50 protein-coding genes, 2 tRNA genes and 3 pseudogenes (2 of these 55 running past the window's edge) are annotated in these 57,671 nt (G+C 41.9%); 18 read left to right on the top strand and 37 right to left on the bottom strand.

Annotated elements, in window-relative coordinates; all coding sequences use genetic code 11:
- On the bottom strand, nt 1-694 hold the 5' portion of the coding sequence (locus BDE27_RS07750; RefSeq protein ID WP_120211332.1) for a phage tail fiber protein. The gene continues 32 nt to the left of window position 1, outside the view; 694 of the gene's 726 nt are visible here — the first part of the coding sequence; it begins with the start codon at nt 692-694; its stop codon lies beyond the left edge, outside the window.
- Nucleotides 695-798: 104 nt separating this feature from the next.
- On the opposite strand from BDE27_RS07750, the gene BDE27_RS07745 reads away from it, so the two are divergent.
- Nucleotides 799-1,374 carry a recombinase family protein gene (locus BDE27_RS07745; RefSeq protein WP_099132313.1) on the top strand — a complete coding sequence of 192 codons (576 nt, stop codon included), beginning with the start codon at nt 799-801 and terminating at the stop codon, nt 1,372-1,374.
- Nucleotides 1,375-1,400: 26 nt separating this feature from the next.
- Here the strand turns inward: BDE27_RS07745 and lhgO are convergent, their stop codons facing one another.
- From lhgO to BDE27_RS07730, 3 genes are read right to left on the bottom strand one after another with little or no spacing between them, the layout of a single operon-like run.
- Nucleotides 1,401-2,600, bottom strand: coding sequence for an L-2-hydroxyglutarate oxidase (gene lhgO, locus BDE27_RS07740; protein ID WP_099132312.1), 1,200 nt, complete (start codon nt 2,598-2,600; stop codon nt 1,401-1,403).
- Nucleotides 2,593-4,563, bottom strand: coding sequence for a TRAP transporter permease (locus tag BDE27_RS07735; protein ID WP_099132311.1), 1,971 nt, complete (start codon nt 4,561-4,563; stop codon nt 2,593-2,595). Before BDE27_RS07735 ends, lhgO begins: the two co-directional genes overlap by 8 nt.
- A 58-nt stretch (nt 4,564-4,621) precedes the next feature.
- Entirely contained in the window at nt 4,622-5,656 is a 1,035-nt protein-coding gene (locus BDE27_RS07730) for a TAXI family TRAP transporter solute-binding subunit (RefSeq protein ID WP_099132321.1), read from the bottom strand.
- A 377-nt stretch (nt 5,657-6,033) separates the two neighbouring features.
- Here BDE27_RS07730 and BDE27_RS07725 point away from each other — a divergent pair, with 377 nt between their 5' ends.
- Nucleotides 6,034-6,864: an alpha/beta fold hydrolase gene (locus BDE27_RS07725; protein WP_099132310.1), complete on the top strand. Its 831-nt coding sequence runs from the start codon at nt 6,034-6,036 to the stop codon at nt 6,862-6,864.
- A gap of 232 nt (nt 6,865-7,096) precedes the next feature.
- Here BDE27_RS07725 and BDE27_RS19235 read toward each other — a convergent pair whose 3' ends face one another.
- The 5 genes from BDE27_RS19235 to pth all read right to left on the bottom strand — a co-directional run bounded on the left by BDE27_RS19235 (nt 7,097) and on the right by pth (nt 11,464).
- Nucleotides 7,097-7,279, bottom strand: coding sequence for a hypothetical protein (locus tag BDE27_RS19235; protein ID WP_143707520.1), 183 nt, complete (start codon nt 7,277-7,279; stop codon nt 7,097-7,099).
- Nucleotides 7,280-7,775: 496 nt separating this feature from the next.
- Nucleotides 7,776-8,354, bottom strand: a complete 579-nt coding sequence (locus BDE27_RS07720; RefSeq protein WP_099132309.1) for an NAD(P)H-dependent oxidoreductase — start codon at nt 8,352-8,354, stop codon at nt 7,776-7,778.
- A gap of 74 nt (nt 8,355-8,428) precedes the next feature.
- The gene (locus BDE27_RS07715) at nt 8,429-9,403 is read right to left on the bottom strand and encodes an AraC family transcriptional regulator (protein WP_099132308.1); all 975 of its coding nucleotides are present in this window, start codon (nt 9,401-9,403) and stop codon (nt 8,429-8,431) included.
- Between the two features lie 268 nt (nt 9,404-9,671).
- Nucleotides 9,672-10,763: a redox-regulated ATPase YchF gene (gene ychF, locus BDE27_RS07710; RefSeq protein ID WP_099132307.1), complete on the bottom strand. Its 1,092-nt coding sequence runs from the start codon at nt 10,761-10,763 to the stop codon at nt 9,672-9,674.
- 110 nt (nt 10,764-10,873) lie between these two features.
- Entirely contained in the window at nt 10,874-11,464 is a 591-nt protein-coding gene (gene pth, locus BDE27_RS07705; protein WP_099132306.1) for an aminoacyl-tRNA hydrolase, read from the bottom strand.
- 262 nt (nt 11,465-11,726) lie between these two features.
- On the opposite strand from pth, the gene ychH reads away from it, so the two are divergent.
- Nucleotides 11,727-12,002, top strand: a complete 276-nt coding sequence (gene ychH / locus BDE27_RS07700) for a stress-induced protein YchH (RefSeq protein ID WP_099132305.1) — start codon at nt 11,727-11,729, stop codon at nt 12,000-12,002.
- Nucleotides 12,003-12,064: 62 nt separating this feature from the next.
- Here the strand turns inward: ychH and BDE27_RS07695 are convergent, their stop codons facing one another.
- The 5 genes from BDE27_RS07695 to lolB form a co-directional block, all read right to left on the bottom strand.
- Entirely contained in the window at nt 12,065-14,047 is a 1,983-nt protein-coding gene (locus BDE27_RS07695; protein ID WP_099132304.1) for an autotransporter outer membrane beta-barrel domain-containing protein, read from the bottom strand.
- A 258-nt stretch (nt 14,048-14,305) separates the two neighbouring features.
- Nucleotides 14,306-16,363, bottom strand: a complete 2,058-nt coding sequence (locus BDE27_RS07690; RefSeq protein WP_099132303.1) for an autotransporter outer membrane beta-barrel domain-containing protein — start codon at nt 16,361-16,363, stop codon at nt 14,306-14,308.
- Between the two features lie 774 nt (nt 16,364-17,137).
- Entirely contained in the window at nt 17,138-18,085 is a 948-nt protein-coding gene (prs, locus tag BDE27_RS07685; RefSeq protein ID WP_120211349.1) for a ribose-phosphate diphosphokinase, read from the bottom strand.
- Nucleotides 18,086-18,144: 59 nt separating this feature from the next.
- Nucleotides 18,145-19,047, bottom strand: coding sequence for a 4-(cytidine 5'-diphospho)-2-C-methyl-D-erythritol kinase (gene ispE, locus BDE27_RS07680; RefSeq protein ID WP_099132302.1), 903 nt, complete (start codon nt 19,045-19,047; stop codon nt 18,145-18,147).
- Nucleotides 19,047-19,664 (bottom strand): lipoprotein insertase outer membrane protein LolB, encoded by a 618-nt coding sequence (gene lolB / locus BDE27_RS07675; protein ID WP_099132301.1) that lies wholly within the window; start codon nt 19,662-19,664, stop codon nt 19,047-19,049. Before lolB ends, ispE begins: the two co-directional genes overlap by 1 nt.
- Nucleotides 19,665-19,978: 314 nt before the next feature.
- Between lolB and hemA the strand changes: the two genes are divergently transcribed.
- From hemA to kdsA, 5 genes are all read left to right on the top strand, one after another.
- On the top strand, nt 19,979-21,241 hold the full coding sequence (gene hemA, locus BDE27_RS07670) for a glutamyl-tRNA reductase (protein WP_099132300.1): 1,263 nt from the start codon (nt 19,979-19,981) through the stop codon (nt 21,239-21,241).
- Between the two features lie 35 nt (nt 21,242-21,276).
- Nucleotides 21,277-22,359: a peptide chain release factor 1 gene (gene prfA, locus BDE27_RS07665; protein WP_099132299.1), complete on the top strand. Its 1,083-nt coding sequence runs from the start codon at nt 21,277-21,279 to the stop codon at nt 22,357-22,359.
- On the top strand, nt 22,359-23,219 hold the full coding sequence (gene prmC / locus BDE27_RS07660) for a peptide chain release factor N(5)-glutamine methyltransferase (protein WP_099132298.1): 861 nt from the start codon (nt 22,359-22,361) through the stop codon (nt 23,217-23,219). Before prfA ends, prmC begins: the two co-directional genes overlap by 1 nt.
- Nucleotides 23,203-24,012: an invasion regulator SirB1 gene (gene sirB1, locus BDE27_RS07655; protein WP_099132297.1), complete on the top strand. Its 810-nt coding sequence runs from the start codon at nt 23,203-23,205 to the stop codon at nt 24,010-24,012. The genes prmC and sirB1 overlap by 17 nt, the downstream gene beginning before the upstream one ends.
- 87 nt (nt 24,013-24,099) lie before the next feature.
- Entirely contained in the window at nt 24,100-24,954 is an 855-nt protein-coding gene (gene kdsA / locus BDE27_RS07650) for a 3-deoxy-8-phosphooctulonate synthase (protein WP_099132296.1), read from the top strand.
- Between the two features lie 66 nt (nt 24,955-25,020).
- Here the strand turns inward: kdsA and BDE27_RS07645 are convergent, their stop codons facing one another.
- Together BDE27_RS07645 and dauA are read right to left on the bottom strand one after the other, a co-directional pair.
- Nucleotides 25,021-25,932: a pepsin/retropepsin-like aspartic protease family protein gene (locus BDE27_RS07645; protein ID WP_244208719.1), complete on the bottom strand. Its 912-nt coding sequence runs from the start codon at nt 25,930-25,932 to the stop codon at nt 25,021-25,023.
- A gap of 133 nt (nt 25,933-26,065) precedes the next feature.
- On the bottom strand, nt 26,066-27,754 hold the full coding sequence (dauA, locus tag BDE27_RS07640) for a C4-dicarboxylic acid transporter DauA (RefSeq protein ID WP_099132295.1): 1,689 nt from the start codon (nt 27,752-27,754) through the stop codon (nt 26,066-26,068).
- Between the two features lie 260 nt (nt 27,755-28,014).
- On the opposite strand from dauA, the gene BDE27_RS07635 reads away from it, so the two are divergent.
- The 3 genes from BDE27_RS07635 to BDE27_RS07625 all read left to right on the top strand — a co-directional run bounded on the left by BDE27_RS07635 (nt 28,015) and on the right by BDE27_RS07625 (nt 30,066).
- Nucleotides 28,015-28,692: a helix-turn-helix transcriptional regulator gene (locus tag BDE27_RS07635; RefSeq protein ID WP_099132294.1), complete on the top strand. Its 678-nt coding sequence runs from the start codon at nt 28,015-28,017 to the stop codon at nt 28,690-28,692.
- A 93-nt stretch (nt 28,693-28,785) separates the two neighbouring features.
- Nucleotides 28,786-29,277 (top strand): SRPBCC family protein, encoded by a 492-nt coding sequence (locus BDE27_RS07630; RefSeq protein ID WP_099132293.1) that lies wholly within the window; start codon nt 28,786-28,788, stop codon nt 29,275-29,277.
- A 15-nt stretch (nt 29,278-29,292) separates the two neighbouring features.
- Nucleotides 29,293-30,066, top strand: a complete 774-nt coding sequence (locus tag BDE27_RS07625; RefSeq protein WP_099132292.1) for an alpha/beta fold hydrolase — start codon at nt 29,293-29,295, stop codon at nt 30,064-30,066.
- Between the two features lie 71 nt (nt 30,067-30,137).
- On the opposite strand, the gene BDE27_RS07620 is transcribed toward BDE27_RS07625, so the two are convergent.
- The gene (locus BDE27_RS07620) at nt 30,138-30,734 is read right to left on the bottom strand and encodes a hypothetical protein (protein ID WP_099132291.1); all 597 of its coding nucleotides are present in this window, start codon (nt 30,732-30,734) and stop codon (nt 30,138-30,140) included.
- A 285-nt stretch (nt 30,735-31,019) separates the two neighbouring features.
- Here BDE27_RS07620 and BDE27_RS07615 point away from each other — a divergent pair, with 285 nt between their 5' ends.
- Nucleotides 31,020-31,523 (top strand): DUF6622 family protein, encoded by a 504-nt coding sequence (locus BDE27_RS07615; RefSeq protein ID WP_099132290.1) that lies wholly within the window; start codon nt 31,020-31,022, stop codon nt 31,521-31,523.
- A gap of 348 nt (nt 31,524-31,871) precedes the next feature.
- Here the strand turns inward: BDE27_RS07615 and BDE27_RS19230 are convergent, their stop codons facing one another.
- On the bottom strand, nt 31,872-32,051 hold the full coding sequence (locus BDE27_RS19230) for a hypothetical protein (protein WP_143707519.1): 180 nt from the start codon (nt 32,049-32,051) through the stop codon (nt 31,872-31,874).
- 292 nt (nt 32,052-32,343) lie between these two features.
- Here BDE27_RS19230 and BDE27_RS07605 point away from each other — a divergent pair.
- A pseudogene (locus BDE27_RS07605) lies at nt 32,344-32,472 on the top strand (NAD(P)H-quinone oxidoreductase); the annotation flags it as partial.
- Nucleotides 32,473-32,560: 88 nt separating this feature from the next.
- Here the strand turns inward: BDE27_RS07605 and BDE27_RS07600 are convergent.
- Together BDE27_RS07600 and BDE27_RS07595 are read right to left on the bottom strand one after the other, a co-directional pair.
- Nucleotides 32,561-32,650 (bottom strand) — tRNA-Ser (locus BDE27_RS07600).
- 129 nt (nt 32,651-32,779) lie between these two features.
- Nucleotides 32,780-32,869: transfer RNA gene (locus BDE27_RS07595), tRNA-Ser, on the bottom strand.
- Nucleotides 32,870-33,186: 317 nt separating this feature from the next.
- On the opposite strand from BDE27_RS07595, the gene ghrA reads away from it, so the two are divergent.
- Nucleotides 33,187-34,134 (top strand): glyoxylate/hydroxypyruvate reductase GhrA, encoded by a 948-nt coding sequence (gene ghrA, locus BDE27_RS07590; protein WP_099132288.1) that lies wholly within the window; start codon nt 33,187-33,189, stop codon nt 34,132-34,134.
- Between the two features lie 84 nt (nt 34,135-34,218).
- A complete protein-coding gene (locus tag BDE27_RS07585) occupies nt 34,219-34,761 on the top strand; it encodes a TorD/DmsD family molecular chaperone (RefSeq protein WP_099132287.1) in 543 nt (180 codons plus the stop codon).
- 94 nt (nt 34,762-34,855) lie between these two features.
- Here the strand turns inward: BDE27_RS07585 and BDE27_RS07580 are convergent, their stop codons facing one another.
- Complete coding sequence (locus tag BDE27_RS07580; protein WP_099132286.1) at nt 34,856-35,419, bottom strand: lipoprotein; 564 nt, start codon at nt 35,417-35,419, stop codon at nt 34,856-34,858.
- A 68-nt stretch (nt 35,420-35,487) separates the two neighbouring features.
- Nucleotides 35,488-35,874, bottom strand: a pseudogene (locus BDE27_RS07575) (MFS transporter); the annotation flags it as partial.
- A gap of 244 nt (nt 35,875-36,118) precedes the next feature.
- Between BDE27_RS07575 and BDE27_RS07570 the strand changes: the two are divergent.
- Together BDE27_RS07570 and BDE27_RS07565 are read left to right on the top strand one after the other, a co-directional pair.
- On the top strand, nt 36,119-36,349 hold the full coding sequence (locus BDE27_RS07570) for a TA system antitoxin ParD family protein (RefSeq protein WP_099132285.1): 231 nt from the start codon (nt 36,119-36,121) through the stop codon (nt 36,347-36,349).
- Complete coding sequence (locus BDE27_RS07565) at nt 36,324-36,653, top strand: type II toxin-antitoxin system RelE/ParE family toxin (RefSeq protein WP_099132284.1); 330 nt, start codon at nt 36,324-36,326, stop codon at nt 36,651-36,653. Before BDE27_RS07570 ends, BDE27_RS07565 begins: the two co-directional genes overlap by 26 nt.
- Nucleotides 36,654-36,688: 35 nt before the next feature.
- Here the strand turns inward: BDE27_RS07565 and BDE27_RS07560 are convergent.
- Nucleotides 36,689-37,407: pseudogene (locus BDE27_RS07560) on the bottom strand (MFS transporter); the annotation flags it as partial.
- Nucleotides 37,408-37,582: 175 nt separating this feature from the next.
- Here BDE27_RS07560 and rimJ point away from each other — a divergent pair.
- Nucleotides 37,583-38,170 carry a ribosomal protein S5-alanine N-acetyltransferase gene (gene rimJ / locus BDE27_RS07555; RefSeq protein ID WP_099132283.1) on the top strand — a complete coding sequence of 196 codons (588 nt, stop codon included), beginning with the start codon at nt 37,583-37,585 and terminating at the stop codon, nt 38,168-38,170.
- Here the strand turns inward: rimJ and BDE27_RS07550 are convergent.
- The 14 genes from BDE27_RS07550 to tssJ all read right to left on the bottom strand — a co-directional run.
- Entirely contained in the window at nt 38,165-39,079 is a 915-nt protein-coding gene (locus BDE27_RS07550; RefSeq protein ID WP_167450563.1) for a serine/threonine protein kinase, read from the bottom strand. The genes rimJ and BDE27_RS07550 overlap by 6 nt on opposite strands.
- Before the next feature lie 23 nt (nt 39,080-39,102).
- Nucleotides 39,103-41,739: a type VI secretion system ATPase TssH gene (gene tssH / locus BDE27_RS07545; protein ID WP_099132281.1), complete on the bottom strand. Its 2,637-nt coding sequence runs from the start codon at nt 41,737-41,739 to the stop codon at nt 39,103-39,105.
- A gap of 63 nt (nt 41,740-41,802) precedes the next feature.
- The gene (gene tssG / locus BDE27_RS07540; protein WP_420882893.1) at nt 41,803-42,858 is read right to left on the bottom strand and encodes a type VI secretion system baseplate subunit TssG; all 1,056 of its coding nucleotides are present in this window, start codon (nt 42,856-42,858) and stop codon (nt 41,803-41,805) included.
- A gap of 10 nt (nt 42,859-42,868) precedes the next feature.
- The gene (gene tssF, locus BDE27_RS07535; protein ID WP_099132279.1) at nt 42,869-44,746 is read right to left on the bottom strand and encodes a type VI secretion system baseplate subunit TssF; all 1,878 of its coding nucleotides are present in this window, start codon (nt 44,744-44,746) and stop codon (nt 42,869-42,871) included.
- 144 nt (nt 44,747-44,890) lie between these two features.
- Entirely contained in the window at nt 44,891-45,445 is a 555-nt protein-coding gene (locus tag BDE27_RS07530) for a type VI secretion system baseplate subunit TssE (protein ID WP_099132278.1), read from the bottom strand.
- A 17-nt stretch (nt 45,446-45,462) separates the two neighbouring features.
- Nucleotides 45,463-47,028 carry a type VI secretion system-associated FHA domain protein gene (locus BDE27_RS07525; protein WP_099132277.1) on the bottom strand — a complete coding sequence of 522 codons (1,566 nt, stop codon included), beginning with the start codon at nt 47,026-47,028 and terminating at the stop codon, nt 45,463-45,465.
- A gap of 131 nt (nt 47,029-47,159) precedes the next feature.
- Complete coding sequence (locus tag BDE27_RS07520) at nt 47,160-47,651, bottom strand: Hcp family type VI secretion system effector (protein ID WP_099132276.1); 492 nt, start codon at nt 47,649-47,651, stop codon at nt 47,160-47,162.
- Between the two features lie 176 nt (nt 47,652-47,827).
- Entirely contained in the window at nt 47,828-49,330 is a 1,503-nt protein-coding gene (gene tssC, locus BDE27_RS07515; RefSeq protein WP_099132275.1) for a type VI secretion system contractile sheath large subunit, read from the bottom strand.
- 3 nt (nt 49,331-49,333) lie between these two features.
- Nucleotides 49,334-49,864: a type VI secretion system contractile sheath small subunit gene (tssB, locus tag BDE27_RS07510; RefSeq protein ID WP_099132274.1), complete on the bottom strand. Its 531-nt coding sequence runs from the start codon at nt 49,862-49,864 to the stop codon at nt 49,334-49,336.
- 95 nt (nt 49,865-49,959) lie between these two features.
- The gene (tssA, locus tag BDE27_RS07505) at nt 49,960-51,042 is read right to left on the bottom strand and encodes a type VI secretion system protein TssA (RefSeq protein ID WP_099132273.1); all 1,083 of its coding nucleotides are present in this window, start codon (nt 51,040-51,042) and stop codon (nt 49,960-49,962) included.
- A 49-nt stretch (nt 51,043-51,091) separates the two neighbouring features.
- Complete coding sequence (gene tssM, locus BDE27_RS07500; RefSeq protein WP_099132272.1) at nt 51,092-54,763, bottom strand: type VI secretion system membrane subunit TssM; 3,672 nt, start codon at nt 54,761-54,763, stop codon at nt 51,092-51,094.
- 12 nt (nt 54,764-54,775) lie between these two features.
- Nucleotides 54,776-55,996 (bottom strand): DotU family type VI secretion system protein, encoded by a 1,221-nt coding sequence (locus BDE27_RS07495; RefSeq protein WP_099132271.1) that lies wholly within the window; start codon nt 55,994-55,996, stop codon nt 54,776-54,778.
- An 8-nt stretch (nt 55,997-56,004) separates the two neighbouring features.
- Complete coding sequence (gene tssK, locus BDE27_RS07490) at nt 56,005-57,351, bottom strand: type VI secretion system baseplate subunit TssK (protein ID WP_099132270.1); 1,347 nt, start codon at nt 57,349-57,351, stop codon at nt 56,005-56,007.
- A gap of 4 nt (nt 57,352-57,355) precedes the next feature.
- A protein-coding gene (gene tssJ / locus BDE27_RS07485; RefSeq protein ID WP_244208718.1) for a type VI secretion system lipoprotein TssJ crosses the window boundary here: on the bottom strand, nt 57,356-57,671 show its 3' portion. 263 nt of this gene lie beyond the right edge of the window; only the last 316 of its 579 coding nucleotides appear in the window; the start codon falls outside the window, past its right edge; its stop codon occupies nt 57,356-57,358.

Genomic DNA, 57,671 nt, shown 5'->3' with positions numbered 1-57,671 from the left:
GATTCCAAATAGAACTCTCTGGCATCTGGACACGGACAGATATAGACCGACCGGCGGGGATATCAATCGGGTCACCGTCTGAATAACTCTCTCGTACATTTTGGGCGAATGTAGGTGCTTCTGCATGCTCACGGTGGTAGGTCATTAATTTGATGGCACCATCGGGTAGCACTTTGTAATCCACCCAAATCAACGGCAGTTTATTTTTACACAGCGGTATCTCAACCCCACCATCAACACCGCCCCATGCCGCATCAGCATTAAACCCCAGCACGTTTTTGATGAGATAGACGCCCTCAGACAGACGCTCGACAATAGCACCCTCGGATTCGTCGTTGGTGGTAAAGGTGCCACCAGGGTAGATTTGGATAATGGGGGATGCTGTTTTTAGGTAGCCATCAACGACTGTGGTGTTACTGGTGGTATATAACGCATACCATGTTGGATTTTCGCGGGCAGCCAGGGCATGACCGTAATAAATTAGGCCGTTAGCATAACTCGCTAGAAAACCGGCATACCCCGCACTGGTATCACGTGCTCCAATAACATGCCAATAGCCATGAGTACCTAACGGTGCAGGAAATCCTGCGCTATAGGAGTCTACTAGCACTGAGTAACCAACCGGTTTGCCCCATTCACCGGATTTCAATGTCGTACGCGGTGTGTGAGTTTTGCCTAAATTAGTCCGTTCCACCCGTTCTACGGTTCCCGCTAAACCGAGGTTTTACGGATAAGATACTAATTTATTTTGCAATATAGCCGATAAAATAATTAGGCAGGAAAGAAAAGAGGTGAGTTATGGCGAAGATCGGTTATATCAGAGTATCAACGACTGACCAACACAGTGACTTACAACGTAATGCCTTAATCGCAGCCAACTGTGATCACATCTTTGAAGATAAAATAAGCGGCAAAACTGCCAATCGACCGGGACTCAAACAAGCATTAGAACACCTGAAAACAGGTGATACTTTGGTTGTCTGGAAACTGGACAGACTGGGGCGCAGTGTAAAAAACCTTATTACCCTGAATGAAAAACTAAGCAATGACGGTATCCACTTTCAAAGCCTGACCGACAGCATTGATACCAGTACGCCAATGGGACGCTTTTTCTTCTATGTGATGAGTGCATTGGCTGAAATGGAACGGGAACTGATTATTGAACGTACTAATGCTGGACTAGCCGCAGCACGGGCACAGGGGCGAATTGGAGGGCGTCCGGTGGCACTGCCGGAAGATAAATATCAGCAGGCGATCCAATTGTTGAGTCAAGGAAAAACACGGCGTGAGATCGCTAAGGCATTTAATATTTCACTGTCAAGCATTTACAAATATTTGCCTGTAGGCCGTGCGGCTAATGATGACATTTTTTAATCAGGCGTTTTATTCTGCACTGTGCATTATAGGGCGGTAATTTTCACTTGAAGTAGTGCAGAATATACCGCCAAATAGTGCAAAATTGGCCGCCGCGCTACAGACGGTGCATTGCAAACATGCAGTGAACGACGACCTTTCACAAAGTGAAAATCATCCACCAATTTGCCATCGGCGGTAAGTGCTTGGGCGCGCACGCCGGCTGGCCCTGGAGTGATATCTTCCGGTTGCAAATCAGGAATAAGCTGCCGGGCATTTTCGGTAAAAAGCTGGCGAGAAAAGGAACGTCGTATTTCTGCCATACCTTCACAGAAATAACGTGTGGCGATTTTCCAAAATCCTTTGTAAGTCAGTACCTCGGCTAAATCCCGTAGATTGAAATCTGTTTTGCTATATCCTTCACGCTTAAATGCCAATACTGCGTTCGGGCCAACATCTCGTTTGCCATTGTGCATTCGCGTAAAATGAACGCCGAGGAAAGGAAAATCAGGGTTAGGTACGGGATAAATCAGGTGATTAACCAGATAATTTTTGCTGTTGTCCAGAACATAATATTCACCGCGGAAAGGAACGATCTTCATACCTGTCTTATAGCCTGCTAACTTGGCAATTCTGTCACTATGCAATCCGGCACAATTCACCAGCCATTTAGCCTGATAGCTGGTTTGCTGAGTTTGTACCTCAACATAATCACTGTATTCATGAATACCTTGGATTTGCTGTTGATAATAAATATTACCCCCCCTGGCCTGAATGATTTCCGCCAGTTTAGCCGCAATTTCCGGGTAATTCACGATCCCTGCATCGGGCACTAATATTGCCTCAAGGCCGTTGACATAAGGCTCGCGCTCTTTCAGTTGGGTTTGTGAGAGGAGGCTGACTTCAAGGCCGTTTTTCAATCCTCGCTGGTAGATATTTTCCAGCAGGGGAAGCTCCTTGAGTTGTGTGGCGACAATCACCTTACCGCAGCGGTCGTAATATAATCCATGCTGTTGACAAAATTCATATATTGTACGGTTTCCTTGTTTCGCCAGTTGTGCTTTTAAACTGCCAGGAGTGTAATAAATGCCGGAATGCACAACGTTACTATTGTGACCGCTTTGATGTGCAGCCACGCCATTTTCTTTATCTAATATCAGCAAGCGCAAGTGCGGATGCTGTTCTTGTAAGGCATTAGCGGTGCCAAGCCCAACCAATCCTGCACCAATAACAATCACGTCATACATTTTTAGGGTGTTCCTCATTATTCTTATTTTTTACACGTTCCAATTTATTGCGTAAGAAATGCAGGGTTCCTGCCACGATAATCAATATTATTCCGGCCAGATCTGTGATCATTCCCGGTTTGATTAACAGGATCGCGGCAATAGCGAAGAGAATTCTCTCTAACCAATGGGTTTTGTACATCCAGAAATTAGCACTGGCAACAGAAAGTGAATAGATGCCAATCAGTGCAGTCAGGATCATATAACTAATGGATAGGACGTTTAAGTCATCACCCTGTATCAATAATGCTGGGTTGTACACCAAAATAAAGGGAATGATAAAACCTGGCAAAGCCAGATAGACCGCATTCCATGAAGTCTGTATTGGATCAGCACGGGCAATGCTGGCAGCTGTGTAACTGGCGAGTGCGACCGGTGGGGTAATATTGGAAAGTGCACCAAACCAAAAAACAAAGAAGTGAGCAGCTAATGGTAAAACACCTGCTTTAATTAATATAGGTGACACCGTCACAGCAACAACAATATATAAGGCAGTTGAAGGCAGCCCCATACTGAGGACAATACAAACTACCATAACAACCAGCAGGATCATCCACAGGGTATTGTTGGTCAGGGATACGATATTAAAAGCGAGGGTTGATCCAATGCCTGTCATGGTAACAACACAGATAATAACGCCAATGGCCGCACAGGCGACAGTGACCTGAATAGCTCCACGGGCAGCTTCATTCAGGGCAGCGGCGATTTTCCTGGGAGTCATGCGCACGGAAGTATCTGGTGTGATCCAACTTGCGATAATAATCGCGATAATACCGAGAAAACCGGCATAAATCGGCGTCTTTCCGGTCAATAAAGTGCCAATCACGATAAAGAGTGGCAATAATAGTAGCCCACGGGATTTGAGTACCGCTTTGACTTTGGGAGTATTTTCCCTGCTGACGCCTTTCAATCCTTGTTTTTTGGCTTCCAGATCAATGGCAATAATCAGGGCTGCGTAATAGAGCAGTGCCGGAATAATGGCTGCAATCACAATAGTGGTGTAAGAAATGCCCAAAAAACCGGCCATGATAAATGCGGCTGCTCCCATAATCGGCGGCATGATCATGCCTCCTGTTGATGCCGCCGCTTCGACAGCACCGGCAAAACGGGGAGACAGGCCGATGTTTTTCATCAGGGGAATAGTGAAGGTTCCGGTTGTAGCAACGTTGGCAACAGCACTGCCACTCAGTGAACCCGTCAGGGCAGAGGAGATGACCGCAACTTGGGCTGGGCCACCACGACGACGTCCGGCCATTGCCATGGCAAGGTCATTGAATAATGCCGTTGCACCGCTGACACTTAAGAATGCACCAAACAGGATAAAAACAATAATTGCCGTTGATGCCGTGGATAGGGTAATGCCGAAAATTCCTTCACTGGTCATAAATAAGCGGAATAGCAGACGCTCAAGTGAAAATCCGGCATGACCGAAGATACTCATGAAATAGTTGCCGAATAAAGCATAGATGATGGCAAAAAGAGATAACCCCGGTATGAAATAGCCTGTTGTACGCCTTGCTGCCTCAAAGAGTACAGCGATGCCAATGACGGACATCACATAATCTGTGGTATTGGGAATGCTGTTACGTACAACATGCAAGTCAGTGTAAGTAAAATAAAAATACCCATAACTCACCAATGTAAGCAGAATAAATAGGTAATCCCAATAATTAAATTTGGCTGTTGAATAACGTTTGGAAATCGGAAACAGAATAAAGCCTAACCCCAGAATGCCAGTGAGAAATGTTGCATTACGATAAAATTCCTGCGTATTGGATAACGCATTGGAATAGATAGCATAAAGGGAAATAGCGATGGCAAGTATCATCGTGAGCTTCGAATAGAAACCGCTTAATTGACGGCTGCCTGATCCTGCTTCTTTATCCAGCTCTATTGTGGATGGTATTACATTATCAGTATTCATGGTGACTCCATAACATGATGGGAAAATTAAGTTGAGCTTTATGATTTCCGGTCAAAAATCATTGGGGTTTGTCTGTCGATTTAAGTTCTGGAGGCATAAGATAGTCAGGAATATCCAGGCCAATTTCGCGATAATATCGATATGCCCCAAGATGTAATGGTACGGAAACACCCTTCAATGCGTTTTCAGGCAGAATGTATTTTGCGGAGCTATGGATCTGGTGGACTTCCTTTTGATTTTCAAACATCACTTTTGTTAATTGATAGATGGTTTTTTCATCTATTTTGCGGGTTGTCATCAGAATATTGGGTTGTGCGATCGTTTGGATAGGCTGTTTTTGGCGTGGATAAGTTTCTGGTTTTATGATAAAGCGAAACCATGAGTTGGCAATAGCGTTAATCTTTTTCAATTGTTCACCTGTCACATTTAGAATGCGAGCAGGAACACCACTGGCATACATATCTGTGACTGCTGAAGCGGGTACACCCGCAGGTAAGGCGCCACCATCAAGACGACCGTCCCGCATAGCTGAAACGGTATCACCATAACCAAGATATTCTGGGTGAATCTCTTGTTTGCTGAGGTTGACACCTTGCAGAATAATCAGGGTAGATTGTTCGGTTCCACTCGCTTGTGGTCCAACAGAAAAACGTGTTCCGGCAATATCGTTTAGCGTGCCATCTTTGACTTTATCGTCGACTAGAACAAAATGTTCAACATTTGGCCAAAGAACGGAGATAGAACGCAAATCCCGATAAGGGCGGTTTTTGAAATTTCGGACACCTTGATAGGCTTCGACGGCGAGCAAACTCTGTAAAATAGCCAGTTGGGCTTCATTTTTTTGGAGCAGATCAATATTTTCAATCGAACCGGCTGAAGATTGTCCCGTCACCTGAATATTTTCTTGTTTCAGATGGTTACTCCAGACATTGGCCAGACCGACTCCCATTGGATAATAAGTTCCGCCTGTGGAAGCCGTAGCAACGGAGAGAAAACGTTTATGGGCATTTTCTATTTTTCCTGTCATGGCCATGATGACCAGAGCAATGGCAACAGTAGCTGTCAATAGGCGCTTTACTTTTAAGGAAGCCATATTTTTTATAGTCATAATGTGATTACCAGATGATGTTGTGTAATAAATGTTAAATGTTTGCATTCACTTGTATACAACATTACTTACCTGGTTCGGAGTTTTATGTTGAAAATTTGTGATAGGTGTTTTGTGTGTCTTAAAAAAACAAACGAAAAATATGAAGTTACTGATAGATTTTAAGTGGGGGAAGCGCACTGCATAATCTTGCAGAGGATAAAAAAATCAGATTTTATAAATAAATCTCATAATAACTTTCAGGAGGGTTTAATTCAGTCAAAATCTCTATCGTTTTATGATGATTCAATACTGATGATTTGTAATAAGGCTAATTTAATCGCTTCCTTAAACTCATCCCTATTACTTGAGGAGAGAGAATAATGACTACTACACAGAATGGTATTAATTACTATAATATTCAGACCCGTTATGCAGGTATTTCAGTAATAGATACTGGCGGGAGTGGGTTACCTGTTCTTTTCATTCATGGTAATTCAAGTTGTAAAGAAATATTTCGTCATCAAATTAATCAGTTAAAAGGGAAGTATCGGGTTTTGGCGTTAGATTTGCCAGGGCATGGTTCATCATCAAATGCCAGTGAATCACGTCAGGCATATTCAATGCCTGGTTATGCACATACGGTCATTGAGGTACTAGAAAAAATAGGCATTAACAGAGTGGTAGTATTTGGTTGGTCATTAGGAGGTCATATTGGGTTGGAAATGTTGGCGTTGTTCCCTAAGATGATTGGCTTAATGATTTGCGGTGCTCCACCGGTATCAGTCGGTGCAGATAACGTGGCTCTTGGTTTTCGTCCTGGTTTGGGGCTTGCCGGCAAGGCGGAATTTACTGAGGAAGATATCAAAAATTTTGTCTCTGATACCTATGGTGTTAATGCGCCTCATGAGCCTTTTATTATTGAAGCAGTGATAAGAACAGATGGATTGGCACGGCAGTATATGTTTGAGGCTTTTCTTTCCCCTCAAGCAACAGATCAAAAATTATTGGCTGAAACCAGTCAAACACCGTTAGCGATTGTTAATGGAGCAGATGATCCCTATATTAATTTTGATTATATTAATGGTCTCAATTACCGAAATCTTTGGAAAAGGAAAATAGTTAATTTAGCTGGCCTTGGTCACGCACCGTTCTGGGAAGCACCGGAATTGTTTAATCCTATTTTGGTCGAATTTCTTAAAAATCTCCAATGAAATCAGATGTAATAACCAATTGATTATGATAAATAATAGTGGGAGTCTTTTATTACATGTTTATTTAATAAAACACTTAAAAGCGCTCCCACCATTATATTTTAAGGTGTTATACCTTCACTGTTTTCTCTATTCTAACTTCAGTTTTTACTGTCATAGTAAAATTCAGGCTAGAATATGATTAAATAAAGATAAGAATATCTTTTTTGTACAGTGTTATACTAAGTTATAGTTACAAGCAGAATTGCTTAGCGATTGAAAGGCCGGTACCACCATCAGGGATTAAATTACATGCAGCTTCGCATGTTGCCCGTAAATCAGCATTAAGTGTCTTACATAAGAACGCATTTGCGTTAGTTGTGATGATTGTTCCTACGAGTAATGAAAGCATACAAGCAGCTAATTTTCTTTTCATGATCTATACCTCATAGAGTTAGGGATTAACATCAATAAAAGCATAACGATAAATTATGTAGAAATGGAGTTGACGTTAGAATTAGTATTAACGTCAACATGCTCATTTTTACAAGTGTTCTGTGCTTTTTGCTATTGATTTTTTTATTGCATTGATATTTTGTTTACGATTTTTTAACAATTTGTTTTTTTATTCTTTTATAGAAAAAATGTTCGTAAAAGAGATAAAAAAGTATTTTGAATGAATTTATTTTTTCAATAACGTTAATGGAATGTTTTATTTCATGTGTGATAATTGATGGTGTTATTTTTTATTTTGATTAAATGATTTTTGAAGGAATAACAATCCACTTGGTATATACCCAATGAATTTCAAGTTGCGTCGCAGCCAACAAAGAGGCAACTTAAAAGACGAAGAATATGCAAGTGGATATGTACGATCTTTGTTTTCTAGATGAGTATTTGCAATTGATTAAATAGCTCTCCACTCGCCTTAGCTAGAAAAATGCTGATAAATGTTTTTTTAATCGTTGAATGTCTTGAGAAATTTGTGGATTTTTTATCACATCATAACAAGCAAATGTTGGTATTGGAGACATACCTAAAAACTGGTTTGCCTTGTGGAAAGGGTAGTAAACACTGTCAATACCTTTTCCTTCAAAAAATTGATTGGGATCTTCAAATGATTCCAGTGGCGCATTCCAGGTTACCGAAAACATATAAGCCTTGCCTTGTATCAGGCCACCTGAACCGTATTTTTTGGCAGGGTCATGACGGGTTCGCCCATCATTCTTAAACAAGGCACCGCGGCCAGCCTGGAAAACCTCATCGACATATTTCTTTAAAATCCACGGTGCTTCCATCCACCAACCCGGCATTTGGTAAATAATACGATCCGCCCAAAGAAATTTATTAATCTCTGCGGTGATGTCATAACCTTTATCTACATGCGTTACCTGAACTTTATGACCTATCTCTGTCAGGTGATCTTTGATAACTTCGGTTAAGGCATTATTTAGCCCTCCTTTCGATTCGTCAAAAATTTTTGCTGAATTGATAACTAAAATATGGCCCATAATAACCCTCTGTTTTATTCCATTGATAAACTGAGGATTATCTTAGGACTGGTTTTGATTGAATGTATGCCTATTTATTGGCAATTGTTGCCCAATGCTCCGGCAATATCTATTTTCTTCTCCTGATGGGTGATCCGAAACCGTTTCATATCTCGGCAGGGAGATTCACCAAAAAGACGGCTATATTCACGATTGAATTGGGAAGTGCTTTCATAGCCAACCTGAAATGCAGTTGTTGTCACATTGTGGTGTTGGGTCAATAATATGCGCCTTGCTTCGTGTAAACGCAGCCATTTTTGGTATTGTAATGGACTCATAGAAGTGACAGCCTTAAAGTGATGATGAAAAGAAGAAAGACTCATTTTGGCGATTTTGGCAAGTTGTTCGACTTTAACCGGATCAGCAAAGTGTTCTTTTAGCCATTGGATCGTATGGCTGATTTGGTGGCTTGGGCTTTCCTGGGTAGCCATTTGTTGTAAACGTCCTCCCAATTCACTTTTCAGTAGCCGATAGATGATTTCTTTATGTATTAGGGGAAAGAGAACGGGAATATCTTCCGGTGTGTTTAATATATCCAATAGACGATTAAAACAGACCAGCAGATCCGTTGTAGCAGAAGTCACGGCTAATCCACATGTATCCTGAATTTGATGCTTTATCGTGACCTTATTTTCAACCATTAATTTTGACGCTTTCTGAATATCAAGTTGTAACATCAAGGCAAAAAAGGGTTTTTCCTTAGATGCGGTACAAGTCTGGGTAATGGTGGGGATATTTGTCGAAGTCACTAAGATTTGTTGGGGATCGCAACAATATGAACGATCACCAATCGTTACCCGTTTTGTCCCCTGGGCAATAACCATAATACTGGGATCATACAACCAACCAATCGGATCGGTTGGCTGTTCCAAATGGCAGAGCGTTAATTGAGGAATTACTGTTTTTACGGCGTGTGTATTGGGGCGCGTTAACTTGGCCACTTTGCCAGCCAATTGTTGTAACTGGATTTCAATTTCTGTTTTATCGGGTTGTTGATTCGATGCCCCCATTTTCTATTTCCTTACCTATATAAAAGCCATGATTATTAGTGTGTTATATAGCATATCCCTAGAAGGAAAAATTTTGTATCAGTCACAGGGGGTATTGGAGGATTAGGCAAGAATTGTGGAGGATATTTAAATTGTTATAGTGGTAACCAAAGCCATCATAATTCTTTGTGACATTATAAAAACAGGAAATCCACGCAATGGCGTGGATTTTAAAGATTTAACCCGTTTTAATAGGACAGCCTGAAATGTTGTAAGATAAGAAAAATGATTAGACGTTAAACAAGAAATTCATCACATCGCCATCTTTAACGATATAATCTTTCCCTTCTGCGCGCATTTTGCCCGCTTCTTTCGCGCCTTGTTCACCTTTGTAAGTGATAAAGTCCTCAAACGAAATAGTTTGAGCACGGATAAAGCCCTTTTCAAAATCAGTATGAATTTTACCCGCTGCTTGTGGGGCGGTTGCACCCACTGGGATCGTCCAGGCACGAACTTCTTTCACGCCCGCAGTAAAGTAGGTTTGCAGGTTCAGCAACTGGTAACCAGCGCGAATTACACGATTCAAGCCTGGCTCTTCCAGACCTAATTCTGCCATAAATTCTTCGCGGTCAGCATCTTCCAACTCTGCGATATCGGCTTCAATCGCTGCACAAACGGGAACAACAACGGAACCTTCTTTTTCAGCAATGGCGCGAACGGTATCAAGGTGTGGATTATTTTCGAAACCATCTTCATTGACGTTGGCAATGTACATGGTTGGTTTTAAGGTCAGAAAGCTCAGATAGCGAATAATCGCTTTTTCTTCCGCACTCAGATTTAAAGCGCGTAGCATACCTGCTTGTTCAAGGTGTGGAAGGCATTTTTCTAAGACTTCCAGCTCTGCTTTAGCGTCCTTATCACCACCTTTGGCTTTCTTTTGTATACGATGGATAGCGCGTTCACAGGTATCCAGATCCGACAGAGCCAGTTCTGTATTGATAACTTCAATATCAGAGGCAGGATCAACCTGACCAGAAACGTGGACAATGTTGTCGTTTTCAAAGCAACGTACTACATGACCGATCGCTTCTGTTTCACGGATGTTGGTCAGGAATTGGTTGCCTAAGCCTTCACCTTTTGAAGCACCTTTTACCAGACCAGCAATATCTACAAATTCCATAGTGGTTGGCAGGGTGCGTTGTGGTTTAACAATCTCAGCCAACTGTTCGAGACGTGGATCTGGCATCGGCACAACACCTGTGTTTGGCTCGATAGTGCAGAACGGGAAGTTTGCTGCTTCGATACCTGCTTTGGTCAGCGCATTGAATAATGTAGATTTCCCAACGTTAGGCAGGCCAACGATACCGCATTTGAATCCCATATATTTATCACCTTAAATCACTTATAAACCAACAAGCAGTAGGCTTGTCGGTGAGTTTACAAAATGGCGCTATTATACACGCAATAGCCCGATGCGCCATGTACTCCCAGTTAAGCGCTGGCTTTAAATGCATGCAGGCGATTAATTGCCTTGTTCATGCCATCTTTGATGAGGATGTTAGTACAACGCAATGCTTCATCTATGGCATCGTCAATCAGTTTTTGTTCGCTGGCAGGAGGCTTGCCAAGGACAAAACCGACGACTTTGTTTTTATCGCCTGGATGACCAATACCGATACGCAGACGGTGGAAGTTAGGATTATTACCGAGTTTATTCTGAATGTCTTTTAGGCCATTATGACCGCCATTGCTGCCACCCAGTTTCATTTTTGCCACACCAGGCGGTAGATCCAGCTCGTCATGTGCAACCAAGATTTCATCCGGCTGAATACGATAAAATCCAGCAAGGGCAAGGACAGATTTACCGCTAAGGTTCATGAAAGTGGTAGGTACCAGTAAACGAATATCCTGCCCATTAACGTTGATACGGGCGGTATAGCCAAAAAATTTACTCTCTTCTTTCAGGGATTGGTTATAGCGTTGTGCTAACAAATCGACAAACCATGCCCCTGCATTATGTCTGGTCTGTGCATATTCGGCTCCAGGGTTTGCCAGGCCAACGATTAATTTTATGTTACTCACGGTTTAATTTCGCTTATTGGCAATAGAACAAAAAGGAGATTAGTTTACCTATCTCAAGGCTTGAGTACAAAACTCATTTAACAAAGATTATTCTGATGGAATGTAAAAAATTAGGCTTAAATTTGTACAGCTTGTGATCGCCACCGCAATAACCTTTCATATGATAAGTCTATAATTAATTTTGAAGAAGATATCTACTTTCGTGCTTTTGCGTTCGTTGTATTTGCAAATTAGCGTTCACAAAAAGTATTGGAGGTTGGTTATGAGACGTAAAAAGGCTTTTATTTTTGGCAATATTCTCATGGGAGCAGGAATGGCGGCAATGTTTATTAGCTTAGCTTATGTATTGCTTAGCCATATCTTTAATTTTGGTCTTTCGGAGTTTTTGACAAGCCTCTCATTAATGGGATTGTTTGTTGGGGCATTTATTTGGCTGGTAGGCGCCAGTATTGGCGGTCGGGAACAGGTTACTGATAAATATTGGTGGCTGAAAAATTACGATGAACGTTATTGCCGTAAAAAACAGCGACATTCGTGATTATTTTGGATAAGGCGGTAACAATTACCGCCTTATCCTTCATTTGTTAAATGTTCAGTCTATTAAAAGCTGACATTGAAACCGAGGTTGAAATAGTAGTCATGATTCGGTTCATTATCATTTTTTTCATGTGAGACGGCGGCAAATGCGCGAAAGTTATTGGTCAGATTGGCATTAACACCGACTGTATATTGGACATGATCTCTATTCTGTTTCTCTCCCTGTTGGACGAAACTTGTTTTGGTCGCATTGATCGCGCTGCGAAGAGTATAGCGTTCATCATCGAATTGATGATTGAACAGAATAGAGGCATAAGGATTAAAACGGCCTAGTTTAGTATCTACTCGCCAGCCCACCGAGCCAACTTTGGAATGATAATTTTGATCTGCAAAATGCATAGAGGTGCTGTTGTTACCTGTTTCACGATAACCATCAATATCCCCCTTGTCCCAGGCGTATTGGATGATTGGGCTGGTGGTTAGATAACGAGTGATTGGGATATCCCAGCCTGCTGTAATCCGCCAACCCCACTGTTTACCCATCGTTGAACCTGATTCCCTGCGAGTGGCTTGACCAAGCTGGATGGAGCGTGACAGATTGTCGTAATTGGTACGTGAATAATGGACATCGCCGTTCAGCCATCCGCTGCCATAGTAGTTCCATAGTATGTAAGCTGCTATGACATGACCAGTAGCAGCATAGTTGAAATTAGGGGTTGCATTTTGTTCATCTTTATAACGTGAAATTGTTGCCCCTAATAGCAAATTATCCGTCAGTTGATAATCGCTACCCAATGTAAGGGTATTATTGTGATTGTCTGTATAACCACCGAATACGCCAACTTTACCTTTGGCCTGATGATCATTGCGAAGCTGTTGCAGGTGACCGTCAAGTGAGCTTAGCGCGGTTATGGTTGGGGTACGGTTGATGTGGTTCAACGCCATCACTTGTAAAGGGGCGTTGTAGATCGACATAATGTACTGACCGATGACTTTGTGTGCGTAAGGGGTTGGATGGAGGTCATCGGAAAATAAGTAGGGTTGGCTTTTATCAAAGCCAGGCTCGGAAGAAGAACACTCATTAGCCCTTGTACCTTGTGGGCAGGCATAACCAAGGGTATTAGCAATACCATAGATGGTTGGATTCTCAATAACTTCCCTTAAGAGATGATTGACATCGGCACGCAGAATATTGCCGTTACTGAGTTGATTCTCTTCATTTTGGTTATATTCGTCGGAAAATTGGGAAGCAATTTTGTTGGTATTATCATAAGCAGCAAGCAATTGGCGATAAATTTCTTTCGCTGCGTCTGGATCTTGGGGAGAAGCACCTTCAGCAATCTTTTTAAAAACTCCCTGGATAATTTTATTTCTGATTTCCACATTGGGTGTAGGGTATTTGTTGATGGCCTCATGAGCTTGTTTCAGAATTTGGGCGATTTTGTCATCGGGTACTTTGCTTTTTTTTAAAGCGCCTTTAAGTACTGCTTCCATAATTTTTGGGGTTGTACCAATATCGGGAACATTAGGTACAATAATTAACCCCGCGCCAGCCTTAATGAGTTGATTGATCTGCGATGCTGCGGATGCAGAACTATTATTGATACGATGTTGCGCTGCTTTTTCATCGCCTTTCTCTAAATCTTCCAGAGCGTCCTTTACATCATTACCTCCTACCCAATGTATGTACACTCCATTCGGATCGGCCCGTCCAGAGTGTGCTTGCAAATAGTCATCGAGTTGTTTTTGTGTTGAGTGAACAAAATGATCCCAGAGACGATTCCCAGAATCGTTAGCTGCTGCGCCTCCATATGCATAATTGGTTCCGTTTTCTTTAGAGGGTGTCAATTTTTTGCCAGTGAGGTTTTGGGCTATATATTCATCATAGAGTTCAGTGTCCTTACCATCTGTTGTAAATCTGCCGATATTCCCACTATCACTCAAACTATCTCCAAAAACATACACATCGTTGTAGGCATAAGAATTTGTCATGAGGTTAACTAATAGTACAGTCGTGGCTGATACTAAAAAGAGTGTTTTTTTCATGTAGATCTCCTGAAAAAACAGCGCATTATTTTCACGCCAGCCAAAACACCTTGATTTAAAAGGGTATTTGCTCATCTCTCTTCGGTTAATGGCTGATTCTCTGATTATTTCAGTTCGATACTACTTCTATCTGCATATACGAAAATTAAACACAATGTTAACGTGCGTATATTAATGCTGAATGATGATTAAATAAAAACGCAAGGCAGTAATTTTGCCTTGCGTTCCTGAGTAAATGCTCTCTTACAGACGGGTGTTTTAGAAACTAGCGTTGATACCCAAACTGAAATTGTAGCTAGGATCTTGGGTATTGCCGTCATTACGGGTTACAGAAGCAAAACCGCGTAGGTTATTGCTCAGGTTTGCGTTCACGCCGACAGTATATTGACGCCAATTGGTGTTCTGCTTGCCACTTTCCTGCACAAAAGAAGTTTTGGTGGAGTTAATGGCACCGCTCAGTTTGTAGCTTGTATCACCAAATTGGTGATTAAACTGAACGGAGGCATAAGGATTGAAACGGCCTAGTTTAGTATCTACCCGCCAGCCCAGGGTGCCCACTTTAGACGTGTAGTTTTGATCACCAAAATGCATGGAAGTATTATTGTTGCCGGATTCACGGTAACCATCAACTTCACCTTTATCCCAGACATATTGGATGATTGGGCTGGTGGTCAGATAGTGAGTAACAGGAATATCCCAGCCTGCGGTAATGCGCGCTCCCCATTGTTTACCTGTGGTTGAGCCAGTTTCTCTGCGGGTGGCTTCACCAAGCTGGATAGTACGGGTCAGGCTATCATAATTGGTGCGTGAATAATGGACATCGCCACTTAACCAACCGTTATTATAATAGTTCCACAATGTATACGCTGTCAGAACATGACCACGGCCTCCATAAGAAAAATCAGCAATGGGTGAGCGTTCCTCTTTATAGTTAGAGTACATTGCACCCAACAGCAGGTTATCTATTAGCTGATAATCGCTACCCAGTGTAAAGGTTTTATCTCGGTTGCCAGTATAGCCGCCAAAGACGCCGACTTTGCCTTGTTCATTGCCGCCGTTACGCAGTTGTTGCAGGTGACCATCAAGGGAAGATAGGGCACTTTTAATTGGCGTACGGTTGACTTGGTTTAGGGTCATTACCTGTGATGGGGCATTATAAATAGAGGTAATATATTGGCCCATGATCTTCTGTCCCAACGGTGTTGGGTGGAAAGAATCAGAGAATAAAAATTCTTTGTCTTTGGTAAACCCTGAGTCGTTGGAGGAACATTTATTAGCGTCTTTACCTTGCTCGCAAGAATAACCTAATGTATTTTGAATGCCATAAATCAGAGGATTGGCGATCACTTCATGCAGCAATCCATTGATATCGGCACGCAAAATATTGCCGTTTCCTTTGCTAATTAGTTTGTCGAGTAGCTCATTGTATGTATCAGTGAGTTTTGATGCATCTTCACTTGTCTTATTGTAGGCAGCGAGAAGTTTTTCATATTTTGCTTCTATTTCTTCTTTTGTTTCTTTATCTGAAGATGATTTTTCTATAATTTTTTTCAGTGTACCTTCAATAAGTTGACGGCGATAATCGCTATTAGGAGTAGGATATGCATTAATGCCATCACGAACAGATTTCAAAGTGTCATTGATTTTTTGTTCGATGGGTTTTTTTTGGTCTTCAGGTAGATTATCATAAACTTTAGGATCTTTAATACCTTTGGATTCTAAGGCTTGGCGAATTATAACTTGACTAAGTAATGTTTCTAAAAATCTAGGAGTAGTGCTCACATCAGGAACGGTTGGAGCAATAACTAATCCAGCACCTTTTTCGATAAGTTGATTGATTTGATTTGCAGCTGCGGTAGCGCTGGTGATGACAATACCAGCGGCAATTTTTTGACCTTGTAGTGGATCTGTTTCTTTTGAGGCGTCTTCCAAAGCTTTGGCAAGATCGTTACCACCTACCCAGTGAATATAGATGCCGTTAGGATCAACTTTGCCATTATGGGCATTAAGATATCTATTTACCTGTTCTTGCGTATTAAAGCCGTATTTACTGTATTGTTTTAGAGCTGTAGCACCACCTTGGGCATAATTAGTTCCACCATCCTTGGATGGCGCTGAATTTACGCCTATAGCCTGTAGGGAAAAATACTGATGATATAGCTGATTTATTTTTCCATCTGGCATATATATTCCGTTATTTCCACCATCACTCAAGCTATCTCCAAAGACATACACTCGATCATAAGCATGAGCATTAGAAATAGCATTGATTGAAAGCGCTAACAGTGCAGGTGTAAATAAAAATGCCTTTTTCATTGGCACTCTCCTTAAAAAGTAGTTTTTGTTATTAATCAGCCTCTCGCCTTTGTAAGGTCTTTTTTTTGAACAAAAAAGTCCTACAACTCTTCCTCAGTAGAGTTAGAGAAGTCGATATGTTTAATATTGAAATAAACCCATATAGGACAGCTAACTTATTGATAACGGCTGTCTACAATTAAGTATGGTTCCTTGTTATTGAACTTCCATATGACTTTGCATTTCTTATAGATAATGTGATCTTAAAAAGTTCAGCTCTTAAGGATGTATATAAAATAATCAGTCGAAAATTATCCCTTTCATCCCTGGATATTGATAGCTTACCTATTAGAATAATTTATTTTTTTATAGAAGAAATAATACCTGTTTTCCGATATTGTTATGTGATGTAAGGAAATAAAATCACCGCTATTAAGCGTGCGACAGGTTAGCAGCAACTATTCAATGACACCAGTATTGTTAGAATATTTGGAACTGGACGTACCAGATGGATTGAAATGTTCGTGGGATATTAACATTAATTTTTATGTCAATTTAATCGTTTTATTTTATTGAGTGAAATTTATTATAATAGTATAACAATTTGATAAATTTAATTATTTTCAAATGAAAACTATTCATAATAATTATTAAGTCAAATTGAAAATATTAGCTAAGTATATCAAACAAACAGAAAACCCCGCTGCTGCAAATACAGCAACGGGGTTTTTCAAGCAATGATTTATTTAATCACTTGAATAAGTTAGCGCTTAATATTGACGCAAAACTTAAACATTAATGCTCAAACATCGCAGAGATTGACTCTTCATTGCTGATACGGCGAATAGCTTCAGCAAGCATGCCAGACAGTGTCAAAGTGCGAACTTTGTTCAACGCCTTAATCTCATCAGACAGAGGAATTGTGTCACAGACCACAAATTCATCGATCACTGAGTTTTTGATATTTTCCACTGCATTGCCAGAGAAAATAGGGTGGGTTGCATAAGCAAACACCCGCTTCGCTCCACGCTCTTTCAATGCCTCAGCCGCTTTGCACAGTGTGCCACCTGTATCGATCATATCATCTACCAGAACGCAATCACGGCCAGCAACATCACCAATAATATGCATCACTTGAGAAACGTTTGCACGTGGGCGACGTTTATCAATGATAGCCATATCCGTATCGTTCAGCAGCTTGGCAATCGCACGGGCGCGAACAACACCACCGATATCTGGAGAGACAACAATCGGGTTTTCCAGCTCTTTCTGGAGCATATCTTCCAGAAGAATTGGGCTACCAAATACATTATCAACTGGAACATCAAAGAAACCTTGGATCTGCTCGGCGTGTAGGTCAACAGTGAGAACACGGTCTACACCAACGCTGGACAGAAAATCAGCAACAACTTTTGCAGTGATAGGCACACGTGCCGAACGGACACGGCGATCCTGACGAGCATAACCGAAGTAAGGAATAACAGCGGTAATACGACCAGCAGAAGCACGACGTAGCGCATCGACCATCACAACTAATTCCATCAGGTTGTCGTTGGTTGGTGCACAAGTGGACTGGATGATGAAAACATCACCACCGCGGACATTTTCATTGATTTGAACACTGACTTCACCGTCGCTGAAACGACCGACAGCAGCGTCTCCCAGGTTAGTGTACAGGCGGTTGGCAACACGTTGTGCTAGTTCAGGTGTGGCATTACCAGCAAAAAGCTTCATATCGGGCACGAGAAAAACCTCAGGCTTGCGTCCAGAGAGATATTGTTGACCAATCAAACAAATATTGCTCATTGGTTCAATAACATGGGTATCCCAGAGCGGAATGTATGCAATGGAGAAATGTTGACGCCACGCGCAACAAAGCCCTGCATCCACTCTGGGGCTTGATTTAACACCTTACGGGCCGATGCTTCTGATTCGAACTCGCCGAAAACACATGCACCAGTTCCGGTCAGGCGTGACGGTGCGTATTCTAACAGCCATAAAAGAAGCTGTTCAACCTCACGAAAACGTTTTCTTGCGATTGGTTCACAATCATTTGCAAATGATGCCTGTAATAATGCGGGTAGAGTGCGAATCGGAGAATTTCTTTTTAATTCAGGATCGGTGAAAATTGTTGGTGTTGATATTTCAATTCCAGGGTGGGCAACCAAAAACCATTTTTCTTTCGGTGAAGCAGGCTGGAGTTTTTCCCCAATACCTTCGGCAAAAGCGGCATGGCCTTTGACAAAGACAGGAACGTCTGCCCCAAGGCATACGCCAAGCTGTGCCAGTTCATCATCGGACAGATTGGCTTGCCAATGGTGATTGAGGGCAATTAATACCGTTGCTGCATTGGAAGAGCCGCCTCCGAGACCTCCGCCCATTGGCAGGCATTTATTAATGCGGATATCGGCTCCCAAATGTTCGTTGCCGGATTGAGTCACATTGTGATTCTGTAATGCGCGTTTTTGTAATAGATGGTTCTGCAATAATCGGGCTGCCCGCACAATCAAATTGTCATCATGGGCTACGCCTGCAACCGGAGTCAGTAAGTGGATTTGATTATCTTGACGTGGTGCGATGGTGATCTCATCACCATAATCTAAAAATTGGAACAGTGTTTGCAGTTCATGATAGCCATCAGGCCGTTGTCCTGTGATATACAAAAATAAATTCAATTTTGCCGGAGAAGGCCAGGTTAAAGTCATTATTGAATCGTCCAATTATCCATCTTTAATTTTATGCGGTTGCTTCCTTGCGTAAGCTCCAGTCGAGTGGGTAAGGCTGGCGTGATCGATGTATCGTATCCTTGATAATTTACGCGCCAAATCTCACCATTTTTTTTGTCACTTACGGATTTAAGCAGGTAATTTGCATCCAACTGAAAATTTTTGGCATTACCAGGCAAACCGATAATCCAGCTTCTTAGATTATCCAGAGGAATATTCATATTGGTCAGTTGGTAAATTAAAAATTCGGGTTTATCACTGAGATATTTTTTACCATTATTGTCAGTGATCTGAATCATATTCGGTTCGACGAATAATTCCAATTCTGTTGTACCCAATGGATTGAGTAACAGTAACTTATAATTGTCAGGTGAATATTGTTGCCAGAAAAATCGGGCGTAGACTTTTTTTTCATTTGCCAGGTAAGCGAAAGAACCTCGGGTTTGGTAATGCCCTAGTTTTTGCAGTTGCTGTTCACGGGTGTGCCATTGTGGTGTATCCGCTGATCCCGTGCCCATAGGGGGTTGCGTGAGTGTACAGGCAGTCAGTAAAACACCGGAGAGGGGAAGTAAGCGAAAAAAAGCAGACATTTTCATACGGTAACCCTTGGTGGTAAGAAAGCTTAGTATTCTGTCGATTATAAAACTCTGTCGGTTATAAATATGGCAATATCTATATGACAACTTAAAGCGTGCTATTCAAGTCTATAATCATAGAGGGTAATTTAACGAAAGTTTGCTGAGAATTCTCGAATAAAATTATCGCAGAACCGTCTGATTGACTTTTATTGCACTGATGCATCAAGTAGAATGCTCGACCAATGAGAGTCCTTATGAAGGGTGTGAGTTTATGAGAATAATTATCGATATCATCATGATCTTGCCCCCTATGATAACTCAATGCAGTTAAGATGACTTTATTAGCACTCGGTATCAACCATAAAACAGCGCCTGTTTCTTTACGTGAGCGGGTGTCTTTTTCTCCTGACACAATAGGATTAGCGCTTGATGACTTGCTCCAACAACCACTGGTGCGAGGCGGCGTTGTGCTGTCCACCTGTAACCGTACAGAGCTTTACCTCAGTGTTGAACTGCAGGGTAATTTTGAAGAACAGCTAATTCATTGGCTATGCAGATATCATCAGCTTGACCCTGATGATTTGACCGGCAGCCTCTACTGGCATTTAGACAATGCGGCCGTCAGGCATTTAATGCGAGTTGCAAGCGGCCTGGATTCCCTTGTATTGGGGGAACCGCAGATTTTGGGGCAGGTGAAAAAGGCTTTCGCTGAGTCGCAAAATTATCAATCTCTGTCGAGTGAACTGGAACGCTTATTCCAAAAATCTTTCTCGGTGGCTAAACGGATCAGAACAGAAACAGAAATTGGCGCCAATGCCGTTTCTGTAGCATTTGCTGCCTGTACACTTGCACGGCAAATTTTCGAATCCCTTTCCCAACTGAATATCCTGTTGGTGGGAGCGGGGGAAACGATTGAACTGGTTGCCCGTCACCTAAAAGAGCATGGTGTGAATCGCATGATGATCGCCAACCGGACAAAAGAGCGGGCACAAATGCTTGCCAGTGAAGTCAATGCAGAAGTTATTTCCCTGCCGGATATCGATACCCGATTGGCTGAAGCGGATATTGTCATTAGCTCCACCGCCAGTCCATTGCCGATCATTGGTAAAGGTATGGTCGAAAGGGCGTTGAAATTACGTCGTAACCAACCCATGTTGCTGATTGACATTGCTGTTCCTCGCGATATTGAACCAGATGTGGAAAAATTGAGTGATGTTTATCTGTACAGCGTAGATGATTTACAGGCTATCATTCAGCAAAATCTTGCCCAACGTAAAGCAGCGGCAGTTGTTGCGGAAGGGATTGTGCAACAAGAAAGCAGCCATTTCATGGATTGGTTGCGTTCTCAAGGCGCTGTTAATACAATTCGCGAATATCGAGAACAGGCAGAGAAAATTAGGGCTGAAATGACGGCAAAAGCATTGATGTCCATAAGGCAAGGCGCTGATGCTGAACAGATCATTAACCAATTGACCTACCAGTTGACGAATCGTCTGATCCATACACCGACTAAATCTCTCCAACAGGCTGCCAGCGATGGCGATTTGGAACGCCTGAATCTATTACGGGACAGCCTTGGGCTGGATCATAACTAACCTAACCCTATTCTAAATAAGGTCTGATATTACGAATGAAGCCTTCTATTGTCGCTAAATTGGAAGCATTGCAAGAACGCCATGAAGAAGTTTTGGCTCACCTCGGTGATGCTGAGGTTATCGCTGATCAAGAGCGTTTTCGCGCGTTATCAAAGGAATATGCTCAACTGACCGATGTGACTAACTGTTTTAAAGTCTGGAAAAGCGTTCAGGATGATATTGAAACAGCTGAGATGATGCTTGATGATCCCGAAATGCGGGAAATGGCGCAGGAAGAACTCAAAAACGCAAAAATTCGTAATGAAGAGCTGGAACAGCAACTGCAAATGCTGTTATTACCGAAAGATCCGGATGACGAGCGCAACTGTTTCCTTGAAGTTCGTGCTGGAACGGGCGGTGATGAAGCTGCGATATTCGCCGGAGATTTATTCCGTATGTATAGCCGTTATGCAGAATCCCGTCGCTGGAAAGTTGAGATCATGAGTGCCAATGAAGGTGAACATGGCGGATATAAAGAAGTAATTGCCAAAATTTCTGGTGAGCAAGTTTATGGTCACCTGAAATTTGAGTCTGGTGGTCATCGTGTTCAGCGTGTGCCGGAAACAGAATCCCAGGGGCGTATTCATACTTCTGCTTGTACAGTGGCTATCCTGCCAGAAATCCCGGAAGCGGAATTACCGGAGATCAATCCAGGCGATCTGAAAATTGATACTTATCGCTCTTCCGGCGCGGGCGGACAGCACGTCAATACCACTGACTCCGCAATTCGCATTACCCACCTGCCAACGGGGATTGTTGTGGAGTGTCAGGATGAGCGTTCCCAGCACAAGAACAAAGCAAAAGCGATGTCTGTGCTTGCGGCGCGTATTCGTGCCGCTGAGATGCAAAAGCGTCAGGAAGCCGAAGCCTCTGAACGCCGCAATTTGCTCGGCACCGGTGACCGTTCAGATCGCAACCGCACCTATAACTTCCCACAGGGACGGGTTACTGATCACCGTATCAACCTAACGTTATACCGTCTTGAGGAAGTCATGGAAGGTAAACTGGACATGCTTATCCAACCTATCATTACTGAATATCAAGCAGACCAATTATCCGCATTATCAGAGCAGGATTGATGAATTATCAACATTGGCTCCGGCATGCAGCTATGCAGTTGACTGAAAGTGATAGCCCTAAGCGTGATGCAGAAATCCTGTTGCAACACGTAACAGGGCGTTCCCGTACTTATTTAATTGCATTCAATGAAACATCGATTTCTCCAGAAGCAGTTAACCAGCTTAATGCTTTGTTGGCCCGTCGTATTCAGGGAGAGCCGATTGCTTATATTGTGGGGGAGCGTGAATTTTGGTCGTTGCCCCTGACTGTATCACCAGCAACTTTAATCCCACGTCCTGATACGGAATGCTTGGTTGAAAAAGCTTTGGAACTATTGCCTGAATCATCGGCACAGATCTTGGATCTCGGCACGGGAACAGGGGCAATTGCATTGGCGCTGGCAAGTGAGCGGCATGATTGCTATGTCACTGGGGTGGATATCAATCCTGATGCAGTAGCATTAGCAAAACATAATGCTGCGAGAAACGCGGAAAAATTGTCTGTTCACAATGTGAATTTTCTGCAAAGTGAGTGGTTTTCTGCGGTTGGTGAAAAACAATTTGATATGATTGTCAGTAATCCTCCATATATTGATGAGCTTGACCCTCATTTGCGCGAAGGAGATGTCAGGTTTGAACCAGCCACTGCATTGATCGCTGCACAAAATGGCATAGCAGATTTGCAGACAATTATAGAGCAGGCTCGCCACTTCCTGTTACCAAATGGATGGCTATTATTGGAACATGGCTGGAAACAGGGAATCGTTGTCAGAAACCTATTTTTGGAAAAAGGTTATCAACAGATAGCAACTTTTCAGGATTATGGTGGTAACGAACGTATCACGGTAGGTCGATGGAATAAAGATGAAAACCATAGTTAATTATGAATTCAATAATGCTTCCCTGATAGATGGTATTATTCTGGTAACACGGGCCATTCGTCCTGATTTCCACCACACAATGGTGACTGAGCAGTTAACGGCATTGGTTGAAGAAGCGCGACAAAAACTTTCCTTTATTACTGACACCAAAGCAAAATTACAAGCACTGTTGACGCTTTTTTATCGAGAATGGAAATTTGGTGGAGCGAATGGGGTGTATTGTTTATCTGATACCTTGTGGTTGGATAATGTATTGCGTTCACGCCAAGGCGCTCCCGTAACATTGGGGACGATATTTGCCCATATTGCCCAGACGCTGGCATTGCCCGTACAGCCTGTTATATTCCCGACACAGTTAATCTTGCGGGTTGATTTGGCTGATGAGCCGACATGGTTTATTAACCCGATGAATGGCGATACGCTCAACGAACATATCCTTGATGTCTGGTTGAAAGGTAATATTGGCCCGATGGTTCGTTTGGAAAATAAGGACTTACAGGAAGCCGATAATAACAGCATTGTGCGAAAAGTTACCGATATTATCAAAATTTCCTTAATGGAAGAGAAAAAGATGGAGTTGGCGTTAAAAGCCAGCGAAGTCGTGCTGATGTTCGATCCCGAAGATCCGTATGAAATCCGCGACCGAGGGCTGATTTATGCGCAGCTCGATTGTAATCACATTGCTGTTTCAGATTTGAGTTATTTCGTGGAGCATTGCCCTGAGGACCCGATCTCAGAAATGATAAAAATGCAGATTAACTCTATTGATCAGAGAGCGCTCATCCTCCATTAAAGGCGTTATAAAGCGGCATTTCTCTGCTTCTTATTTATTTTATGGATACAGCAAATTTATTTGTCCTTAACAAGAGAAGGTATAAACATGCAACAGAAAGTGGTTAATATTGGTGACATCAAGGTCGCAAATGATCTGCCTTTTGTACTGTTTGGCGGTATGAATGTCCTTGAGTCACGGGATTTGGCCATGCGTATTTGTGAACACTATGTGACTGTAACGCAAAAACTGGGCATTCCTTATGTTTTTAAGGCGTCTTTTGATAAGGCTAACCGTTCTTCGATCCATTCCTATCGCGGGCCTGGTTTGGAAGAGGGAATGAGAATCTTTCAAGAGCTGAAGCAGACTTTTGGCGTGAAGATCATCACTGATATACATGAACCCGCGCAAGCCCAACCTGTTGCAGATGTGGTTGATGTCATCCAGCTTCCCGCTTTCCTTGCCCGCCAGACTGATCTGGTTGAAGCGATGGCAAAAACTGGCGCAGTTATTAATGTCAAAAAACCTCAGTTTGTTAGCCCAGGGCAGATGGGAAATATCGTTGAAAAATTTAAAGAAGGCGGTAACGATCAGGTAATACTGTGTGACCGTGGCAGTAATTTTGGTTACGACAATCTGGTCGTCGATATGTTGGGCTTTGGTGTCATGAAACAGGCGACTCATGGTTCACCGGTGATTTTTGATGTCACTCACTCATTGCAATGCCGTGATCCTTTTGGTGCAGCTTCCGGCGGTCGCCGTGCGCAAGTGTCAGCGTTGGCACGTGCTGGTATGGCGGTAGGAATTGCCGGTTTGTTCCTTGAAGCCCATCCTGATCCAGAAAATGCAAAATGTGATGGCCCATCAGCATTGCCGTTGGCAAAACTGGAGCCATTCCTGATGCAGATAAAAGCCATTGATGATGTGGTGAAAAATTTCCCAGAGTTGGATACCAGCAAATAATCACGGGATCTGTTTGGTTTTTTGATAATGCGGTTACAGACATTTTGCCCTGTAACCGCTGATTTTTTACGCATTATCTTTAATAAATAATCTCTTACCAGGAAAGTCAATTAATACTGCATATTGATTGAAGAAGTTATTTCCAATTAGTCCATCCGCATTTAAATGATTAAAATCTCCATCAATCAGTAGTGAATTCAGTTTTATTTTTTTAGCATTTTTCTCATCAAGTTGAAACGTCGATACAATGCATTCTTCTTTGTCCAGATCTTCTCTCAAAGCCCCGCAGGGAAGGATAACTGGAGGTGATTGCAACCTTTGTTGCCAAAAAACGGAAGCTGATGCACCAGTATCCAGGATCATGTTGTAATTCTTGGCGTTTTGTGAAACTTTGACAACAATGCCTTCTTGAGTGAGTCTCAACGGTAATTCACTCCAACCATCAGTCACATTGACGTCCAACGCTTGCAAATGATCAGAAACTGACAATTTCTGGTTTTTGTAATCGATAAGAACAACTTTATCTTTGAATAAGTTAGGGCCCATTACCATCGAAGTAGGAAGCTTTTTTTCTTGACCTAACAAGGTCACTCCCCATGGTGTTAGCGAAACTCCGGTAATATCCTTAAATATCATTCCGTTTATCGAAAGTTGTGGAATGTGAAATTTATCATTAAAAAAAACTTTGCCTGTAATGTCAGTAGAGCGTGCTTTTTCAGGATCTATCACTAAGCCTGAGATTTCCGACATAAACTCTTTAGTTAAATGGAGGGCTTGAGATGCACCTGTATCGAGCATTAAATTTTGCTTTTTTCCATCAATTTCGAGAGTTGCTACCGGCAGAGAGAATTTATCAAATTGAAAATCTATATGTATGACTTCTTCAGCAGCCATGGAATCTGTGACAAACAATGACGTAACGGAAGAAAAAACGATAAATGCTGTTGCCATAAGATGTTTATTGAGTGAAAAAAGCATGAAAATTCTCCATATCTGCGTTCATATTTAAGTCAAATTTTAGGGGGAAAAATAAGCTTATTGTGAATTTTGCAATAACGATAAGAATATTAGACCAAAAAATGCACCTAATATTCTTATTTGGAGATTTAGGTTAATCTATTTCTTTCAGTGCTTTGGATAAAGTGGCATAAAAGCTCAATTGCCCTTTAATTGGTTCGACTTTGGCTCGTGCCAACGTTTTCAAGGGCTGGAAGGAGATATCGCACACAACGAGATGTTTCTCTTTTCCCATCTCCCGAACAAATCCTTGAAAAGCATGTAGCCCACCTGCATCCAGAACCGGAACAGCATCCCACTGCATAATAATGGTGTGATAATCGGTTCCTTGTTCTTTCAGTTCAGTAAAAATGCGCTCCGCAGCTGCAAAAAACAGAGGACCATTAATTCGCACAACCAACAAACCTGTATCATGATTTGTTGCAGAAGAAATGCTGATTCGGGTCATATTGGCAATTTTGCGCATAAACAGTAGTGAAGCCAACACAATGCCTATTGTGATTGCCACCACCATATCAAACAGAACAGTTAATAACATACACAGCAACATGACAATGATATCGTCTTTGGGGGCACGGCGAATGAGGTCTATGACCTTATGGGCTTCGCTCATATTCCAAGCTACAATCAGCAAAATGGCTGACATAGCGGCCAGCGGTAAATAAGAAAGCATTGGGGCAAGAACCAGCAGTGCCAATAATACCAGCAGGGAGTGAACGATAGCAGAAATTGGTGAGGTTGCACCTGCCCGCACATTGGCGGCTGAACGGGCGATAGCCGCAGTTGCCGTGATCCCACCAAAGAAGGGGGCGACAATATTACCCATTCCTTGGCCGATCAATTCACTGTTGGAATGGTGTTTTTTTCCGGTCATACCATCCAGAATAACGGCACATAACAGGGATTCAATTGCCCCTAACATTGCCATAGAAAATGCTGCGGGCAGTAATGCTGATACTGTATTCCAGCTAATATCAAGAGAGTGAGTATCAGGCAATTGCCACGGCAGGATAAATTGGGGAAGAATAGGGGGAATACCTTGGCCCTGTGTACCATCTTCCAGCGTATAGCTAAATGATGAACCAATTGTTGCCACATCATGGCCTAACAAATGCATGATCCCCATGATACCCGTACCTGCCATTAACGCCGGTAAGTGACCGGGTAACTTTAACCCTAGTTTTGGCCAGAAAATCAATACCAGCAAGGTTGTTAAACCGATGAGGGTATCGCTGAGTTGTAATGAAGGAAACGCTTGGGAGAGGGCAATTACCTTATTAATATAATTTTCCGGCACATGGTCTAGTTTCAGGCCGAAAAAATTTTGCACTTGCATGGTAGCGATAGTAATAGCAATACCAGAAGTGAACCCAAGCGTAACAGACAGTGGAATGTACTCAATCAGTCGGCCAAATCGCGCTAATCCCATGATAAGCAAAATAATGCCTGACATAAGCGTGGCGATAAGCAAGCCACTGAGGCCAAATTGCTGTGATACAGGATAGAGTATCACCACAAAAGCTGCTGTTGGGCCGGAAACGCTATAACGTGATCCTCCGGTCACAGCAATAATAATACCGGCAATGGCCGCAGTATACAGGCCGTATTGTGGTGCAACACCACTGCCGATTGCCAGAGCCATTGCCAGTGGGATAGCAATTATTCCCACGGTGATCCCAGCAATCATGTCTTTGATAAAACGGTGAAAAGAGTAAGTTTCTTTCCAACAAGCGTCAATAAGCGCACTAAATGGACGTATTCCCCTAACTTTACGAGTATTCATTTAATTAAGAACCAAAAAATAAGATAGCAGATGATGAACTGAAAGAAGTAATACCAGCATATCGCTTTTGTCAGATCAGAAAAGTGTTACATGTCAAAAAGTTAACCAACTCGTCTAATTTTACCTTGAGTGAGTCATCGCAATGCCCAGAATTGGTGCTAGTAACAGATTTGCTGCTGTTATACAGTTTAAAAGCAATTATGGAATAATGATAATGCAGTTTGGATGAATCAATTGGTTAACATTAAGGATATGATAAATTGTCTAGGACACAACGTTTGTTAACTTTGATGGAAATATTACGCAGTTATCATTTTCCCGTGCAGGGCAAGGTATTGGCGCAGAAGTTGAACATTAGCTTAAGGACTCTCTATCGGGATATTGCGACCTTACAGGCTCAAGGTGCAAGTATCGAGGGAGAAGCGGGTATAGGCTATGTCTTACAGCCGGGATTTGTTTTACCACCGTTGATGTTAACGCAAAATGAGATGGAAGCCTTGGTATTAGGGGCTAGTTGGGTGGCAAAACGCGCTGATTCACAATTAAAAACATCTGCAAACAGTGCGATCAATAAAATTGCAGCGGTTATCCCAACAGAACTCAAACAATATCTTGAGACAAATTCATTATTAATTGGGCCAGCTACTACGAAAATTGAACCTTCCATTGATATCCCGCAAATACGGCAAGCGATCAGTCATCGGCATAAAATCACTTTCACTTATTTAGATCTCAAAAACAATCAATCGACAAGAACAATATGGCCATTTGCATTGGGATATTTTGAGAATATCAGTATTGTTATTGGTTGGTGTGAATTAAGAAAAACATTTCGCCATTTCAGATCGGATAGAATGAGCCATTTGAAGATAGAACAACAGTGTTATCCCCGTTCAAGACAGTCTTTACTTAAAGAATGGCGGGAAATGGAAAAATAGTGCATTAACTACTGACAAAAACTGTCACACGGGTTTGTTATCTTGAGGGCTCTTAATGTACTGAACCCGCTATCTGGCTGTTGGAGTCTTTTTATGTTAACCCTAACCTTTTCTACATCGGTAAATGCAAAGCCATCTCATATTTGGTCCCATTATGTCAATTTTGATTTACGAAAAAAATGGGAAGTTGATCTTGAGTATTTTGAATTTGAAGGTGAAGTGAAAACAGGGCAATACGGCAGGATGGTATTGAGTGGTATGCCGGAAATTCGTTTCTATCTTGCAAATATTGAAATCAATAAAGAATTTACTGACCAAGTCAATCTGCCACAGATGGGAATGTTAACTTTCTGTCATCAAATTTTAACCGACGAAAGTCACATGGCAAATGGCATTCAGGTGAGTGTTTCTTTTGAGCCTGAAAAATATCTTCCTGACTCCCAAGCAGTCAGTTTTTTTAAGCAAGTGACGCAAGACTTGGTGGAAACACTCTCAAGACTAAAAGCTGTGGTTGAAAAAACCGAGACAGCAAAACTCGTTTCTGTTGTTAAACCTATAGCATTTACTGCAGGTAAAGAAGCATAAAGGAGATAATGTTCTATGTTTGGTTTTAATCATCAAGATGGTAGTTATTTAGAAGTTGACGGTGCCCATATCTATTATGAGATCCAAGGTAATGCCAATGGTTACCCACTCATTTTTTTACATGGTGGTTTAAGTACCATTGAAACGTTTAATCGATTGGTAGGCGATCTTGGAAAGTCTTATCAACTGATTGGCATAGATAGCCGAGGGCAGGGAAAATCGACTTTGGGACAAAAAAGCCTATCGTATAAACGTCTCCAACAAGATGTAGAAGCGATAGCCAACCATTTAAGGTTAGAGAAATGCAGTATTATTGGTCATAGTGACGGAGGTATTGTTGCGTTACGATTGGCTGCTGCTGGGATCGTTTCAATTGATAAAATGGTGGCGATAGGTGCTCATTGGATCTTAAAAGGAAATGATCCGGCACGAGATATATTTAAACAAATTACAGCGGAAAGCTGGAAGGCGATGTTGCCGGGCAGCTATGATAACTACTATAGATTGAATCCGAAAGCAGATTTCAACAAACTGATAAGCAGTGTTGTTACTATGTGGCTTGATGCTAGTGACGACGGCTATCCAAATCAATCTATCCGTAAGATCACTTGTGAATTAATGGCAGTGCGGGGGGATAAGGATAGCTTAGTGTCACGCACTTACTTAACTGAGTTAGTTGATCAAGTCACCCATTCTTACTTATTAAATATTCCTTTTACTGGTCATTCTCCTCATGAAGAAAAGCCTGAGTTATTGATGCCATTTTTGAAGGAATTTTTGTCGCATTAATATCAGATGTGTAAATTTATCATGCCTGAGAACTGTGATTACATTTCCTTAATAAGAAAATTAATTGTGTCTCAGGTATGTTTATTTTTTAACTTTTTAATTATTACAGATAGCGCTCTTTTTCGGATAAACCCACTGGCTGGCCTAATTATAAACCAGTAAAAAGTAAATTTTTTCTTGACATTATCATTGGGGCAAAAAATGAATGTTTCGGTCACTAGTGAATGATAGCCATTAAGATGTTCCCTGACTAAAAAGCGCAGCACCAATTTGGCTGATTTATGATCATCAAAGTTAATAAATGATTCCAGATCAGCTTGGTGTATGATACCTAAATCCATTTGCCAAAACCTACCAGTTAATCCCATTGATATTTCATGGCTATTTTCATTAAGTGGGGTAAAGGTTTTTAAGCCAAATTCTTGGTTATTGTTTTTTCTTCCTAATTTATTAATTAAATAAGTTGGCATATTTCTGATTTTGGACAAAGTTTTAATAAATAAATCATCGGTCATTTCAAAGTCTTTTACAGCTTGGATTATTTCTTTCGCTGGTATCTTTATAGATTCTGATTCATGGATTTCATGAAAATGAAAGTAAGGGAGAAAAGGTGTTGGGTGTTTCCATGTCTTATATTCTTTACTATTGACTATTCCTAAAAATGTCACCGCTTATCCCCTATATTGTGGTTAAAAATGGGAGGTTGTTATTGAGTGATTTTTGTTTTTCATAAGGTTACTGAGAATGTAAATTAAAGTGCAATTTGTTTACTTTTGGTATTATTTTGATTTGTTACTTTTATCCCTGCATGTTATCAGTAACTGATACTGACATAACGACTCTGTCCATATCATATTAAGAATTGACAGCTTAATGATGAATAAATATGAAGGATGGACTATTTTATTTAAAATGTAAAGGGCTTAATGCTCAATGTAAGAAGGGTGAGTAATATGTCAATTTTAGCCATTATTAAAGGTACTCCTATCTGGGTTTGGATTTTATTTATTTTTCTGATTAAACGGGGTATCAATGCATTATATGACAGAGAAATGCGTATTGATCGACTGTTTTTTATGCCAGTTTTGTTTTTAATATGGGCTGTTTATAGTGTATTAAATGAAACGACATTTCCAGATTCGGCATTCCTGGCGCTTATTGTAGGTATTTTGGTGGGTGGGGGTATCGGATGGGGCTTATGGCGTAGTCAACCAAGATTAAGAAAGGGTCATGAAGATGGCTCAATCATTCGTTCAGGAACTCCTTTGACTTTGAGTCTGATTCTTACTGTTTTTATAGTAAAATTTATTATTTCTGCCATGATGAGTATTAACTCTAATTTGTTATATTCTTTCAGTTTTAATTTACTGTTTGGTTTTATCTGTGGTCTATCGGGCGGTGTCTTTTGGGGAGGAACGCTTAATTTATTTATTCACTATAAGACTAATATTAATTAGTCATTAACAGCTATATGCAGTCATGAAAAAGATGTACACGAGTGCGTACATAAACTACATTAAAAGCTGTATTATTTTTGAGGAAGATGATATGGCAATTACTGATTCATGGCTGCGATCTCACAATTAATGGCAATCCCCAAGAAAAAAATCAAGAGGAGGTATATCATAACTATCTAACTATTGGAGGCATGACCAAAAGCCAGAGGGGGTTATTTGGATGGAGAACAACACATTGCCACCCCAGAGCAAATGATACTGGGGTGGCAGGACTAAATGCAGTGTCATTACGTGAGGACGGCGAGAATTTTACCGTCCTACTCGATTTATTTTAGTATGTTACATTAGTTAATTTGGCAGGGTTGCCGGAGGAATAATGGGCACAACATCGCACCACGGCAACGTAGGTATTAGTACGCAAATAAGATATAAAGGATCACTCGGGGAAATAACGGGAGTGTCGGCATAAGTTTGCAGTGGTAGAATAGCCGAACCCGCCAACAGGCAAAGAAGCGCGTATTTTTTCATTTTATTCACCTTATTTTGTTGACTACAACAAAGACCAATTAACCTAGTAAACCCATTTTCACCCAATAACAAGCGAATAATGCTTAACAATTAATTAACATCTGAAATTAAAGTGAATATTTTTTACCAATTCCCTTGAGTGGTTAAAGGAATAACCCATGCTCTTACCTCGTTCCCATCACGTACCTAACGCCCACGGGATGGTGGCATCACGATTCGCATGTTCCACCGTCAGCACACCCATCTGCCCGAACGCTGTCGTTTGGATGTCCGTATCCAGATTCCGGCAGATTCGGTATGGGTGAATCTATTCCAACGTGGCAAGTTGAAAGCGGGTGAAACGGTTTTAGTCCACGGTGGCACTTCGGGTATTGGCACTGTTGCCACTTTACTGGCAAAAGCATTTGGTGCTTATGTGATTCTACACTATGCTGGTGGTATAGGCGGTTTTATTGGGTATTTTGGATGAAAAATAGCCTGAATTGATATTCAGGCTATTTCATAGAATATGGCGGTGAGGGAGGGATTCGAACCCTCGATACGTTTTCACGTATACACACTTTCCAGGCGTGCTCCTTCAGCCTCTCGGACACCTCACCGAATTTTTTTGTTGCATTCAATAAGAATGCACTATTGTAATCGTATTACTAATGAACCCAACTATTTATGGTTAATTTGTCGGGCATTAAAAAAGCCTGACCATTCTGTTCAGACTCTTTCATAGAATATGGCGGTGAGGGAGGGATTCGAACCCTCGATACGTTTTCACGTATACACACTTTCCAGGCGTGCTCCTTCAGCCTCTCGGACACCTCACCATATTTTATATTGCAGTGATTTCTCTTGAGTTCGTCGCTGCAACGGGGCGCTACTATAGGGAAAAGCAGGGCAGGCGTCAACAGGCTTATGGCGATTTTTTCAGGCTTTTTGACCGATTAGACAAATAAAAAACAATTTGTGTGGCTGGTAGTCAATTACGGGAATAAAAGTGCTTTTTTTGTTGCAACGAATCATGGCAAATTTGTTAACCAGATAACATTATCAATATTTTCATTCCCACCTTCCTAATTGGAGGCTTGCAACCTTTTCGGCAATAAGTTAACCCTATTAGAAAAACAAAAAGGAATGAGATTTTATGAACATCATTTTCTTTCACTCTTCCCCCAATTTTAATTGCGATAAATGGATTCAGGGAATACACGCTAGATTACCTGAGGCTAACGTCCGGCAATGGATTAGTGGTGATAACGCCCCTGCTGATTATGCTTTAGTTTGGTTATCTCCCTATGAAATGTTAGCTAACCGCCAGGATATCAAAGGGATATTTTCACTTGGGGCTGGAGTGGATGCCATTCTTCAACAAGAATTAGAAAATCCGGGGACATTGCCTAAGGGAATACCGCTAATACGTCTTGAAGATACGGGCATGGCACAGCAAATGCAGGAATATGCGGTTTCCTCAGTTTTATATTATTTCCGCCGCATGGATGAATATAAACAATATCAAGCACAGCGTCTTTGGAATCCCATGCCTTCCCATAATCGAAAAGAGTTTGTTATTGGTGTCTTGGGGGCAGGCGTTTTGGGGCGTAGCGTTATTGAAAAATTGAAAGAATTTGATTTCAACGTTCGTTGTTGGAGCCGAACGCCAAAACAAATTGATCAGGTTGAGAATTTTTATGGGACAGCACAATTAGATGACTTTCTTTCTGAATGTAAGGTATTGATTAATATCCTGCCGGATACGCCAGAGACTCGTGGTCTCTTAAATCTTTCATTATTCAGGCAGTTAAAATCTGGCTCATATGTGATCAATATTGCACGAGGCGCTCAATTGGTAGAGCAAGATTTGCTGACAGCCATTGATAAAGGTTATGTGGCTGGTGCGACCCTTGATGTATTTGTTGAAGAACCACTATCAAATTTGCATCCTTTCTGGACTCATCCACGCATTAATATCACTCCACATATCGCGGCTAAGACTATTCCTGATGAAGCTATGGATATGATTTGTGACAATATTCGACGAATGGAAAAAGGTGAATCACCCATTGGCCTTGTTGATATGACCTTTGGTTATTAATAAGTCGCTTTACAGCAAGGCAGACGATTAGGGACAATAACAAATATTTATTATTTAGGTAAGTTATTGGGGGTGAATTAAACCATGAACGAATTTTCTGTTGTCTGCCGCATATTGGGAACATTGTTTAACCGGGCACCAAAAGATCCTGTTTTGCAACCTGTAATCACCATGATTACTGAGGGAAAATTGAAACCATTGTGGCCTTTGGATCAGGATGAGTTATTGGATAGGTTACAGAAAAACAGTGAGTTATCGGTGGTTGAAGCCGATTATCATGCCTTGTTTACTGGAGCGTCTGCGGGCGTTGCAGTCTGCCGCTCTGATTATACTGATAAAGATGAAAGTGAAGTACGCCAGTTTTTGGTGGAGCGAGGCATGCCTTTGACTGATATCCCTGCTGATCAATTTGGCTCCTTATTGTTGGCTGCATCATGGTTGGAAGATCAGGCCGCAGAGGATGAAGTCCAGGCCCAGATTAAGTTGTTTGATGAATATTTGTTGCCTTGGTGTGGGCAATTTCTTGGTAAAGTTGAAGCCCATGCGACCAGCGGTTTTTATCGGACGTTGGTGATTATTACTCGAGAGGCATTGCAAGCGTTACGTGAAGAGCTGGAAGTAGAGTGACAACTCATATAGATAAGCCAATCGGTAAATAGCGATAATAAGTAAGGGCGGGTTATTTAATAACCCGCCCTTACTATTTTATCGATAATGAAAATTATTTATCAACCAAATCAATAACCAATTTACCGGGTTGAATTTCCAAGCCTTTGGCTAATTTTAAAGCAGCAGCTTCAGACTTGCTTTTTTCTGGATTTAAAACATAAACCGGGTGTGCATCAAAAAACTCACTTAAAGACACATTCAAATAAGGGAGTAACGTTTTAATTGGCGTGGCGACTTTTTCTGGTGTGGTTTGGTAGTCTACGATTTCCAATCCCTTAATGAAAATAGCGCCTTTTTCCGCATCAAATATCGGCTTAGCCCTAATAGTCAGTTTCATATCAGCATGAACCGTTCCCAGTAAGGTCACTAATTGAACTTTTGCCAGAGTCGATAATTCAATTTTTTCTAGATCTTGGCGGCCGATCTGACTGGTCAAATCTCCTAGTGTGATATTGGCTTTGGTCGCCGCGGGCAGGCTAATTTGCTTTTGATAATGAACTCTTTTTAATAAATAATCATTCAGCAAACCTTCGTTAATACTGACTTCCTTGAATTGATCACAGCCGCTGATTAATCCTGTCAGTAGCAAGATTACCCCTAAGAAAAATCTTCTCATTGTTGTCTCCTTTTGTTTTCAATGAGCAGATCTTACACTAATTATTACTTAATTAGCTCATCATATGATTAATGCTTGCTAATAATGATAGGTTCAATTTTCTTCTGGTTGAACTGATGGTGCAGGGCATAAATGGTAACTAAGCCCACCAATCCCAGCAGGAGCCACGGTAATTGCGGTATATTCAAGGCGTGGCCTGCATCATAGAGCCACTCTCCGCCGGTATAGCCCAACGCGCCTCCTAATGCCAGCCCCAGTCGGCTGAATCCCATGTAACTACCGCGTGCCCGTGGATCAGCCAGTGAAGCACTCAGGGTTTCACGTGCCGGCTCTGCTGTTACCATGCCCAGATAGAACAGACAAATCAGGCCAAATATGAGGTGCAGTTGATTGACCCAACCTATTGGGAACATGCAAAGACTCATTAAAAACAGACCTGCCATTAGGCGTTGTTCCTAAGCTAAGTAAATCTTGGCCTTTTTCGTATCTGCAATCCTAACTAATTGATATTCATTCGATATGGGAATTCCCATAACGGAACAAATTCAAGTGGTTCTGGCATATCGCGCAACCATACAATCATTTAACGCGACAAAAGATTGCATTATTTGACAAAATGGCGCATATTATAAGTGCGCTTCCGAAGGCGTATGCGTCTCACATCGCATGTAATACAAATCCCGCAGAGAGAATACGCAGATGGCTATTAGTATCCGTTTAGATGATGACTTCGTGAGTGATGTAAAAATCCACGCAGAAGCGTCAAGCAGGAGTGTGCCAAAGCAAATCGAGCATTGGGCAAAAATAGGTCGCATCGCCGAAGATAACCCAGATTTGCCATACTCCTTTATCCTTGATTCGTTACTAGCGAAAAGCGAAGTCGACAATAGTAAGGTGTCGCGTTATGTCAGAAGGACAAAAAAGTCCTAAGATTGATGTTTATGAAACAAGGCGTTTCTCTAAAGCGTTATCTAAATTACCTGAAAATCTTCTTGCAGTAGTGGAAGATGAGATAGAGAAAATTATCGACGACCCCGAGATTGGCGAACAGAAGAAAGGCGATTTAAGTTTTCTTCGTGTTCACAAATTTCAGTTAAATAACCAGCTAACATTGTTGGGATATCATTGGGTTGAAGAAAAAATAGAACTATACCTGTTGAATTTTGGTTCTCATAAAAATTTCTATCAGGAACAAAAGCGACACAGGAAAGACGATTTGAAGTTTATTAAATAACACATAAGGCCCTCGCACTCGCGGTATTAGGTAGCTGTACCGGAAATTTCATGGATTATGATCGGAAACATCAACATAACTTGTACTGATAGGACAAAATAACCGGTTAATGTCAGTACGTAATAAAAAAACCGCCGATCTCTAATCACACGCCCCATACCTTCCTTGATTGGTGTACGAATTGTTGAGATACGGTATGCCGGCAGAAACAAAGCGTTAAAGTGAGCGGCCAGTACAAAAATTGTTGCACCAATCCAGCAGACAATATTGAAATTATATTGCAGCAACCAGCTTCCTATCAGTGCACCAATGACGGCACCTGCACTATCTTGCATCAATAAAAGCGAATAGAAACGGTTACGTTCATGAGGGCGGGTTAATTTTATGACCAATGCAGCCCTTGGAGGATCGAACAATGTCCCGCCCAATCCAGATAAGATGCAGGAAAGGAGTAAGATCCAAGGCTCAAATGCCATGACCATCAAGGCAAAACCCATAGCCCGAAGTAACATACCCGTATCATGGGCTTGGCACCGAACCTATCCGCTATAGCACCACCAAAGATACCCAGCCCTTGTTGTACCAGTTGACGCAGACCGAGTGCAAAACCAACAATAACGGCAGCCCAGCCAAGTTGTTCGACGAAACGAATAGAAATTAGGGGAAAAACAACAAAAAATCCTAAAACATCTAACAGATTATCAAATAAAAGAAAATATTTACCCAAGCTACGCGCTTGTGAAACTAATGACATTTTGCACCATTGAAATATGAAAAGATAAATGTGAATACTTTGTTATTTTGGACTTAATTTGAGTATTAAGGTAGAGGGATATAGATGATATTTTTTTATCGTCAGATGGTGATTAAAAATGCCGTAAACGCTAAATTACTTAATAAATTTTCCAAGGTAAATATCAGGAGAAAACATGTTTGGTTATCGTTCTACATCTCCCAAGATTCGCTTTATTACGAATAGAATGGTTGTTCGTGTGGTGTATGAACGGGATACCTATAGACTAGCTGAATATTATGCAGAAAATAAAGATTTTCTTAAGCCATGGGAACCGACAAGAGATGGTAGTTTTTATCAACCTTCTGGATGGACAAATAGGCTGAATTATATTGCGGAATTACAGCGGCAGGGATCGGCATTTAATTTCTTGTTATTAGATCCTAATGAAAATGAAGTGATGGGGATTGCTAATTTCACTAATGTTGTACGGGGAGCGTTTTATTCCTGTTACCTTGGTTATTCTTTGGGCGAAAAATGGCAAGGTCAAGGGTTAATGTATGAAGCCTTGCAACCGACAATCCGTTATATGCAACGCCACCAAAAAATGCACCGCATTATGGCTAATTACATGCCACATAATCATCGCAGTGGAAATTTACTTAAGAAGTTAGGTTTTGAACGAGAAGGTTATGCCAGGAACTATTTAATGATTGACGGAGTTTGGCAGGATCATGTGCTGACATCACTGATTGATGATTCTTGGGGTAATTTGAATTTATAAACTTGTTGAAAAAATAGCAATGAATTCGGATATAGACAGTGGCCGTCTTGAGGGTTTTATTGCCAGGGCAGAGTCAATGGCATGCAGAAACGGTAAGGAATATCCCGCTGGACGCAGCTTGACCAGAGGCTGATAATTATCTTCAAGATTGCGCACGATGCTGACCGGAGGGGGGTTACCCACAATCAAAGTATAGAGTACTGCCCCCAACGCATAGAGATCTGTCCAAGGTCCATGTTGGTTTTCTTCATTGCTAGTGTATTGCTCAATGGGAGTAAAGCCGGATCGAATGGTTATCTCTGTATCATCAGACAAGCATGTTGTTGTTTGGCGGGTAGATCCTAAATCCAGCAATATCGGTGATTGACTCTCTTGGATCAAAATATTGTCCAAGGAAATATCGTAATGTAAATAATTTCTTTGATGGAGAGAATCAAGTGCATTCAACAAGGGAAACAGTATCTGGCCAAGCCAATTTTCATTGATGAAATGTGGGTGTTTTATCCTCAATTTATTTAATGTCATTCCCTTGTAAAAGGAAGCGGCTATATATGCGGTACAGTTTTGTTGCCAAAAGCGCAGAAAGCGGGGGAGACAGGGATGTTCGAAACAGGACATCAAGTGGGCTTCACGGATAAAATTTTGCAACCCAGCATAAAATCGTTTTTCTAACTTTTTTCCTCGTAAGTTGAGTTTCATATCTTGCCGGCGTATAGCAAAAGAGTGAGGGGTATATTCTTTGATAGCAATAGATTGCTTGAGATGGTGATCCCAAACACGATACACAATACTGCCGCGGCTTTTGCCAATGACTTCTTCGATTTCAAATTCATTGAGGCAGTATCCGATTGGAAGAGGGGGTGTAAAGCCAATGTTACCACCGATATGTGTCCTGTGAAAATTCTGCAAATGGGTAATCCCTTGTTATCTGCTTAATCCATGAATTGACATTGAAATTCACCTTGCTCAAGAGAAACCCGAAGCTGATGATATTGTTCATCATGCGCACTGGCGGAAAGCAGTTGCTGGCTGATTTGCGGTAGTAGGGTATTTGTCAGAATAGCATCAACCATGCGTCCACCTGACTCAATTTCTGTACACCTACTGACGATATGCTCGACCATGACATCATCGAATGTTGCGGTAATTCCGTGATTTTCCAACAGACGTTTTTTAATCCTCTCCAATTGTAAGTGCACAATATTTATCATCACTTCATTACTTAATGGGGAGTAAGGAATCACCAGTAATCGCCCCAACAGGGCGGCAGGAAACACATTTAATAATGGCTTACGCAATGCCGTACTGAGTTTTTCTGGTTCCGGTAAGGTGTCCTGTTGGATGCACAATGAACTGATCAAATCAGCCCCGACATTGGATGTCAGGATAATAATAGTATTCCGAAAGTCGATGTGGCGCCCTTCGCCATCTTCCATCCAACCCTTGTCGAAGACCTGGAAGAAAATTTCATGCACATCAGGGTGGGCTTTCTCTATTTCATCCAACAAGACCACACTGTAAGGGCGGCGTCGGACAGCTTCCGTCAGTACACCACCTTCACCATAACCCACATAGCCAGGAGGCGCTCCTTTCAACGTTGATACCGTATGCGCTTCCTGAAATTCGCTCATATTGATAGTAATAAGGTTTTGCTCTCCGCCATATAGTGTTTCGGCAAGGGCGAGAGCTGTTTCAGTTTTGCCCACACCGGATGGGCCACACAACATGAATACACCAACAGGTTTATTGGGATCATCCAGTTTGGCGCGTGAAGTGCGTATGCGTTTTGCAATTAACTCTAATCCATGATACTGACCGATAACACGTTGACTAAGGGTATCAGCCAACTGTAATACGGCATCGATTTCGTCTTTTACCATACGATTGAGTGGAATTCCTGTCCAATCTGAAACAACGGAAGAAATAATATTGCTGTCTACAGCAGCAAAGATAAGAGGTTCTTCACCTTGTAAGGTTTTCAATTGTTGCTGTAACCCTGACAATTCGGCATGTTTTACTTCAAAGTTGTCGTATTGGTTTGCGTCTAATTGTGTTCGCAGAGAAATAATTCTATCGATCAAGGAAAGTTCTTGCTCCCAACGTTCTTGTAATTGGTTTTTTTGGGCTTCCAGCACAGATAGTTCGTTCAGAATAGTTGCCGGACGTTGTTTATCACCGATGCCTACTTTAAATTCCCGTTCGGCAATCTCCAACTCGATTTGCAATGCATCTATGTGATGGCGGCAATTTTCCAGTTGGGGGGGTTCTGCATATTGGCTGATTGCAACCCTGGCACAAGCGGTATCCAATAGGGCCACAGCCTTGTCCGGTAATTGGCGTGCAGGAATATAGCGATGTGAAAGGCGTACAGCCGCTTCAATGGCTTCATCCAGCAGAAGCACATGATGATGTTGCTCCAATGCCTTGGCCAGACTGCGTAGCATGAGCAGCGCTTTATTTTCATTGGGTTCATGAATTTGAACGACTTGAAAACGGCGGGTAAGGGCAGGATCTTTTTCGACATATTTTTTGTACTCCGACCAAGTTGTGGCGCCAAGAGTACGTAATTGCCCGCGCGCTAATGCAGGTTTTAACAGGTTGGCAGCATCGCCGGTTCCTTGTTGTCCGCCCGCCCCAATCAAGGTATGAATTTCGTCAATGAACAGAATGATTGGCGTCGGGCTAGATTGTACTTCATCGATCACTTTGCGTAGACGTGACTCAAATTCACCTTTGGCACCTGCACCGGCTTGTAACATACCGATATCCAGCAACCAAAGCTGGACATCCAGCAAAGGTGGAGGCACTTCTTTCGCTACAATTTTCAATGCCAGCCCTTCAATGACGGCGGTTTTACCGACACCAGCCTCGCCAGTCAGCAGTGGATTGTTTTGGCGGCGACGCATCAGAATATCAATAATCTGACGAATTTCTTCATCACGCCCTGATACTGGGTCAATTTCACCCTTGCGTGCGCGAGCAGTCAGTTCTTGTCCATATTGTTGTAGAGACGATTGTTGTAGAGAAGATTGTTGTGGGAAAGAACTTGCCGTACCCTGTAATGTTGCGCCCTGTGATGCATTTGATTGGGATTCATCGCTATCGTTGCAGATGCCGTTGAAATTGTTGAGTAGAGTATCTGCATTCACATGGTCAAACTGGGGAGAAATAGATCTCAGTGCATTGCGTAAGTTAAAGGTTTTCAATATGCCTATCAGAAAATGGGCACTGCGAATTTCATTGACACCAAATTTCAGCGACCCGTATACCCAAGCGCGTTCTACGGCATTATCAATATGTTCGGAAAGATCAGAGATGGCACTGGCTCCACGTGGCAAGCGATCAAGCGCTGTAACAATGTCTTTAGTCAACGCAGATTCGTCCAGTGAAAAGTGGCGGATAATTTGCTGTAAATCGCTGTTTTGTTGCTGCATGAGTTGGTGCAGCCAGTGAACTAATTCAACATAAGGGTTGCCACGTAGTTTACAAAAAGTGGTGGCACTCTCTAAGGAAGTGAACAGGATGCGGTTAAGTTTGCCGAAGAGCACAGAACGACTGATTTCTGACATAGTGTATAATCCGTAGTATTGTTGACAGTGATTGAGTTTTGTTTTGCAGGCAAGAGAGGGGGATCATTCCGGCTTATAAATTAAATCCCCGCGATGGGTTGGTTGTTTATTTTTATCCAGCTTAATTTTTCCAAGCCAACTGCTTAGTCCTAATTTTATCGGTTCAGACAGACAAATCCCTTTTACATCTGACTGGTGGAGAATTAACTGGACATCCCATGCGTATTCAATCCCCAAATATTGATAAACCCAGTCACGCAACTGCCTTGATTTGGATTCTTCCGGCAAGAACATCTTGTATTCAGCCAGTTTTAGCGGACCCAATTTTATGCGAAATTTATGTTGAATATCGTAGAGTGCAAGGCCTAAAAAAGCCGACTTACCCAAACGTGGCATGTTGCGTCCTGCTTTTAATTGGGTTTGATCCTGTACTTCGACTTTTAGCCATTGGGGAATATTTTGCACAATTTTTAGCGGCACATGGAAATAACAGGAAAGTATTTTTTCTAACCCTTCTGCGTTATGCCCTTGACGGGATAAATGGCCAGATAAAAAATAACGCGCGTGATCATTGAGGGTGTCTGGTTTTTGTTGAGCAGGCAAACCCATACCCACCAAACAGGAGAAGTAATGGCAAAAGCGTTGATTATCCTGACGATCGAGCGATACGGTTGGCTGAGTATTGGCCCAGGCTCGATAGAACAACAGTATTAATCTATGATGGAATAGGTTAGCGAATGCATTCAGGGTTGGATCTTGATAATTATATTGTCGTGTATAGGCATATTCGGTCATATGTAGTGGCAATGGGCCATTGGGACCGAACAAGCCAAAACTGTAAATGAGCATGTCATACAGCTTCGAGTTTTCTCGCTGCTTGACTTCCGCAATAGTAGAAGGAGCGAAAATCATGGAAGCTTTTTGTCCCAACCGCAGTAGATCATATTTCGGTAATGGGGCAAAACCTAGCATATAACTTGCCCCAGATTGGGCATCTATACGGCGCAGGGTTTGAAATAAGTCGAATTGCCAGGGGGTTTGGGTGAGTTGCTGCCAAAAGTTATCCGGCAAACGGCATAGTTGATGAATAGAAATAGAATTTTTTTGCATCATATTCATTTCTTGCCTGTTATAGCAAATTCTTGTTGCCCATACGGGCAGGCCAAAATCCGATATTGCCGCGTTGCTGGCTATATAGCGTCATTTCAGTAAAGGAGTTCATGGTGACCAGTCGTGAGAAGAGCTTTTCCAATACGCTACCCAACAGCCAGGGGCTGGTTCCTGCAAATTCTTGTTCATTCACTTCAATTCTAATACTAACACCACGGGCAAAGACGATCGGACCAGGCTCAGGAACCCGCCGATAAATCGTTTTTAATGAACTGTGTCGGATGCCATTAATCTGGCGGACGACGGCTGGCTCTGCAAGGTTGGCATATAAGCTCAGCAATTGTCGTAATGCCTGAGTACCTCCTTGCTCGTCATCTTTATCCATGAAGTTCAGATAATTAAGTTGAAGCTGGCTAATTAGTTTCCAAGAGGTTGGGCCTTGTGCTAAGGCAGGACGTGGAATGGTGGGTCTTTTGAGAAATACAATTTGGTTGATTGGAATCGAATCTAGCATGACAAAACTGTTGAGATCCTGTTGGCGCAACATCGCGGATAAGTCACGGTTGGTGCACATGACGTCAGCGGTCAGGAATTTTAGCTCATTGAGCCACGGGGAGTTCTGTTCATCAACAATAGAGACAAAGGATTCTGTTCCAACATAACTGGTTCGGGTTCCGTAGTGACGGGTATGTTCAGATAAGATACGGGGTTCACGGCGCACAGAAAAGTAAGAGCCGTAATTACCATTGTCATCACTGAGAGTAGACCAAAATGGCCTGAATATTTGTGTTTCTTTACGTTTGATGTTTGCGCCGTGCAGGCGTTGTACCGAGAAAATCTCGTAATCCAGAGGACGAATGTTATCGACAACTAAATGGTATTCACTGGTACTTTCTTCCACCGAGATTCGTTCCGTGATTTTAGGGAATAAATTAATTACCGGTGTACTGTTCAAGGCCAGATAAGAGGCATCCACCAAACGTTCCAGTTCGGAGTCGGTTTGATCCAAAAGCAGTATTAACTCAAATTCACTCTTTTCTTTTGTCTGTTTTAGTAAAGATTCCATGCTACTGATACTGAAGAATTGAAAGCGTGCCGGAAAAGCAAAATATTCCTGGAGCTGTCGATAGCCACTGAAATTACGCGAGTCATTGGGTAGTAATGACTGATCATCATCAAATCCTTCATGATGCGGGAATATATCGGGCAAGACCTGATATTGGGGGGTATCACCAAGCGTCTGGCATACTATGCCAACAGAATGTTCCATAATCAGTTCCAACAACCGTTGGGATTGAATATCTGGCCCGGAAAGAAAGAATACCAGTTTCCTGAGATCCAGTTCATTGAGAAAAAATTTTCCTTGACAGCCAAGGTGAATGCGCAATGCACTGACGGCGCCATATTGATGAAGGTTCAGTGCCACGAGCGGAAGGTTAGCGGGGATCCTGCCAAGTTCAACGTTCTTTAGATGCAGCGGCTGTAAGGTGACATCTTGTGTGGTGGTGTAGTGGAAATTGATCCCATCCTTTTTCAATGTTTGGCAGTGCATGATTGTGCCTCGCGGCACTAAAAATCCATGGCTAATATCTCCCTTGCTGGTATCTGGCTTGAGTTCGACGATTGCCATTGAAGGTGTAGGAGATAAATAGTTAGGGTACAGTATCTCCAGTAATTGCTCGGAAAAGTGGGGGAATTCCGCATCCATTTTCAATTGAATGCGGGAAGTCAGAAAAGCAAACCCTTCCATCAGGCGTTCAACATAGGGGTCAACAACGTCAATGCCATGCATTCCTAAGCGATTGGCAACCTTAGGGTAGAGTTTGGCAAATTCTTTACCCATTTCCCGTAAATACACTAATTCACGGTTATAATATTCAAGTAGTTTATTATCCATATTCCTTATATGAACGCATCTCGTTTGCAAGACAAAAATGACTTTGTCATCGTTACTCTTGCCTCAGCAATCTTTCTGCATTCACCCTTGTGGTTAAAAGTTAAGGAATGGTCACATAGGCCGGATGGCGTTTTTTCAGCTCGGTCACCCAGCCTCTTTTATAGTGAAGTAACCGTTTTCAAGATCGATATCACTGCGGAACAGGAATTCCAGTGGCCAGGGAACGCACCACAACAATCCCTTTATCTCTATGGATAAAGTGTTGTATAGGGGTAATGTATGGGGATCGGATATACAACTGACTTCCAGCCCATCGGGAATGATACGTGGCTCGAATATATGAATGGCTGTAATGATTCTGTTCTGGATATTCCCCCATTCTATTTCAGATATGCATTCACCTGCTAAGGAGGGCAAACCAAAGTTATACACAGAATGGCGAATTTCTGGAAAAGGGGTGAGATCTTCCGAGTATTCGCTGTTGATGTTATTGAGTAACCATTGCAAATCCCTTAGGAGATTTTGTCTTAAGGCCGTGTGCGACAGCATGTAATTGCTGATTGTTTCTTGTTTTTTATCAGGTTCATGATCGGTGAGTCTGTCAAATAAAGAAGGTAACATTCTATCTTTGGCAGTAATACGCGTAGCGTTATTCCGACTATGATAACCACCATGCAATAAAGTTATATTCTCGTTCATGATTCACTTATTCGCTATTATAATTGGGAGTTTTTATATCGGTTAACTTCTGCTTCATAGGCATGCAGGAATTTTTCACCAAACAGGAAAGAGTCTTGTTTAAACTCTTTCTCTATTTCTTGGTAATGTTTGATGAGGTACTCCCACATTGAGGCTTTGTTGTTAGCCAATGACAAAGAAAAACGCGGCAAGTAATTGTCTTCCTGTGCTTTTCGTTCAAGAGTAGCGGGATGGAATAAATGCAATATATTTGTCGTAATAGCACGTATTCCCGCAATCATGCCCGATTGGTGTGCTTGCAACTCGATCAAAATGTCACGGGTTGCCAGTTCAAGTGGCATAAACCCTGGTACATGATGACAAAGCATCAGCACCAAAATAGACTGGCCAGAAGGTAAAAGTTTAAATGGGTTGTTGGCGTTAGACTGAGGTTGGGGCATGGCTGCGTTTGTTTCGTGGTTCAGTTGGGTACGTAAGGTGTTGAGAGTGATAATACCCTGAGTTAACTGACTGACGAGTAGTCCTAATTGATACATTTTTTGTTCATCAAATTGCAGCCTGTTGATCTCTTTTAGCCCCATACCATCTAATAACGCCGCCAGTAATTTTCCTTCTAATTTGATGACGCTATTGTTTTGATGCTGGTGTGCATCTTGGTTATTTGTATTTTGATGAGCGGGTGTGTCCTGGTAATGGTGTATGTCTTGATTTTGGTCATAATCGTGGAAGGTTTCCTTTCCTGTTTCTTCTATATTAGCCGGTTCCTTCAATGGCATGGCGTTATCCAATATTTGATTTAATAGATCATCATCTTTAGCGGATTGTGCAGCCTTAATGTGTTTGTCGGAAAACAGTGCCAGTGGGTCAACCTCCTGTTTATCATCATCTTGATCATCCTCATCATGTGGCAATAACGTGGTAGGTGTATGGTCATCCAATATGTCTTCTTGTTGAAAAGTGGTATCTGAATTGAACATGGCAATCGGATCTGTTGCCCGTAATTGTAGAGCGTCAAAATCGGTTGTTGGCTCAATTTCTGCTAATGGATCAATTGGGTTGCGTTCTTTATCATATTGGCTTGTTACCAGAGGGTTATTGTCGTTTATTTCCGGTTTAGCTTGGGGTGAATCAGAAGAAGATGGGGTAGCAGAAGTGGTTGAAATGTGTTCAATGACGTCCCAGATTTCACTGGGAATTTTTGTTTCATTGGCAGTTAGCGAGTGCCCAACATTGATCCCGTGGGTGGTCGCCTGTTGTAATGGGTTCTTATTGATATCAATAACTTGGATCTGATAATTGCCAATATTCAGCATATCACCATCACGAATTTCAACTTGGCGATTGGGAGCCAAGGGTATCATGTTCAGTAAAACTTCAGAGGCAGAGCCTTGATTATTTATCCGGCATTCTCCGTCAGCAGAAATAGACACAATGGCTTGCAATCTGGCAATTGCTTGTCCGTCATCGGGTAAATACCAGTTATTTTCTGTACTGCGACCGATTGTGCCTCCAGGGGGAGAAAAATCGTGACTCAGTTGTGGGGGGGAGCTTGAGCCAGAGTGATTAACAATGGTGAATCTCATAAGTATGGATACCTATTGTTATAGATAACGATGAATTAAGAGATAATTACGTTTTGAAATAATGAAATTGAAAAGGTAGCCCTCCTGTGAGTATCCACAGGAAGGCCATTAATATGTGTGATTTGTGTATGTTAACCGCCTTTATTGGCGTAAGAATCCCATTCATAGCTGACTTCGGCACCTTTAGCGCCTGAGCCATATTCTTGAGAGAAATAGCTTTCTTTATGTTTTTGGAAGGCCAGGAAGATAGAAGAACAAAAACCACCATCCCCGTATATCAGGCTGGATTGAGCGACTAAGGAATTTGTCAAAACCAATGTATACCAAGGCTCTTGTTTACCTCCTTGTCTACGTACTTTAAGTTGCACTTCCTTGATATGTGTCCCTTTAACGAGGTATTGGCGCAAGGTTATGGTAGACTTGTCAAACAAAATATCCAAAGACAAACCAGAAACTGCCACGATACCTGCACCTAATCCAGAACCTTGAGAGTGCGAACTAACATTGTTCATTACTTCAAGTGAAAACGACCTGACAGCCGTCCACTCTTTGAACTCATTATCGCCTGATTCTCCTTTAACATCAGTAAAGTTAATATATGCATCAATGCCCGGAATAGACATAATTTTCTCCTTAATATAGAGAGTTGAATAGTTGAATGAAACTAACAAGTGCATCCAATAAATACATATTGGTGCTATGCATAAAGGTATATACGTATTGAAATTCAAAGACGGGTAAATAAGTTTTGGATAGATAGAAGTTCTATAGGTAAAAAATATTCCTTAATTTTTTAATATTAGGTTCCTTTTAGTGAGGGGAGTTTTGAAACTAAGCGTAGGGAAACGGTCAAACCTTCCAGTTGATAGTGGGGACGCAGGAAAAATTTAGCCTGATAGTATCCTGGGTTGCCTTCCAGTTCTTCCACCAGAACTTCTGCTGCTGCTAGCGGTTTTCTCGCTTTAGTTCCTTGTGATGAGTTAACGGGATCGCCATCAACATAATTTATAATCCAATCATTAAGCCAACGTTCCATATCTGAACGCTCCTGAAAAGTCCCGATCTTATCGCGCACGATACATTTCAGGTAATGGGCGAAACGACAGCAGGCAAATAAGTAGGGCAAACGGGCAGCAAGGTTGGCATTGGCAGTCGCATCAGGATCATAGTATTCTGCTGGTTTTTGCAGGGATTGGGCACCAATAAAGGCGGCAACATCTGTGTTCTTGCGATGCAATAACGGAATGAACCCATTTTTTGCCAATTCTGCTTCACGGCGATCGCTAATGGCGACTTCCGTTGGGCACTTCATATCCACCCCTCCATCATCAGAAGGGAAGGTGTAGCAAGGCAGGTTTTCTACGATACCACCGGATTCTACACCACGGATAGAAGTACACCAGCTATACAGTTTAAAAGAACGATTAATATTAACCGCCATAGCATAAGCGGCATTTGCCCAAGTGTAGTTATTATGCGTTGGACCTTCTGTATTCTCCTCAAAATTGAAATTATCAACGGGATTAGTGAGGGCGCCATAGGGGAGACGGGAAAGGAAACGCGGTAGTGCCAACCCGATGTAACGCACGTCTTCTGATTCACGTAAGCTGCGCCAAGGCGCATATTCAGTGTTTTGGAAAATCTTGGAGAGATCCCGTGGATTCGCTAATTCCTGCCAGGATTCCATTTGCATAACACTTGGTGATGCGCCTGAAATAAATGGGCAGTGTGCTGCTGCACTGATTTGTGCCATCTGGCGCAGAAGTTCAACATCCGGTGCGGTATGGTCGAAATAGTAATCCCCCACCAGACAGCCAAATGGCTCGCCACCGAATTGACCATATTCCGCTTCATAGATCTTTTTGAAAATTGGGCTTTGATCCCAACTAACACCTTTGAAACGTTTTAGTATGTTGCTCAACTCTTTCTTGGAAATGCACATCACACGGATTTTCAGCATTTCATCGGTTTCTGTGTTGCTTACCATATAATGCAAACCACGCCAAGATCCTTCCAAGGTCTGGAATTCTTCATGGTGCAGAATATGGTTCACCTGTTGTGATATCTTGGTATCGATTTCAGCAATCAATGATTGGATAGTACGATAGGTATCGCCAGAAATAGTGACCGTGTTTTCCAACGCTTGTTGTGCCAGTGTTTTCACCGCATTTTCAACGGCACTACGGGTATGATCACTTTGCGGACGAAACTCCTTATTCAGCAATGTACTTAGTTCATCAGGGGTATATTCTTTTGCTACCTGTGCCTGTTGAATCTGGGTTTCTTGTTCAATTTGGCTCATCAATTACTCCTTATCTTCATTACCTTCTGCTGAAGCGCTATCTGTAAGATTTGGTGTTTCAGCCAAGGATTTGAGCAGAGCGGGGTTTTGCAATATCTCGGCAATCAGTTTTTCTGCGCCATTTTTGCCGTCCATATAAGAAAGCAGGTTTGCCAGTTGGGTGCGTGCTTCCAGCAATTGCGCCAATGGCTCGACCTTTTTGGCTATAGCATCAGGTTGAAAATCTTCCATAGTTTCAAATGTTAAATCGACATTCAGCTTACCATCACCAGTCAGGGTATTTTCAACCTGAAAGGCGGCTCGCGGTTTGATTGATCTCATGCGTTCATCAAAGTTGTCAATGTCAATTTCCAAAAATTTGCGATCATTAACATCTGGCAAGGCTTCTACAGGTTTTCCTGCTAAATCAGCCATAACCCCCATAACAAATGGTAATTGAACCGTCTTCTCTGAACCGTAAAGCTCGACATCATATTCAATCTGTACGCGAGGAGCGCGATTCCGTGCGATAAATTTTTGTCCACTGGATTTCATAACACATTCTCCGTTATTGTCTGGATAACTAAGTTGATACCCTTTTTAGCTTTAAGCCGCAATTTGGTAAGTAACGTACACATATTCCGACTAATTTAATCCACCACATCAGGGTTATTGGGGCGACCAAAAACGCTCTCAAGCTGATTTAATCCTTCAGGAACAAGATCGTAGATGATATTAATAAAATCACTGTCAATCAGCCGTAGGATGCGGTCAATCATCATAGGCGCAGGATGGCTTGGCTCATGTTGAAGAAAATAAGTTTTAGCTTTTTCTAATAAAATGCGTGCATCATCACGGTTACTGACTTCGATTTCTCGCCAATGGGAAAATGCCCCTTTTTCAAGGGACTCAAGGATTGTGGTTGGGGAAGTTATTTGCTCCGCTGCGCTGTTTTGTTGCATAGGTTCGGACTCAAATGTTCTTGTGCCGCCAGAATGCCCCGGAATACCTGTTCCTGGTTTATGTATGGGAAAAAATCCGATGATGGTATCCAACTGTTTTAAAAACTGTGGCAATTCGGGTATGTAATTGTCGGATAAATTATGGCGAATAATTTCAATCAAGGCAGTAAGTTGCTCATGAATGGTGATGATTGCCAAGATTTCAGGGCTATTAGATTGTTGGTGTAATTCGTTAATTAATCTAGTGCGTCCGCCAGTATAATCTTTGATTTCGGTTACCGTACCATTAAGCAGTAAACAAATTTCCTGTAATGACAATTCCGTTGAAGCACTCCTGAGTAGAATCGAGTTTTGAGCTTTTATCGTACATGGTGAACCATCTTCAATGATGGCCAGCGTGTTTAGGCGGAATAAGGGATCATATTCACCATTAAACTTTAATTTTGGCCACACATCTTCCCAATAACGTTCCAGGGTTTGGCGTAGTAAACTCAGTCCATCGGCATACCCACATACTCCTCGAATATTTAACCATGCTTGCATAAGGGCGATGATGACACGCAGATCTTTGGAACGGGACAGTAGGTGAGTGGCTTTTTTTTCCACCTCTATCCAGTTGGGTGGCTCAGCAGGGATGAGTACATCACCAAACTGCTGTTCCGGCTTTTCGATTAGGTTCTGCTCTAATGCCAGAAATTCATCATCGTATTCGAGGTCTTCCCCGCAAGGAAATTCCACACTGATTGGGGTGAGTAAGGCATCAATATTCATGGTATTTTCAGCTTATATTCAGTTAACAAGTTCACCGTAAGGATATCAATCATGCTGCTTGAAACAGTTCTGGATTTGGGCACGAGAAAGCAGGGAGATTAAACGGGCTAAAAATGCTGTTCGGGGTAAATTCCAGCAAGACAGTATGACCACTAATATTAAATCTTGCCCATAAGCTCATATCACCGATATTGGTTGGGTTCTCTGTTTTACCACGCCAGGTACGTTTTGCATGATCCAGCAATCGATTTAGTGCCCAGAAACCTGACGTTGATAAGTTTGCGGTTGTACCATTAGTTAGGTTCAATTGAATACGAACCTGATTGATATTGGCAGGGCCAGGCCAGCTAATGAGTTGTGAAAGTTGCGGGCCGTGACTGTATTCTAATATCTGTCCATCTACATCGAGCACCATACTCAATATATCGTTACCCATGTTGATAGGACGAACCATGACGCGGAATGATGGCGTTGGGGTTCCGTTGGTAAATAACGTATTGCGGATAATCTGGGCCTGTTGGAAAGGCTTAAGCAGCTTTTCCCCCCCTGGCAAGGGCTTGCCATTCACACCGGGCATAAATTGCCATCTTGGGAGGGCCGTATCGACTTTACCCACTAAACTTTTCTGGAAAAAACTGTCCATTAAGCCTGTTCCTGGGGCAAACATTCGTGCCATGTCATCGGGCTTGATGTCCTGCCTTGCATTAGGGTTCAACGGATAGCGATTGGCAATCGCTTGGTTGCAAAAACTGCCGATTTCTGTACTGAGATGCTTACCGACATTTTTCATGTCACTAAGCTGGGTATCGCTACTGGCTCCAACTGCGAGTGAAGAAACTATGCTCCTGAACGGCATAGGCAGGAGGGCTGATGTTGCTTGTAGCTGCGTGATAATCTGACCAGGAGGCAAGGGCATTCCCGCATTGGTTGCATTTTGTACTGAGGTTAAATAAAGGTATAACTCGCCAATGTCTTTTAAGGTCTTATCAAAGGGGATACTTTGGGTGTTTTTATTTGGTCTTTTTGCTAACGCAATAATTTGTGAAAAATATTCTTCTAATTCTTGTTCTGGTGTAGGTTGATTATTATCTGGCATTATTTGTTTGGGCACTAATTTCGTTAACTTATCTGATTGGTTCTTCACAACACGGCTCTTCACAATATTGTTGAGTTGTCTGATATTATTGCTACTTTCATTCAGTATAACGTTTTTACTGATATTAATTAAAAGGTTACGCATAGGTGAACCAAAAGAAGACAACAGGCGTGAAGTGTTGATCCGTTGCTCCAGGCTATCGATATTTCTCAAACCAATATCCGCCAGAAACTCGGTCCACTGATATATGTAGTCGTTAATATAAAATTGCTTAACGGAGGATTTTATTTCCTTATCGGTTTGCTTTTTGGCATAGCTACCAAGCACCCAGCTGTCTTGTGAATATAAGGTTGTTAGAAAAGTATTGAGTTTTTTTTCAAAACCTTGTTGATAACCAGCAGGGGTAAACATCCCCGATATACCATCTGTAATGGGTGTGCCACTGATGCGTGAGAAAGCCAATTCAGCTTGGGGGCCAGCAAGTGATTCCAGATTTACGGGAGCTAAATTGGGATCATTGATTAATTTGTCCTTCATATAATTATAAGCACGTTGTGCTGGTGGGATTCTGCTAATTAATTGCTGTTTTTTTTCGATCAGAGCGTCGTCACGAATGAAAGGGGATGTGACAACCTGGTTATCTAACAATTGGCCGATATGTTCCTCGATTTGTTGCAAATGCTGTTGGGTTGTGTCTGCTTTTAATTGGGTTTCCAAATATTGCATGACCCAGTTATGCAGAAACTTACCATCATAATGCTTAGGCTGGTATAACATTTGATAAGCCTTTAGTGTATTGTAGGTGTTCTCTATGTCATCGTGATTGTCATCATGCATCTGGTTAGTGATGATTGTTGCTATCTGGGGCAACAATAATGTTTGTAGTGCTTTTCTATATAGAAAACGGCTGGCATCACTGATTTGTTCACCACAATACAACCCCATTCGATAGGATAAGGGAGGATCATTTAAGGAAAAACGTTGGCTTTTATCTAAATGAACCAAACTGTTTAAAATAGGAAGCAACGCATAAATATCATTGGCGTTTTTCTTTAAGTCAGTGCTTTGTTTTGCAATGGCTGGAAATCTGGCTTGCACTTCCATCAGATAATCTTTGTTATTGTTGTAGCTGGTCAAAAGTAAATTAGCCACCAATGCCAGTATTGCCACTGAAACAACATATCCCAACCCTCCCAGAAAGCGTTTGCGGTATATCCACCAGCGGTTATAACCGGCAATTCCCGCTTCATTGAAGATATTTTCCAGTAAATTTTTTATAAAGTAAGCCTGGCTGGTCGGGGTAGGATGAACAATTCCTTTATTATTCTCCCATGACATGGCCTCACTATTGTTATTTGTTGGTAACTGAAAATTGCGGTTAAATTTCTCCATGACATTGTCAAAGGGAAATCCTGTTTGTGTTCCACTGGTAAAATAGAGCCCTCGTGGATAGTAGGGTATTTCAAATCCCGACTTTGCGAATACGATTTCAAGATATTGTGCGATCAGCGGGCGCAGGGATGCAAATTCTTGCGGGAACAAATAACTTTCGGCACATTGTTGTGAATTGTGTCCGTTTAAGAGAATAGAAGGTAATTCAGCATGTAACCGCAATTCTAATTGGCTATATTGTTGATTAAGAATTTCATTCAAATCAAAATCAAGACCTTTATTCCATTTGCCCCGTGAAGAATTATTCCATGGGAAATTAAATCCCCAAATTTGCTCACGGGATTTTTTGTCAAAATGGGAAAAATAAGCACTAAATCCTTTTAATAAATCAGTCTTGGTGATCATGATATAAATAGGGAACTGTATCTTAAGTTGTTCATGTAACTCTGACAGGCGTTTGCGCAGCATATAAGCCTGCTGATCCCGTTTTTCAGTGGATGGATTGAGTAAATCTTCCACACTAATAGTGATAATAATTCCATTAAGTGGTTGGCGTATCCGGTATTTTTTCAACAGTCGGATGAAATTTTTCCATTCCTCAGCCTCCTGTTGGTGAAAATTATCCTGTGTGACATAGCGACCTGTAGTATCTAGTAGAACGGCTTTATTGGTGAACCACCAGCTACAGCTATTCATGTCTTGCATACTGTACAGTGCGGATTTACCCAGATAGTCTGACAGAGGAAAATGTAGGCCAGAGTTTGTCAGGGCTGTAGTTTTGCCTGAACTGGGGGCACCGATAACCAGATACCAGGGTAATTGATATATATATTGTCGGCTGAAAAAGTTTATCCAGCCCGGTTTGTTTTTATTATACCAACCAGAAAAATAGGCTTTTTTCAATAATCTGGCAGCATCAGAGAAACGTTCTGCCAATGTAATATATTGTTCATTCTGCTTATTTTCTTCGTTTTCATCTTTAGTGATATTCAATTTCTTGGCCAGCTTTTGGTTAAGCCATGATTGGTATAACCGCGGCATTACTTTGACTAATAACCAGAGCAAGTAAAAAGAAACAATGGTAATGATTCGTATTGTCTTTGTTTCAAAAGGTAACTTATTACCAATAGAAATAATGGGACCAATGAACCAGATGAAAAAAGAAATAGCCGTTACTCCAAGAAAACTCCATGTTAACCGGCTGGTGATGATAGAAAAAAGTGCATTCAGCATGTCTTAATTTCCTTACATCGTTTGGCTTACAGGAGAAACTAACAGTGTGATTTCGACTCGTCTGTTTTTGGCTCGATTACTGGCAGTATTATTTGGAACTAAAGGATTTTGGGCACCTTTTCCCTCTGTTTTGACTCTTTCTGGCTGGTTTAGGTAACGTTGTAGCTCTTTTTGCACAGACTTGGCTCTCGCTAGTGATAAAGCATTATTGGATGAAAAACGGGAAAAACGGGTATTAATGGGAATATTATCGGTATACCCGACAACCAGGATTTCTCCGTTAAAGTGGTTTAATACTTCAGCAATCCGCCTGATGACATCCAAATAACGACTTTTGATCTGAATGGAGCTGGTATTGAATAAACCATCTCCTTTTAGCGTGATCACGCTTCTATCAGGCATGTCAGTGACGTCCAATAATCCCGCAGTTATTTCATCCTGTAGCCTGCTTTGCAGGTTCAGGGGGAGTGGTGCAGACGGAAATACCCTATCGCTGACCGTTACATTGGGCAAATTAGTCTGGTAGATTTTTGCCAAAATGGGATTAACCCTATCATTCAACTGCCAGTTCAGGTTTATATACAAGATACATACCAGAAAACTTAATATCGCTATAGAGATCCATACTGGTAAGGAAATGTGTTGGGGTTTATTCGGCAAGGTAATGGCTTGTATTTTTTTTGATAATTCAATGGGGTTATTACCTCTAATTGAACTTATTAACTGGAATAAGCGTTGTTTCACGGTTTCCAATTGGGTACGGCCGTTATCGATGACACGATAACGCCCTTCGAATCCAAGCAGGAGACAGAAGTTAATGAGCTCTAATAGAAGCAAATTATCCCTGGGATTTTGTGATAACTTGGCTAATAACTGGAAAAATTTTTCGCCTCCCCAAGTCTCATTATGAAAAGTGACGAGCAGGCCACTGCCAGACCAAACACTGCGCAGCCCCCAAGGAGTGAGTGCTGCTGCTTCATCCAATGCGGTGCATAGACAGTAGCGGGCACCAATGATCACGTTATAGGGCACGTTGACTTGTTGGCATTCCACTTCGAAGCGCCGGATTTCATTGATCAGTTGCTGGCGTAAATGGGTTGGATCAGGGTGAACAATTGAATGCCGGATCTGGGGAATAGTATTTAACAATGGATTTGCGGCAGAAACCAACGGGTTACGATTGGTATCATTAGAAAGCACTTTATGTTCAGTTTTCTGCTTTTCCTGCGTCATTGGCTTCGTTACCTCGATTTTTCCTGATTACGGACCGCCCAAAATTCTATGTCCAAGCCAGGGAACTCACCGGCCAGATGTAAGGCAAAACCGCTGGATTTCTCCATCTGTTTCCATAAGTCACCCTCTTTTTCTAGTTCAAAATAGACATAACCTGAATGCCAGGGAATTTGTCTGGGCACAGATGGCATGGATCGTAGTGAGATGCCGGGTAATTGCAATTGAACCAATTCACGTATACGACCAACGGGGGCAATTTTCATTTGGGCAGGGAATTTGTTCATGAGCATATCATTTGCAACATCGGCATGGATGGCCAGAATAAAGCTGAACGTATGTATCATATTGGCGTCGGGTAACGTTGCGATATTCAAGCCATGAGAGTATTCCGTTAATGGCAACTGAATGGCATGTTCTTCAAGAATGATTGATAACCCTTGGCGTAGTTGGAACATAAGTTGGTTGAAGCACTGTGTTAAATTGTCATGATTGTAGAGAGGTAAATTTTCTTCCGGTACACGGCGTTGGGAGAATGTCGCCAATTCAGTGGCAAATTGTAGCCATTCGTTGAATAACCGTTCTGGATGCAATAGCGACAGGTTCTGCATATGGTTCATCTGGCCGCTATAGCGATTTAAAAGTGACAGCAAGAGAAAGTCCATAATCTCAGAATCATTGTATCGCCCCAACTGTAACAGGCGCTGGCTAATTTGTTGGCGGCGCTGTTCTAGTAAGTCTTGTATTTGATTGATAAAACTTTCTATTTGTGGATTCACATGGCAGTTGAGCAGGGGCGGAATAAATCGCGAGTCAAGATAGCGTTTCTTGTCATTCGTTTTATTTATGACATATACAAGACCCAATGCGGTCCACTCGGGAGTTAAATCAGATTCCAACATCAGGCGCAAACGCATTTTGCCAAATTGTATCGCAGCATTGCCAACAGACATGGCATTAAAGTCGTTGACTTCAGCTTCAAAGCTAACAAAGCGGGCCAGGGAATCGCTTTTTTCACTGAAAATGACCTCTTCTTTCCCTCGCTGACAAGTCGGTAAAGCCAGAACAACATGGTTATCAGACGGGTTTTCACCAAGCTGTAAGGGCGTGGGTGCATTGGTGGCATCAAAACTAAAGGGGGTTCCGTCAGGGAAAATACCACTGGCTGTGAAAAGGCTGACTTTACCCCGATTAAGCAGTTCCTGATCCAATTCGAGAGTTAAAAACCCCCAATAGTAAGGGTTTTGTGCTATTCCCCATTCACGGATATAGGCTTCCAGGTAGTTTTCAGCCTGCTGGAAGTGGTGGGGGCGTAAAAACATGCCTTCTGTCCAGATAACTTTTTCTGATTTATTCATTATCTTATTTATCTCCTGTCACACAACTCAAGTTGCATTCTTTGATGAGACTTAAGCCAGTGTTAGTGACCTTTACGCATAGACGTAGTTCGTCAGAAGGAGTGCGCCAAAATTCGTAAAAAGAGGGCTTTTCAGGTACAGGAACGGGAAATGAAATACGCCATTTCTTGCCGTTCAATTCTTTATACTCAGCGATAAGTCCGATGTAGTTAGCTTCCGGTTGGTTTTTTTCCAACAGGCAATGCGTAGGTTGAAAAGGGTGTATAAACAATAGGTTTTTATTAACCAGTTTATCGCCTAACGTATTCTGAGCTTTGTCT

The organism is Xenorhabdus ehlersii (assembly GCF_003610465.1).
Lineage (GTDB): Bacteria > Pseudomonadota > Gammaproteobacteria > Enterobacterales > Enterobacteriaceae > Xenorhabdus > Xenorhabdus ehlersii.
Note: the sequence above shows the minus strand (reverse complement) of the source record. Positions and strands in the feature narration are given on the sequence as shown.

Bases quoted from the DNA above. Each gene is read 5' to 3' on its own strand.
- BDE27_RS07745 (WP_099132313.1), top strand. From the start codon at position 799: ATGGCGAAGATCGGTTATATCAGAGTATCAACGACTGACCAACACAGT.
- lhgO (WP_099132312.1), bottom strand. From the start codon at position 2,600: ATGTATGACGTGATTGTTATTGGTGCAGGATTGGTTGGGCTTGGCACC.
- BDE27_RS07735 (WP_099132311.1), bottom strand. From the start codon at position 4,563: ATGAATACTGATAATGTAATACCATCCACAATAGAGCTGGATAAAGAA.
- BDE27_RS07730 (WP_099132321.1), bottom strand. From the start codon at position 5,656: ATGGCTTCCTTAAAAGTAAAGCGCCTATTGACAGCTACTGTTGCCATT.
- BDE27_RS07725 (WP_099132310.1), top strand. From the start codon at position 6,034: ATGACTACTACACAGAATGGTATTAATTACTATAATATTCAGACCCGT.
- BDE27_RS19235 (WP_143707520.1), bottom strand. From the start codon at position 7,279: ATGAAAAGAAAATTAGCTGCTTGTATGCTTTCATTACTCGTAGGAACA.
- BDE27_RS07720 (WP_099132309.1), bottom strand. From the start codon at position 8,354: ATGGGCCATATTTTAGTTATCAATTCAGCAAAAATTTTTGACGAATCG.
- BDE27_RS07715 (WP_099132308.1), bottom strand. From the start codon at position 9,403: ATGGGGGCATCGAATCAACAACCCGATAAAACAGAAATTGAAATCCAG.
- ychF (WP_099132307.1), bottom strand. From the start codon at position 10,763: ATGGGATTCAAATGCGGTATCGTTGGCCTGCCTAACGTTGGGAAATCT.
- ychH (WP_099132305.1), top strand. From the start codon at position 11,727: ATGAGACGTAAAAAGGCTTTTATTTTTGGCAATATTCTCATGGGAGCA.
- BDE27_RS07695 (WP_099132304.1), bottom strand. From the start codon at position 14,047: ATGAAAAAAACACTCTTTTTAGTATCAGCCACGACTGTACTATTAGTT.
- BDE27_RS07690 (WP_099132303.1), bottom strand. From the start codon at position 16,363: ATGAAAAAGGCATTTTTATTTACACCTGCACTGTTAGCGCTTTCAATC.
- ispE (WP_099132302.1), bottom strand. From the start codon at position 19,047: ATGACTTTAACCTGGCCTTCTCCGGCAAAATTGAATTTATTTTTGTAT.
- lolB (WP_099132301.1), bottom strand. From the start codon at position 19,664: ATGAAAATGTCTGCTTTTTTTCGCTTACTTCCCCTCTCCGGTGTTTTA.
- hemA (WP_099132300.1), top strand. From the start codon at position 19,979: ATGACTTTATTAGCACTCGGTATCAACCATAAAACAGCGCCTGTTTCT.
- prfA (WP_099132299.1), top strand. From the start codon at position 21,277: ATGAAGCCTTCTATTGTCGCTAAATTGGAAGCATTGCAAGAACGCCAT.
- prmC (WP_099132298.1), top strand. From the start codon at position 22,359: ATGAATTATCAACATTGGCTCCGGCATGCAGCTATGCAGTTGACTGAA.
- sirB1 (WP_099132297.1), top strand. From the start codon at position 23,203: ATGAAAACCATAGTTAATTATGAATTCAATAATGCTTCCCTGATAGAT.
- kdsA (WP_099132296.1), top strand. From the start codon at position 24,100: ATGCAACAGAAAGTGGTTAATATTGGTGACATCAAGGTCGCAAATGAT.
- BDE27_RS07645 (WP_244208719.1), bottom strand. From the start codon at position 25,932: ATGCTTTTTTCACTCAATAAACATCTTATGGCAACAGCATTTATCGTT.
- dauA (WP_099132295.1), bottom strand. From the start codon at position 27,754: ATGAATACTCGTAAAGTTAGGGGAATACGTCCATTTAGTGCGCTTATT.
- BDE27_RS07630 (WP_099132293.1), top strand. From the start codon at position 28,786: ATGTTAACCCTAACCTTTTCTACATCGGTAAATGCAAAGCCATCTCAT.
- BDE27_RS07625 (WP_099132292.1), top strand. From the start codon at position 29,293: ATGTTTGGTTTTAATCATCAAGATGGTAGTTATTTAGAAGTTGACGGT.
- BDE27_RS07615 (WP_099132290.1), top strand. From the start codon at position 31,020: ATGTCAATTTTAGCCATTATTAAAGGTACTCCTATCTGGGTTTGGATT.
- BDE27_RS19230 (WP_143707519.1), bottom strand. From the start codon at position 32,051: ATGAAAAAATACGCGCTTCTTTGCCTGTTGGCGGGTTCGGCTATTCTA.
- ghrA (WP_099132288.1), top strand. From the start codon at position 33,187: ATGAACATCATTTTCTTTCACTCTTCCCCCAATTTTAATTGCGATAAA.
- BDE27_RS07585 (WP_099132287.1), top strand. From the start codon at position 34,219: ATGAACGAATTTTCTGTTGTCTGCCGCATATTGGGAACATTGTTTAAC.
- BDE27_RS07580 (WP_099132286.1), bottom strand. From the start codon at position 35,419: ATGAGAAGATTTTTCTTAGGGGTAATCTTGCTACTGACAGGATTAATC.
- BDE27_RS07570 (WP_099132285.1), top strand. From the start codon at position 36,119: ATGGCTATTAGTATCCGTTTAGATGATGACTTCGTGAGTGATGTAAAA.
- BDE27_RS07565 (WP_099132284.1), top strand. From the start codon at position 36,324: ATGTCAGAAGGACAAAAAAGTCCTAAGATTGATGTTTATGAAACAAGG.
- rimJ (WP_099132283.1), top strand. From the start codon at position 37,583: ATGTTTGGTTATCGTTCTACATCTCCCAAGATTCGCTTTATTACGAAT.
- tssH (WP_099132281.1), bottom strand. From the start codon at position 41,739: ATGTCAGAAATCAGTCGTTCTGTGCTCTTCGGCAAACTTAACCGCATC.
- tssG (WP_420882893.1), bottom strand. From the start codon at position 42,858: ATGAATATGATGCAAAAAAATTCTATTTCTATTCATCAACTATGCCGT.
- tssF (WP_099132279.1), bottom strand. From the start codon at position 44,746: ATGGATAATAAACTACTTGAATATTATAACCGTGAATTAGTGTATTTA.
- BDE27_RS07530 (WP_099132278.1), bottom strand. From the start codon at position 45,445: ATGAACGAGAATATAACTTTATTGCATGGTGGTTATCATAGTCGGAAT.
- BDE27_RS07525 (WP_099132277.1), bottom strand. From the start codon at position 47,028: ATGAGATTCACCATTGTTAATCACTCTGGCTCAAGCTCCCCCCCACAA.
- BDE27_RS07520 (WP_099132276.1), bottom strand. From the start codon at position 47,651: ATGTCTATTCCGGGCATTGATGCATATATTAACTTTACTGATGTTAAA.
- tssC (WP_099132275.1), bottom strand. From the start codon at position 49,330: ATGAGCCAAATTGAACAAGAAACCCAGATTCAACAGGCACAGGTAGCA.
- tssB (WP_099132274.1), bottom strand. From the start codon at position 49,864: ATGAAATCCAGTGGACAAAAATTTATCGCACGGAATCGCGCTCCTCGC.
- tssA (WP_099132273.1), bottom strand. From the start codon at position 51,042: ATGAATATTGATGCCTTACTCACCCCAATCAGTGTGGAATTTCCTTGC.
- tssM (WP_099132272.1), bottom strand. From the start codon at position 54,763: ATGCTGAATGCACTTTTTTCTATCATCACCAGCCGGTTAACATGGAGT.
- BDE27_RS07495 (WP_099132271.1), bottom strand. From the start codon at position 55,996: ATGACGCAGGAAAAGCAGAAAACTGAACATAAAGTGCTTTCTAATGAT.
- tssK (WP_099132270.1), bottom strand. From the start codon at position 57,351: ATGAATAAATCAGAAAAAGTTATCTGGACAGAAGGCATGTTTTTACGC.